This is a genomic window from Cupriavidus sp. CuC1 (assembly GCF_044627735.1).
In the GTDB taxonomy this organism is placed as follows: domain Bacteria; phylum Pseudomonadota; class Gammaproteobacteria; order Burkholderiales; family Burkholderiaceae; genus Cupriavidus; species Cupriavidus ulmosensis.
In genome coordinates, this window is record NZ_JBIUHC010000086.1 from 1 (window position 1) to 42,575 (window position 42,575).

The window sequence follows — 42,575 nt, forward strand, 5'->3', positions numbered from 1 at the left end:
CGGCGCGGCGCGCGGTGCGGCCGCAGCGCATGGCGCGGCTGCTGGACCGGTTACCGGTGGGCATGCTGCAAGGGCTGGCGGACGAGGGCTGGCTCGATGGCATCGGTTGCCGGACCGTGGGCGAGGTGCGGGGCCTGCCACGCGCCGGCCTGCGGCGCCGGCTGGGGCCGGACCTGCTGGCGCGGCTGGACCAGGCCTATGGAGAGGTGCCGGTGCGCTTTACGTGGTTCAGCGCGCCAGCCACCTTCTCGCAGCGCATGGAGCTGCCGGGCCGAACCGAATCCGTCCAGGGCGTGATGGCGGGCGCGCAGCGCTTGCTGCTGGCGCTGGCCGGCTGGCTGGCCGTGCAGCAGGCGGGTGTGACGCATCTCGTGCTGCGGCTGGAGCATGAGCGCTACCGGCTCGGCACCGAGACGCCGGCCACGCCGGTGACGATCAGCCTGGCGCAGCCCAGCCGCGATCCGGCGCACTTGTCCAAGCTGCTGCAGGAGCGGCTGGACAAGGTGCAGTTCCGCGTGCCGGCGGTGAGCCTGCTGCTGGTGGTGGAGTCGGTCCAGACCTGCCTGCCGCAGAGCGATGCGCTGTTTCCCGAGCCGGGCGGCACGCCGGCGGAGCTGGGCCGCGTGCTCGATACGCTGATGGCACGGCTGGGCCGGGAGAACGTCCTGCAACCGCAGCCGCTGGCGGACCACCGGCCCGAGCGCGCCAACCGCTGGTGCCCGGTGGATGAGATGCCGGCCCGCGCCTCGCGCGAGGCGGCGCGTGCCCCGGCGGGCATGCCGGAGCGTCCGCTGTGGCTGATGGAGCAGCCCAACGCGCTCACCGTGCAGCGCCATCGGCCTTGTCACGGCGGGCCGCTGACCTTGCTCTCGCGGCCGGAGCGCATCGAATCCGGCTGGTGGGACGGCGCGCTGGCCACGCGCGATTACTTCGTTGCGGAGCGGGCGGACGGGCTGCGTTGCTGGGTCTATCGCCAGCGCCCCGGGCGCGAGGAAAGCGGCGAGTACCGCTGGTTCCTGCACGGCTTGTTTGCCTGAGCGTTTGCCTGAGTCTTTGCCATGTCGAGCCAGCCAGCCACCCCTTCGTTTTCTGCTTTGCCGCCGGCGCTTTGCGCGCTGCTGCCGGCGTTGCCCGACTATGTGGAGCTGCATTGCATCTCCAATTTCACGTTCCTGGACGGGGCGTCGCATCCGGTCGAGCTGATCGAGCGTGCGTTTGCGCTCGGCTATCGCGGCCTGGCGCTGACCGATGAATGTTCGGTGGCGGGCACGGCCCGCGCGCACCACGCGCTCAAGGACCTGCGCGAACGCACCCGCGATGCGGCCGAGCGCAGCGCGGCACGGCTGGCCGCCGGACTGGATGAAGATGAGGACGAGCCCACGGACGAACCGGAGGAGGGCGACCACGAAGACGGCGAGCATCAGGCGGACGGCGAATTCCCCGCCGTGCCGGACGCCACTGCCACCGGGAGCGCCGATGAAGCCATGCAGGCCCGCCTGCGCCGCCATGAACGCCTGCTAGCCCTGGCCCGTGCCGCGCAGGATTTCCGCCTGCTGATCGGCAGCCGCTTCACGCTCACCGACCACGCGGGCCAGCCCGTGCTGCGGCTGGTGCTGCTGGCGCAGGATAGGGAGGGCTTTGGCAACCTCAGCGAGCTGATCACGCTGGGCCGCACACGCGTGCAAAAGGGCGCCTATGCGCTGCATCCCGACGACATCGCCGCGCCGCAGCCGGACCAGGCCCACCTGCGCGGCATGCCTGATTGCCTGGCGCTGCTGCTGCCCGCGTATTGCCCGGACCCCGCCGAGCTGCTGCAGCATGCCCAATGGATGCAGCAGACGTTTGGCGAGCGCGGCTGGATCGCGCTCGAGCAATTGCAGGGCTATGCCGATGCCACGCACCGGCTGCGGCTGGAGCAAGCCGCAGCGCTTACCGGCGTGCCCCTGGTGGCATCCGGCGCGGTGACCATGCATGTGCGCTCGCGCAAGCCGCTGTCGGACGTGCTGAGCGCGATCCGCGTGGGCCAGCCGCTGGCCGAGTGCGGCATGGCGCTGGCTCCCAATGCCGAGCAGCACCTGCGCATGCGCCAACGCTTGTCGCGCCTGTACCCGCGCGAGGCGCTGGCGCAGACGCTGCGGGTCGCCGCATTGTGCGATTTCTCGCTGGCGTCGCTGCGCTACGAGTACCCGGAGGAGCTGGTGCCCCCGGGCGAGACGCCGTTTGGCTACCTGCGCCGCGAGACCATGAAAGGCGTGCTGCGGCGCTTTCCCAAAGGCCTCAGTCCGAGATGGCGCAAGCAGCTGAAGGAAGAGCTCGCGCTGATCCGCGAGAAGCAGTACGAGCCGTTCTTCCTCACCGTGCACGACATCGTGCGCTTTGCCCGCAGCCGCGGCATCCTGTGCCAGGGGCGCGGCTCGGCCGCCAATTCGCTGGTCTGCTATTGCCTGTTCATCACCGAGGTGGATCCGGAGGATGCCAACCTGCTGTTCGGCCGCTTTCTCTCGCGCGAGCGCGACGAGCCGCCGGATATCGATGTGGACTTCGAGCACCAGCGGCGCGAAGAAGTCATCCAGTACATCTACGAGAAATACGGCCGCCACCGCGCTGCGCTGGCGGCGTCGCTGATCACCTATCGCTCGCGCAGCGCGCTGCGCGACGTGGGCCGGGCGCTGGGCATCGATGCCAGCGTGATCGAGCAGGTGGTCAAGGGGCAGGCGTGGTGGGATGGCGGCAAGACCTTCCTGGAGCGCATTTCGCAGTACGGGCTGGACCCGGACGCGCCGGCGGTGCGGCAGTGGGCCAGCCTGACCACGCAGCTGCGCGGCTTTCCGCGCCATCTGTCGCAGCACGTGGGCGGCTTTGTCATTGCGCGCCACAAGCTGTCGCGGCTGGTGCCGATCGAGAACGCGGCCATGGAAAACCGCAGCGTGATCCAGTGGGACAAGGACGACCTGGAGTCGCTCGGCCTCTTGAAGGTGGACGTGCTGGCGCTTGGCATGCTCTCTGCCATCCGGCGCGCGCTCGCGATGATCCCCACGCGCTCGGGCGCGCCGTACCGGATGGAAGACGTGCCCAAGGAGGATCCGCAAACCTACGACATGATCTGCGCCGCCGACACCATCGGCGTGTTCCAGGTGGAGTCGCGCGCGCAGCAGTCGATGCTGCCGCGCCTCTTGCCGCGCAAGTATTACGACCTGGTGGTGGAAGTCGCCATCGTGCGGCCCGGGCCGATCCAGGGCGGCATGGTGCATCCCTACCTGAAGCGGCGCGAGCAGGTGCGGCGCACCGGCAAGCCCCCCGTGTATCACAACCAGGTGATCAAGGACGTGCTGGGCCGCACGCTCGGTGTGCCGATCTTCCAGGAGCAGGTGATGCAACTGGCCATCGACGCCGCCGGCTTTACGCCGGGGCAGGCCGACCATCTGCGCCGCTCCATGGCGGCGTGGCGGCGCAAGGGCGACCTCAAGCAGCACCAGGATGCGCTGGTCAAAGCGCTCACCCGCAACAACTACCCGGAGGCTTTTGCGCTGGCCATCTGCAAGCAGATCGAGGGCTTTGGCGAATACGGTTTCCCGGAAAGCCATGCCGCCAGCTTCGCCAAACTGGTCTATATCAGCGCGTGGATCAAGTGCCACCATCCGGCGGCCTTCCTGTGCGCGCTGCTCAATAGCCAGCCGATGGGGTTCTACTCGGCGTCGCAACTCGTGCAGGATGCGCGTCGGCACCACGTGCGCACGCATCCGGTGGACGTGACGGTGAGCGGCTGGGAAAGCACGCTGGAGCCTGCGGCGAGCGGTGCGGCAGCGCGCGCCCGCCAGCGCGCTCAGCCGGTGGTGCGGCTTGGCCTGAACCGCGTGAACGGCATGCGCGAGGCAGCGGCCGGGCGCATCGAACGGGCCCGCGCCGAGGCGCCGTTCGCCAGCGTGGAAGACCTGGTGCTGCGCGCGCGGCTGGACCGGCACGACATCGATGCGCTGGCCGCGGCCGATGCGCTGGCCAGCCTCGCCGGGCATCGCCGCCAGGCGCGCTGGCAGGCCCGCGCCGCCGCGCTGCAGGCCGCGCATCACGACCTGCTCTATGAGGCGCCGCCGGCCGAGAGCGAGCTATCGCTGCCGGCGCCGCGCCTGGGCGAGGAGGTGGCGGCCGATTACGCCAGCACGGGCCTGTCGCTCAAGTCGCATCCGCTGGCGCTGCTGCGGCCGCGGCTCGCCGCGATGCAATACGCCACGGCGCAGGACTTGTCCCGCTGCGGCAACAACCGGCAGGTGCGCGCCTGCGGCATCGTCACGGTGCGGCAGCGGCCATCCACGGCCGGCGGCACCATCTTTACGTCGATCGAGGACGAGACCGGCGCCATCAACGTGATCCTGTGGCCCGACCTGATCGAGCGCCAGCGCAAGGAAGTGCTGGGCGCGAAGCTGTTGGGGGTGATCGGCACGTGGCAGCGCCAGGGGGAGGTCAGGCATCTTGTGGCACAGGAACTGGTGGACCTGAGCCCGCTGCTGGGCCGCCTGATGGTGTCCAGCCGCGATTTTCACTGACTATTCACCGCGCTACGACGTTATTGCGCGGGCGCCTCTTGCCCACGTGCCTCCCAGCGCCGCGTGCGGTTCATCTCCCCCTGCCAGCCGACCGCGCGCAGCAGCGCGTAGCCGTGCTCGGTAATGCGCGGACACCAGCGGTCGGCCGCGCATTCCTCCAGCGACACGAGGCCGCGTTCGAGCAGTGCTTCCAGGTCCACGGGATCGAGTTCCAGTCGATCCTGTACATCGTGGACCAGCAGCAAGGTGGCAAATTCGTGGGGGCTTAACATCGCCATCTCCTGGGGTTGAAATCCTGATCGTGCGGCCCGGCAGGGGCAGAACCTGCCTACGGAAAGACAGTGCTCAGCGGCATTGGTTCAGGTGTTTCTAATCATCCTTGCCAGCCCGCCGCGCTGCTTTCGCGGTCCCTTCGTTGTACGTCGGTTTTGCGTCTGTATTGTGTCAGCCTGATCTCCGCTCCTTGCTCTCATGGGTTGGTTCTTCGCCCGTTTAGCGGGCATCCTGCACCTGCTTTGTGCCGTTTCCGCCCCGCCCTTGTGCGTGCGAAAAAAGTCGCGAAAACGCGCTTCAGTCAGCGTTGAGCCGGCCGATACAAGACCCATGCAAGCGAATTATTCGGGATCCTCATGGCCATTTTTCTCTCCCCCGCCGTGCGCCTGATGGCGCGCCTCACCATTACCCGCAAGCTGCTGTTGCTGGCCATCCTGTTCCTCATTCCGCTCGGCGGCGCGCTCTATGCGGTGCTGAGCCTGTCGGCGCAATCGATTCGCGCCTCGCAGGACGAATTGCGCGGCCTGGCCATCGTCGACCGCGCGCTCGATTTCATGCGCGAGACGCAGGTCCGTCGCGGCGCGGCCAATGCCGTGCTCGCTGGCAACGCGGCGTTTCGCGCCACGTTTGACGGCGCGGATGCGAAGGCCGCCGCACACCTTGGCGCGCTGATGCAGCAAGCGGGCGAGGCGGCGCGCTTCGATGTCATGCCGGACGCACGCAAGCTTGAGCAGTCATGGCAACGCATGCATGAAACGGGCCTGAACGTTACAGCCGGCCCGCTGTTCGATACGCATAGCGCGCTGGTCAAGCAGACGCGGCTGTTTATCGGCGATGTGGCGGACCGCTCTTCGCTCGCGCTCGATCCCGACAGCGGCTCGTACTACCTGGTGACGCTGATGGTGGGGCAGATGCCCAAGCTGGCCGAGCTGAGCGCGCTGGCGCGCGGCAGGGGCGCGGCCATCATCAGCCAGGGCGGATACTCTGACGCGGCGCAGCAAGCCGAGCTGGCCGCGCTGAGCGAGCAGATCCAGGACGGCCTGGAATCCGTGCGGCGCGACATCGACCGCGTGATGCGCGGCGCTCCGGCGTATCGCCCGCGGGTGGAAGGCGCGCTGGCGCAACTGGCCGCCATGGACGCCTTCTACCGCACGCTGAAGGAAAAGATGCTCGGCAGCGGCGGCATCGCCATCGAGGCCAAGCCCTATTTTGACGAAGCGACGGCCGCCATCAACGCGGTCTCCTCGGTCAACAAGGCATTCTCTGGGATTGCCCACGACATGCTGGAGCAGCGCATCGCCGCCGAAATGCTGCAGCTTGAGGTGCTGGCCGGGGTGGCCCTGCTGGCCGTGGGCGCGGCGTTCTACCTGTTCGCCGGCTTCAGCCGCGGCATGCGCGATGACGTGCGGCAAGTGGCCAGCATGGTGGACCGGATCAACGCCGGCGACCTGGCCATCACGCTGGAGGTACGTGGCAGCGACGAGCTCAGCCACGTCAAGCGGCACCTGCTGTCGCTGGTGGACAACTGGCGCGCGCTGATCGGCGATACCAAGGCCGGCGCGCGCAACGTGCTGGTGGCCGCCGGCGAGATCGCGCAAGGCAACCTGGATTTGTCGCAGCGCACGGAGGAGCAGGCCTCGTCGCTGCAGCAGACCGCTGCCAGCATGGAGCAGCTCACCGCGATCGTGCGGCAGAACGCCAGCAGCGCGGACCAGGCGAGCGTGCTGGCGGGCGAGGCCTCCGACATCGCGGTGGCCGGCGGGACCTCGGTGGGCCGCGTGCTGCAGACCATGGGCGAGATCGAGGCCGACTCCAAACGCATCGTCGACATCATCGCGGTGATCGATGGTATCGCGTTCCAGACCAATATCCTGGCGCTCAACGCTGCGGTGGAAGCAGCGCGCGCCGGCGAGTACGGGCGCGGCTTTGCCGTGGTGGCCACCGAGGTGCGCAGCCTGGCGCAGCGCGCCGGCAGCTCCGCCAAGGAGATCCGCACGCTGATCTCGCAATCGGTGCAGCGGGTGGCGGCCGGCTCGGCGCTGGCCGGCGACGCCACCGCCACCATGGACAGCATCGTCGCCGCGGTCAAGCGCGTAACCGCCATGATGGACGAGATCAGCCGCGCGTCGCAGGAACAGAGCAGCGGCATTGCCCAGGTGAACCAGGCCGTGACGCAGATGGATCAGGTAACGCAGCAGAACGCGGCGCTGGTCGAGCAGGCCGCCGCCGCGGCCGATGCGCTCAAGGAGCAAGCGCAGCGCATGGAGCGCTCGATGGCCGTGTTCCGGCTGGATCCGGTAAGCGCGGCCTAGTATCGCTTCAGCGCCGGTTGGCGATCCAGATGCCGGCCACGATGGCGCCCAGGCCGGCCGCGTGATACCAGCGCGGCCAGTCGCCCAGCAGCGCGGAAGACATCAGCGCGGCAAAGACGGGCGTGAGCGTGAAGAAGAACACCGGCAACTGCGCCCCGGCGCGGGCAATGGCACGGTCCCAGGCAAAGTAGGCCAGCAGCGAAGGGATCGTTGCCACATAGACCAGGATGCCGAGCACCTTGCCGTTCCAGTGGATCGGCGCGCTAGCTGACAGCAACTCCCAGGCGACGAACGGCACGCTGGCCAGCACGCCCGCCACGATCTGCGCAAACAGCAGCACCGCCAGCGGCAAGTCCGGGCGCTTCTTGCGCAGCAGCCAGGTGTAAGCGCTCCAGGTGATGGTGCCCGCCAGCATGAACAAATCGCCGGCCACGAAATCCAGCTGGGCCAGCCGCCCGGGCTCCCCGCGCAGCATTACCACGCCCACGCCGGCCAGGCACAGCAGGGCGCCCGCCACATGCCAGCCGCGCACCCGCTCGCGGAAGAATAGCGCGCCGATGATCAACAGGAAGATCGGGGCGGAAGCGCCGATCAGCGTGACATTGATCGGCGACGAGGTGGTCAGCGCCAGGTACTGCACGGCGTTGTAGACCGAGACGGAGAGCATGCCCATCGCGGCAATCACGCCGGCATGCTGCCGCAGCGTGGCGGCATGCTCGCGCACGCCTCGCCAGACATAGGGTGCGAGCAGCAGCCCGGCCAGCGCCCAGCGGGCAAAGTTCAGCGTGATCGGCGGGATGGCGCCGGCGGCGTAGTGGCCGACGATGGCGTTGCCCGCCCAGCTCAGCGGGGGGAAGGTCAGCAGGCCAAGCGTGGTCCAGTCGAGCCGGGCGCGGCCGGTGGCGGAAGCAGTCATCGGAACGGTTGTCGTCCTGTTCGTATTCTTGTTGTTCTGTTTTCTGCCGGCATTATGCCGCAGGTGCCAATTGCAAACGATTGTCACCTGCGTGTCATTGGCGGATGCCTTGCGCTAGTCTCCCCACCATCCGGATACGAACTGTTACATAGCGCTGTGTATTCGCTGTCAACACGCGCTGCCACCGGGCCGTTTTTACAGGCAACGCGCAAGTTGCGCGCCTCACCTGGAGATAAACATGAAGAAGGTACTCGCCATCCTGACCCTCGGACTCTTTGCTGCCGGCGCGTTCGCCCAGGCGCCTGCCGCCGACGCCCCCAAGGCGCCTGCCAAGGTCGAGAAGAGCGCGCACAAGAGCAACAAGGCACACGGCACCAAGCATACCAAGGCGGCAACGCCGGCCAAGTCCGCCGCGCAGTAATGCGCGGGTTCAGGGTGCGCTCCGCTGGGGGCGCATCCCTTTTTCTTTTCTCCTGACGCCATGCACCTGATCTGGACCATTCTCATCGGCTTCATTGCCGGGCTCCTAGCGCGCGCCATTACCCCGGGCAACGGCCCTAGCGGGTTCTTCCTGACGGCCGCGCTTGGCATTGGCGGCGCGTTGGCGGCCACCTTTCTCGGGCAAGCCCTGCATTGGTATCGCCCGGGGCAATCGGCAGGCTTTATCGGCGCCGTGGTAGGCGCGGTGATCCTGCTGCTGGCCTATCACCTGATCAGCAAGAAGAGCTAGGCCCCGAGCTGTCGACGGCTAGACTCCAAGAGCAAGAACCAAGAAGCAAGAAGCAGCACCCGCAACGCAGATCACGGAACCCGATCATGAGCCTGATGGATTTTTTGCAGAACGCAGCCTCCGCCCTTGGCGGCAACCCCGAGCAGCAGGTGGACCACATCGCGCAGAACGCCCCGGAGGGCGCGCTTGGCCAGTTGCTGGCCGGCGCTTTCCGCTCGGACCAGACTCCGGCCTTCGGCAATATGGTGGGGGAGTTGTTCGGCCAGTCCAATGGCACGCAGCAGGCGGGCATGCTTAACCAGCTCCTGGCAACGCTAGGCCCGGCGGTATTGTCCGGCGCGGCAGGCGGCGCTCTCGGCAATCTGCTGCAGCCCGGCGCGACCCAGGTCACGCCCGAGCAGGCCAGCCAGCTGACCCCGGCGCAGGTGCAGGAGATCGCCGCCCACGCCGAGCAGGTCCATCCGGGCATCGTCGACCAGATCGCCGGCTTCTACGCGCAGCACCCCACGCTGGTCAAGACCATCGGGAGCGCCGCGCTGGCCATTGCGCTGGCCAAGTTCAAGGAACACCAGCAGGGCTGAGTGCCTGGCCTGATCCAAAGGTCAGTTCCCCGGCATCACGGCCCGCAAGTGGGCCTGCGCCAGCTTCACTTCCTTGGCCTGGTCCTTCAAGCCTTGCCGCAGCTTGTTCAGCTCGGCCTGCGCGGCCGGGCTTCGCACTTTCACGAAGGAGCCGGTGACTTCGATCTGGCCCCATTGGTGTTGCATGCGCCCCGAGCGCTCGGCACGGGGCGGCGTCTTCAAGGCATTTCCACCTGCAGCCGCGCCAGCGTGCGCAGCAGGTTCTCGTCATCGGGCGACAAGTGGGTCGCCATCGCAAACGCGGCGCGTGCCTCGTCCTGGCGATCCAGTTGCCACAACACTTCGCCCTTGTGCACCAGGCCTTCCACCCGCGCACCCAGGTCGGCCTCGGTACCCTCGCCGAAGGCGGCCAGCGATTGCTCCATGTAGCCGAGCGCCTGCTCGGGCTGGCCCAGTCGGAATAGCGCCCAGCCTTTGCTGTCGAGGATAAAAGGGTTGTCCGGCGTCTGAGCCAGCGCCTCGTCGATCATGGCCATGCCGCGCCCGACCATCCAGTTCGCATCGACCAGCGCATAGCCGACCTCGTTCAGGCTCTCCTTTGCGAGCGGCGCCAGGCCAAGCGCGATATCCAGCTGCCTGTTGTCCCGGCCGGCGATCGCCAGGTCGATCAGCTTGCGCCGCACGCGCGCCTGGAAATCCGCGCCCAGTTCGTCCTTGCCGGCCTCGTAGCTAGCCAGCATCTGCCGGAAGACGGCCGCCGGCCCGGCGCTGGCGGGCAGGGCGGCGATGGTAGCGGACTGGCGCTTGCACCAGGCATATTGGGCCGGTTCCATGCTGCCAAACGCATAGTCCAGACTGATCGTCTGGGCCTTGTAGCTTTGCGCATAGTAGGTATAGCCGCGGCTATCCGTCCTGTTGCAGAACAGGAAACCGTCCTTGAGGTCGAGCACGTAGGCAAGGCCGGCCATGGGATGGTTGCTGGTCTCGCCGCGCATCGAGAACGCCTCCCCGAAATCTCCCTCGCCGACGATCGGGTTGAGGATCCACTTGTCCTTGAGATAGCGCTTTGGCAGCCGCACCGACACGGTATTGCCTTGCTTGTCGGTCACCCCAAAGATCACGCTGTCCTGCTCATCCGACTTGGGGATGATGCCGGCGATCCGCTGGCCCGGCAGGAACAAGCGGTAACGGGCCTCGGGCAGGGGATGGCCGGTGGCCGGATCGCGCAGCACGAAGCGATGCAATTGCGAGCCTTCGCCAAGCGTACCGGGCGGACGGTAGTCTCGGGCCAGGGCGGTGGTGCAGAGGGTGGCAACGGATAAGAGGATGGCGGTTTTCAGATACAGCTGGTTGCTTCTCATTGCCTATGGAATTGAAGGGTTTGGGCGAGTTTCTGAGAGGACGGCTTGGCCGGAATCTCGCGTGAGTGGTGATTTTATCGGTTTTTATATTTTTGGCGTAATTCGGCGGCGGCCACGGGCCTGTACGGGATTTTGTGTGCAGGGCATCAACCGGCAGGACGCCCGCCGCGAGAGACAAAACCACGAAACCAGCTACACCCGAAACGGCGCAGCACCTCGCGCCGCGAACGGCAGATGGCCGAACGCGCACCGCATGCGAGGTCAGAGGCCTCACCACGAAACCCGTAGGTCATGCAGTTGCGATGACCTCCAGGCAGGTAGGGCACGCCGGCGCGCATCTGGCCGGCGAGCTGTTCTCGCAAGCCGTCGGCATCAAGATGACCCACGTGCCCTACAAGGGCGTGTCGCCGGCGCTGCCGGACCTGTTCTCCGGGCAGGTGGCGATGATCTTCGATTCCGTGCAGACCATGATGCCGCAGGTGAAAGCCGGCAAGCTCAAGGCGCTGGCGATTACCAGCCCCGCGCGCTGGCCAGCCGCGCCCGACGTGCCGACCATGGCCGAGGCAGGCTACCCGGCGGTGACGGCCAGCAGCTGGATCGGCCTGATCGCGCCCGCCCGGACACCGAAGCCGGTGCTGGCAAAGCTCTCGACCGAAATGGACGCCGTGCTGCACCAGCCGGACGTGAAGGCGCGGCTGATCGAGTACGGGATCGATCCGGTGGGCGGGACGCCCGACCAGTTCCAGGCATTTATCAAGGAAGAAGCCGGGCGGTGGGGCGGGGTGGTCAGGAAGGGCGGCATCCACCTCGAGTGAAGGGGACAGCCGTCGCCATGGCGCGCGGCTTTGGCCCGTTCGGCGGCTAGCCTATCAGCTTGAGCAGCGCTGGCACCGTCAGCACGGCGGTGTAGTAGCCCATGAACTGCACGCCGGTGTTGAACCCGATCGCCCTGGAGAGCAGCCCGCCCAGCAGCCCCATGGTCAGGATGACCAGCAGGCCAAGGAACTGGCCCTCCCAGACGCTGATCACCAGGATCAAGCCGACGAAGGTGGCGATGATGGCTTCATGCGACACCTTGCGCGACACGAACAGGGCGGCGCTGCGCGCGTAGTTCATGGCAAACGGGTAGGACACCAGCGCCGCGAGCAGCACGGCCATCAGCCCGTATCCCAGGAACTCCCAGTGGTTCAGCAGGTTGTGCAGGTTGTGCGTCTGCCCTGCGCCCGCGTCCACGGTGTACACGGGCGGCGCATTGAACAGCGGCGCGGCGGGGCCGGCGGCAACCGGGCTGAGCGGCAGGCCGAAGGCGATGAGAGGGATCAGGGCCTCCGCAATGTAGGTCGCTTCCGTGATGCCATTTCGCGCACTAAGGACGGTGGTCAGGCGATGATAGGCGTGCTTGACCCGTGCTCCCACGATTTCGCCGAGGACCACGGTCATGGCGACCGGGCTGAACACGAACGTCGCGCTCGATACGGTGGCGGTGGCCACGGTCCATTTCACCTGGCTGCGATCCAGCACCTTGAAGGGATTGGGGAAATACCCCGACCAGCCTTTGACGTCAGGCGCCAGCGCGAACGTCCGCACGCGGTCGCGCTGCATGCGCGGGCGATCCACCGGCGAGATGGACGAGAACAGATCGGCAATGAGCGGGCCGATGGCGATGCCCAGGAAATAGCTGATGCTCAGCTTGACGCCAAATTTCGCGGTCAGCGTCTGCAACGCCACGATCACCACGACAAAGGGCACCAGCGTGGCCACGGAAGCCCACCTGCCGGCGGAGCTGTAAGCGATGATCACGGCGGCCACCACGAAGATCCACGGCGCTGCCTTGGTGATCGCCGCGCCGAACGGCGCGAGCAAGACGGCGAAGAGCACGGCCAGCGGCACGGCGATAAACGCCGCGATGAGAGCGCCGGAGATCATCTTGCGCAACGCGATGTGGGGCACGCCCAGGTTGCGCAGGTGGTTCGCGTCCTGCAGCAGCGGCGTGGCCATCGTGTCGCCGGGAATCCCGAGCAATGCTGTCGGGATGGCGTGGGTCATGTGCTTGGCGACAGCGCCGGCGAGGAAGAACGTGAACACCCCCTCGGGCGGCACGCCCAGCAACACCACCAGCAGCGTCAGCGGAGCCAGCGTGGTGGTTTCATCGGTGCCGGAGATCAGGCCGATCGCCGCAAAGACGACGGCGCCGGCCAGCCCCATGCCGGCGGCAATAAGGATGTGGGTAAGCAGTGCAGATTCGATCATGATGAACCTTCGATATCCTGGATATCCGTGGGCAGGCGTTCAAGCCAGGTTGGACCGGGGGCTGACGGGCGTGGTGGGCGTGGGGGGTGTGGGGGGCGCAATGTCCGCTGCCGGCAGTGGCACGCCGTTGCGGCGCTCACGGGCTGCGAAAAGCGCATAGAGTTGCAGCTCCTTGAGTTCCTGCACCACCGACGGGGGAAGGTCCGCGATGGCGCCGAGCCCGCCGGCTTCCTCCGCGAGCTTGTCCAGCACTTCCTCGCGCCAGGTCGGGTCGGCGGATTCGCCCTCGATCACTTCGCGCTTCGGCCGGAACAGGCAGGCGCAGATGACGCCCGCAAGCAGGCAGCCCGCCAGGCCGGCCAGCATGGCGTAGGCGCGCGCCAGCTCCGGTGTCTTGACCAGCCCGCTGAGCACGCGGCTGGCGATCAGGAATCCCGTCAGGCTGACCACGGCCCCGATGGCGATCGACCACGCCAGGTGCCGGGTATCCGCGGTGTCTCCCCAAACCTCGACGAGACGCCGCGCCGATGGCGCTTGCGGTGTTTTCATTTGCATGTCTCCGGATGTGGCTGGCATCTACGTGCTGATGTGCTGATGTGCTGATGTGCGCGTGCGCGTCGATGCCAGCCTTAGTTTTTGTCTTTCGCTGCGGTTGTACTGCTGTAGTGCCGCACTGCTGTCCTGCTGTTCTGCTGTACGGCTTCTTACCTGCAAAGCGCGGTACTTACCGGTTCCTGAGTTCCGCCAGCAACGCCACGGCCCGATCGGTGCGCACGTCCTTCTCCTCGGCCATGCGCTTCGCAATGCTGTCGACCTCGTCGCCGGTGGCGCCTGCCACCAACGCGATGTTGCGCGCATGCAGGGCCATGTGGCCGCGCTGGATGCCTTCGGTAGCCAGCGCCCGCAGCGCGCCAAGATTCTGCGCCAGGCCGACCGCGACCGCAGTCTCGCCGAGCTCCTGGGCGGATCTGACATCGAGGATCTTCAACGCCAGCCGCGCCAGCGGGTGCGTCTTGGTGGCGCCCCCGACAAGGCCCACCGGCATCGGCATTTCGATCGTGCCGACCAGGGCGCCGCCGGTGTCCTTCTCCCAGTGCGTCAGGGACGTATAGCGGCCGCCGCGGCAGGCATAGGCATGGGCGCCGGCCTCGACCGCGCGCCAGTCATTGCCGGTCGCCACGATCACGGGGTCGATGCCGTTCATGATCCCCTTGTTGTGCGTGGCGGCCCGGTAGGGGTCGATGGCGGCAAAGGTATAAGCGTCGATCACGCCTTCGATGATCTCGGCGCCGCTGCGCTCCTTGGTGGCGAGCACCTCCGGTGTCAAGCGCACGCGGGCACGCGCCAGCCGCAGGTCGGCCAGGTTGGAGAGGATGCGCAGCCGCACCGAGCCACCGGTGATTTTCTCGACAAGCGGCGAAACCGCTTCGGCCATGGTGTTCACCGTGTTGGCGCCCATGGCGTCGCGCACGTCCACGATCAGGTGGATTACGACCATGGCTCCGCGCGGCGTATCGGGGAAGACGTGGACCTCGATGTCCTTGCAGCCGCCGCCAAGGCCGATCAGCACCTTGTCGCGGCTGTTTGCCAAGTCGAGGATCGCCGCCCGTTGCTTGAGCACGGCCTGCCGGGCGCCGTAAGGGTCCGTGATGCCCAGGACCTGCACCTGCGCCCGCATCAGCGGACCGGTGCTGGAAGTCTCGAAACCGCCGCTTTCGCGCGCCAGCTTGGCCATGAACGAGGCCGCGGCCACCACCGAGGGTTCTTCCACCACCATCGGCACCAGCACATCGCGGCCATTGACCTGGAAATTGCCCGCAACACCAAATGGAAGCTCGAACGTGCCGATCACATTCTCGATCATGCCGTTGGCGAGTTCGACGCTCAGGGCGCCAGGCTCGGCCACGAGCCGGATCTCGTCCGCCGACAAGGCAGCGGCGTCGCCCACATAGGCCAGGCGCTGGGCCGGCGTCATGGCGCGGAAATTAGGCAGGCGGGAATCGGTAACCATCGGTGTCTCCGTGAGTGGTATTGGAATGGAGACAGTTTAGGTACACTGTACCAGCATAAAAAGGTACAGTTGGGCGGGACAGTTTGATCCTGCCCCCCGGGAGCACAAGCCGATGACGAACCCCAAAGCCCCTTCGATTGCCACCGCGCTGGCCGATTCCATCGAGCGGCAGATTGTCGAGGGCGCTTACCGTACCGGCGACAAGCTGCCCTCGCTCAGGGAGCTGGCGCAGTTGCACCGGTACAGCAAGAACACGGTCGTTGCCGCATTCGAGATCCTGGTGGGGCGCGCGCTGGTCGAGCCTCGCCGCGGCGCGGGCTACTTCGTGCTCGAGCGCCCAGCCAGGGCGCCGCAGGACGAGGATGCCGGCTCGCTGCGGCGCGCGATGGACATTGTCTGGCTGATGCGCGAGCAACTGAAAAGCAGCCCTGACGTGCTGGCGGTGGGCGACGGCTTTCCGCCGGTGGAATGGCTTTCGGAAGCGCGCCTGGACAAGTACCACCACAAGGTGGTGCGCACCGGCCTGGGTGCCTTGTTCCGCTACGGCAATCGCTTCGGATACGGGCCCCTGCGCGACCACCTGGTGCGCAAGCTGGGCGACCTGGGCATCGGCGCCGATCCCCGGCAGATCGTGCTGACGCACGGCGCCAATGACGCGCTCGACCTGGTGATCCGGTATTTCCTGCCGGCCGGCGCGACGGTCCTGGTCGACGATCCCGGCTACTACCCGCTGTTCGGCAAGCTCAAGCTGGCCGGCGTCAGGATTGTCGGCGTGCCGCGCCTTGCCGATGGGCCTGACCTGGAGGCGCTTGAGCAGTTGCTGATCCAGGAACGGCCACGCCTGTTCTTCACCCAGTCGGTCGCGCACAACCCGACCGGCTCGGACCTCTCCGCCGCCAAGGCCTACCGCGTGCTGCAGCTGGCGCAGAAGTTCGACCTGCTGCTGGTGGAGAACGATGCGCTGGCGGATTTCAAGCCCACCACGCTGCCCCGGCTCGCAGCGCTCGATCAACTGGAGCGGACCATCTACATCGGCAGCTTCTCCAAATCCTTCTCCGCCGCGTTGCGGGTAGGGTTCATTGCCTGCGGCGCCGATCTTGCGAGCGATCTCGCCGATCTCAAGGCGCTGATCCACGTGAGCAGCTCGGAGTACTGCGAGCGCACCGTCGATGTGATCCTGAGCGAAGGGCGCTACCAGCGCTACATCACCAAGCTGCGCTCCCGCCTGGCGGAGGCTACGGACAAGGCGCTGGCGCTGTTCGACAGGCTGGATGCGCGCATCTTTGCCCGCACGGAGCAGAGCTTGTACCTGTGGGGCGCGCTGCCGGACGTGGATGACTCACTGGTCCTGGCGGAGCGGCTGCTGCCGCAGAAGGTCGTGATTGCCCCGGGCCGCGTCTTTCGCGTGGACTCCGAGGCGACTTCGCCGTGGTCGCGCTTCAATGTGGGCGCGGTGCTGGATCCACGGTTCGAGGCGGCGGTGCGCGGCGCGCTGGGTCGTTAGGGCAACGCATGGCCGCGCAGCACTCAGGGCTGCGGTTCCTGCGGATCGAAATCCAGTTCGATCTTCGCGCCGTTGGGGTCATGCAGGAAAAGCTGCCAGATACCGGTGCCAGGCTGCCGCCCGAGGTTGAATGGAATATCCAGCTGCCGCAGGTGATTCGCGAAATCGCGCAGATCGGTCGCGCTGAACGCCATGTGATCCAGCACGCCCGCGGTGGATACCGGTAGCTTGTCTTTCGCCACCAGATGAATGATGGGGGCGCCCGCCGCATAAAGCCACGCGCCTGGAAACGAAAACGGCGGGCGCTCGCCGGTCTCGAAGCCGAGCACCTCGGTATAGAACGCCACGCTGTCTTCCAGCGCCGCGGTGAGTACGGTGAAGTGGTTCATCCCGACAATCGCCATGCATTGCTCCTGTTTTGCAGGAGCCCTGGGCTCCCGATCGCTGCGGTAGATATCTGCGGTAAATATCGTTAGTGCCGCCAGTCTAAGCCTTCTCGCCTGCCCTAGCCTCTCGGCAGCCCGCGTCGATGGGGAAAGAGCAGCGGCCTTCATCGATCTGTAGCAAGTGTGGAAAACGGTACTTGAGGCGGGATGGGCCTGGCCGCTGCGGTGGCGTTGTGAACAAGGCTGCATGCCGCGGGCGTAACGCTTGTGTGGCCCGCATCCACCTTGGCGCATCGTCACAGCCCACTATACTGAGCTAGACGCGCCGAAGCTCAGGGCAGCGTACGGGCGCCAGCCGCTACCATGACGGCCGCTGCCAGACATCCACCCACGAAATGGAGGTTGAATATGTCGATTCGCATCGGTGACGAAGCTCCCGATTTCACCGCTGATACCACGGAAGGGAAAATAAACTTCCACGAGTGGATTGGGGACAAATGGGCCATCCTGTTCTCCCATCCGAAGGACTTCACCCCGGTCTGTACCACTGAGCTGGGCTATATGGCCAGGCTCAAGCCGGAATTCGACCGGCGCAACACCAAGATCATCGGCCTGAGCGTGGACCCGGTCGCCGACCACCAGAAGTGGGTCAAGGACATCGAGGAAACGCAGGGCCACGCCGTGAATTATCCGATGATCGGCGACGTCGATCTCACGGTCGCAAAGCTCTATGACATGATCCATCCGAACGCGAGTGGCGGGCCGCGCACTGCCGTGGACAATGCCACCGTGCGCTCGGTGTTCATGATCGGGCCGGACAAGAAAGTCAAGGCGATGCTCGTCTATCCGATGAGCGCCGGCCGCAATTTTGACGAAGTGCTGCGGCTGCTGGATTCGCTGCAGCTCAATGCAAAACACACGGTAGCTACGCCGGTGAACTGGAAACCGGGTGAAGACGTGATCATCCCCACCTCGGTCTCCGACGACGACGCCAACAAGAAATATCCACAGGGTTTCAAGACGCTCAAGCCGTATCTGCGGGTGGTATCGCAGCCGAAGTAAGGCACGCGCCGGAGATCCTCGCGGCGAGATGGTGGCGCCGATCCTCCGGCAGGAGGGCGGCGCTTTGCCATGTCGCGAGCGCGATGGCCTGCAGGATGTCCTGGCCAGCGCGCATGCGGCCGTCACCCTGCACCCGACAGGGAAGTCCTCAGTTCATCGCGCTGCGTGAAGCTCGGCGTGGCCAGCCAGTCGACGAAGTCGTCGTGCCAGTTCTCCCAGGCGTTTTCGTCGAAATCGAAGGCCTCGTCCAGCCGCCCGCCGTCGCGCAGGTAGGTGCCGACGATCCGCGTGCCATCCCAGTACGCCGCCACGGCCACGTCGGCGAGGTCCGCCGTGGTTCCGACCGGGAGGTCGCGCAGCAACATGGACAAGTGTGCCTTGAACGAGGTGAATTCGTTTGAGGTCATGGCCTGCTCCGCTGATGGGAAGAGTATATCCAGAGGATGTACCCGTTCCCGGGGCGCGTCAATTCTCAGCGTTGCGCGGCGCACGCAATGTGGCCAACTACAGGATTCCCCGCTCCCTCAAGCCTGCGACATCACCGTCGCTCAAGCCCAGCTCCGCCCGCAGGGCCGTGTCCGTGTGCTCGCCAAGCATCGGCGGGCAGCGCATCTCCACCGGCGTTGCCGAGAACCGCATCGGGCTGCGCAGGCTCGGCGCATCCACGCCGCGCCCGTGCGGCAGTTGCACCAACAGGCCCCGATGCTTCACCTGCGCATCCTCGAACACTTCATCGAGCTCGTTGATCGGGCCGCCCGGCACGCCGGCGCGTTCCAGCGACGCTAGCAGGTCAGCCGCGTTCCAGGAGGCCACTCGCTCGGCAATCGTCGCGCGCAGCGTATCGCGGTTGGCAACCCGGTTGGCGTTCTGCACGTAGCGCGGATCGGCGGCGAGCTCGGGAATGCCGAGCAGCTTGCACAGCGCGGCGAACTGGCCGTTGTTGCCGGAGGCAATGATCAGGTGGCCGTCGCTGCAGGCAAAGACTTCGGAGGGCGCGGCGACCGGGTTGCTGTTGCCGGCGCGCCGGGGCAGCTTGCCGGTCATCTGGTAGCCCAGCGCCAGGTGGCCGTTGACGGCGACCGAGGCGTCGAGCATGGCGGCGTCGATGTACTGGCCTTCGCCGGTGGCCTGGCGGTGGTAGAGCGCGCCCAGCAGGGAGACGGTGGCGTACAGGCCGGTGAGGATGTCGGTGATGGGGATGGCGGTGCGCATCGGCTCGCCGCCGGGGCTGCCGTCCGGCTGGCCGCAGGTGCTCATCAGGCCGGCCATGCCTTGCAGGATGAAGTCGTAGGCCGGGCGGGCGGCGTAGGGGCCGTCCGGGCCGAAACCGGTGACCGAGCAATAGATGATGTCGGGGCGCAGCGCACGGATGGATTCATAGTCGAGGCCGTATTTCTTCAGGCTGCCGGCCTTGTAGTTCTCCACCACCACGTCGCAGCGGGCGGCCAGTTGCCGAACCAGTTCGGCGCCTTCCGGCTGGGAAATGTCGATGGTGACTGACTGCTTGCCGCGGTTGCAGGCCAGGTAGAAGGCCGAGTCGTTGGTGACCGCGCCCTGCGCATCGGTCAGGAACGGGCCCATCTTGCGGGTGTCGTCGCCGTCGCCGGGTTTCTCGATCTTGTAGACGGTGGCCCCCATGTCGGCCAGGTTCTGCGTGGCCCATGGGCCGGCTACCACCCGCGTGAGGTCGAGTACCTTGATGCCGTCGAGAATTGCGCTCATGTGCTTGCCACCCGGAGTAAGGAGATCCCGCATCATTCGCCGGATCGGCCGGCCATGCAATTCGCTAATGCCAAAGCCGGCTTACGGCAGGGCGGAAGCGTGCGTGTGGCCGGCGTGGGGTTTGTGCGTATTGCCGGACCCGGGTTGCGCATGCTCGGGATGTGCTGGATGTGCCTGGGCTGGATCGAAGTCGCAGCTCGGATGGGCTTCGTCGTGCGAATGCGGGGACAGCGCGCCGGGGATGTGCCGGCTGTTGAGCCCGTCGGCGTTGAGCCAGGCCAGCGTGGCCGCGGCGGCGCGGTCGATGAGCGTGCCGCACTGCGTGTAGTCGTAGGGGGAGACGTCAAGCGGGCACAGCGGCGGGACGACCGAGATGTGCGCGTGGTCGGCCCAGCGCTCCAGGTCCTGCACCAGCTGGCGCGCCACCAGCAGCGACAGCGCGTTGAAGGCATGGTCGATGGGCCCGCGCGGCTCGCGCCGCCGGGCGCAGGCAAAGCCTGCCGGCAGCACCACCACGCGCGTGGCGCCCAGGCGGATGGCGGTGGAAACCGGCGTGTTGTTGGCCACCCCGCCATCGATCAGTTGCCGCCCGCCCAGCAGCACCGGCGGGAACACGCCGGGGATGGCAGCGCTGGCCAGCACCGACTGGACCAGGCTGCCGGAGGACAGCACCACCTCCGCGCCGGTGGCCATATCGGTGGCCACCACGTACAGCGGCACCTCCGCGCGCTCCATCGCCATATCGCCGAAGTGGCGCGACAGCAGGCGCTTCAGCGCGGCGGAGTCGACCAGGTGGGCGCGCTGCCCGCGCAGCATGCCAAACAGGCTGCGCCACGACCACGGCATCACCTCGGACCGGCGCAAGCCGCGCCAGAGTGTCTCGAGCTGGTTGGTGCCGGCCACATGCGGGTTGCAAGCGTAGTAGGCGCCGTTGATGGCGCCGGCCGAGGCGCCGATCACCATGTCGGGCTTGACGCCCCAGGCCACCAGCTCACGCAGCATGCCGGCCTCGACGGCGCCAAGGCTGCCGCCGCCTGCAAAGACAAATGCGGTTTTTTCCATGGTCTGTGGTGCGGTGCAATAGCCCCGGGGATCCCTGTCAAGGAAAGGATAGGCGACATTGCGCCAGCATGACAGGCGCGTGTGGGGCCGGCGGGCGCGGATGGCACATAATGTGCATGCAGTGCCAGGAAAAGCACGCGCGCCGAGGGTGTTCTGGCCGCCAAGAGAGGAGACGATGAGCAGTTCAACCGACAAGTTTTCGGCCACCATGCGCGACGGCCTGGCCCATCTCGCGCGGCGCCTGCGCTTTGCCATGGAGGAGGGTTCCATCTGGCTGGGCGAGCAGCGCATGATCCTGATCCATACCGCAGCGCTGGGTGCCTTGCGCAAGGAATTGGTGGATACCCTAGGCATGGAGCGCGCGCGTGGCTTGTTCATGCGCATGGGCTTTCATTCCGGCATGCGCGATGCGGAGCTGGCCAAGAAGCTGCGCCCGGGCGACAGCGACTTTGGCCTGCTCGAGATCGGGCCCTGCCTGCACACCATCGAAGGCGTGGTGCGGGTGACGCCGGTCAAGGTGGACATCGACATCAAAGCCGGCATCTACGACGGCGAATTCCTGTGGGCGGACTCCTTCGAGGGCGACGTGCACCGCCAGTTGTTCGGCATCGTGGACGCGCCTGCCTGCTGGATGCAGATCGGCTACGCCACCGGCTACACCTCTGCCTTGATGGGCCGCACCATCCTTTACCGCGAGGTGGAGTGCATTGCCTGCGGCCATGATCACTGCCGCATCATCGGCAAGCCGCTGGAGGCGTGGGAGGACGGCGCCGAGGTGCTGGCGCTCTACCAGCCCGACCCGGTGATCGAAACCATCCTGGAATTGCAAAGCGAGGTCGAGCACCTGCGCGCCCTGCAGCGCAGCACCGACAAGCCAGCCGACCTGGTGGGCAGCTCGCCCGAGTTCCGCGCTGCCTGGGGCCTGCTGCAACGCGCCGCCGGAAGCAATGTCACGGTGCTGTTGCTGGGCGAGACGGGCGTTGGCAAGGAGCGCTTCGCGCAAGCGTTGCACGGCGTGAGCGCCCGGTCCGACAAGCCATTCATCGCGGTCAACTGCGCGGCGATTCCCGATGAGCTGATCGAGGCCGAGCTGTTCGGCGTGGAGAAGGGCGCGTTCACGGGCGCGCACCAGTCGCGCCCGGGCCGCTTCGAGCGGGCGCATGGCGGCACCCTGTTCCTGGATGAGCTGGGCGAGTTGTCGGCGTCGGCGCAGTCCAAGCTGCTGCGCGTGCTGCAGGAGGGCGAGGTGGAGCGCGTGGGCGGCACCGAGCCGCGCAAGGTGGATGTGCGGCTGGTGGCCGCCACCAACGTGGACCTGGCCGAGGCCGTGAAGCAGGGCACCTTCCGCAAGGACCTGTATTACCGGCTCAACGTCTACCCCGTCACCATTCCGCCGCTGCGCGAGCGGCTTGACGATATCCGCTTGCTGGTGGAGCGTTTCGTCGCCCGCTACGGCGCGCGCCACGGCAAGAAGATCCTCGGCATCACCGACCGCGCGCTGGCCGAGCTGCGCCGCTATGACTGGCCGGGCAATGTGCGTGAGCTGGAGAACGTGATCGAGCGCGGCGTGATCCTGGCCAGCAACGGCGGCCAGATCTGCGCGGACCACCTGTTCCTGCCGACCAGCGCGCCGCCGGCCATGGACACCGCGCCACGCCTTGGCGTCAAAGGCACCTTGCCGGAACTGCGTGAGGCGGCGGTGCATGGGCTGCTCGATCATATGGCCGAGCAGCAGCTGGCCCTGGGCGATGTGGAGACCGTGCTGATGGAAGCGGCGATGCAGCGCGCCAACGGCAATATGAGCCAGGCGGCGCGCTTGCTTGGCATTACGCGGCCTCAGCTTGCGTATCGCTGGAAGACCCGGGTCGCGCTGTCAGACCGCTGACAAACCGGAAGCATTAGCCGAAGCCGCCGAACAGGCCAAGGCCGCGCGCCATGACGACGGCTGTCTCTCCCTCTCCCCTCAGGGGGAGAGGGCCGGGGAGAGGGGTGGCTTAGCTAGGAGCCACTTAAAACGAAGCCCTTGGTTTTTTACAGCGCGACGGCGTAACAAGCGCCCGCCCTCTCCCCCAGCCCCTCTCCCGCACGCGGGAGAGGGGAGCACGACCACGCAGATCCGGCTTTGTCAGCAGTCTGGCGGCGCGCCTTCTGGCGCGCCGTTTTTCATTTGCGCCGCCCCGATTCAGCCGCTTGATCATTTGATGAAGTGCTAATCGGCGCGTCGGCAGGTGACCGGCGCCGCATGTTGCGCCGCATGCATGCGCCAGCCCCGCTCTTCATTGACTCCCGCAACGCCGTCCAGCGCTTTGCTGTTGCAGCGCGCAAGCCGCCGCGTGCCTGCGCACGCTACCCGCAAACCACCGCCCGGCGCGGCACTTGATCATTTGATTAAGCGCCACGGCCGGCTTGATCAATTGAAGCAGCGGCGGCGCCCGCATGGCTTCGGGTTAACGCTCGGGCCAACGTTCCTGGATTTCCCGCGCGCCTTGTGCCGCCGTCGTTTGCGCTTGCTGGCACGCTCTTCGCAATAGAGGCCATACCCGCCAAGCGAAGGAGCAGCGCCATGATCAACCAGTCGGTCCCCTTGTTTGAAGCCTCGCCCCGGTTCGTCCGCATTGACGGCCGCACGCCCGAGGGCTTTGTGCAGTTCGCGTTCAGCGTGGCGGACCCCGAGCTCAATGTCGAGCTGATCATGCCCGAGTTGATGTTCGAGGCCTTCTGCAGCGTCAACCACGTGCGCTTCCTGCCGCCGGAGATCCCGGCACCCGAACAGGACGACTGAAGCGCAGCCAGCCCGCGCACGGAAACCCCCACATAAAAATACAGCAAGACCCAGGAGACCAAGCGATGCAAGTCGATATCAAGACCCAGCAGATCCAGCCGCTGCGCCAGACCTACGGCCATGTGGCGCGCCGCTTCGGCGACAAGCCCGCCTCGCGCTACCAGGAGGCAACCTACGACGTGCAGGCGGAAGTCAATTTCCACTACCGCCCGACCTGGGACTCGCAATACGAGATCTACGACAAGCGCCGCACGGCGATCGTGATGGCGGACTGGTATGCGCTCAAGGACCCGCGCCAGTACTTCTACGGCGCCTACGTGACGGCGCGCGGCCGCCAGCAGGACGCCACCGAGAAGAGCTTTGCCTTCGTGGAAAAACGCGGCCTGCTGCAGGCGCTGCCGGCCGAATGGCAGGACCGCCTGGCCGACGGCCTGCTGCCGCTTCGCCATGTGGAGTGGGGCGCCAACATGAACAACTTCTATTGCGCCGACTATGGCTGGGGCACGGCCATCACCCAGGCCTGCACCTACTGCGCCATGGACCGCCTTGGCATTGCCCAGTACCTGTCGCGCATCGGCATGCTGCTCGACGGCAATACCGGCGTGGCGCTGGAGCGCGCCAAGGTGGCCTGGATGGAGAGCGCCGCGTGGCAGCCGATGCGCCGCCTGGTCGAGCGCAGCTTCGTGATCGAGGACTGGTTCGAGACCTTCGTCACCCAGAACCTGGTGCTCGACGGGCTGCTGTATCCGCTGGTGTACCAGCATGCCGACGCGGCCATCGTGCGCGCCTGCGGCACCGGGCTGGCGGTGCTGACCGAGTTCATGAACGACTGGCGCGAGGAGCACGCACGCTGGGTCGACGCGGTGATCCACACCTCCGCGGCGGAGTCCGATGCCAATCGCATGCTGCTGTCGGGCTGGGCCCGCGCCGCGCGTGCGCAAGCGGCCGAGGCGCTGGTGCCGGTGGCCGATACCTTGCTGGGCGGAGGCGGCGAACAGGTGGTGGCGCTGTGCCTGGAGCAGTTCGACGTGCGTCTCAACAAGCTTGGCCTTGCCGCCTGAGGAGCCCGCCATGACCGCCAACGTCTACATCGCGCTGCAAAGCAACGACGACACGCGCCCCATCATCGAAGCCATTACCGAGGCCAATCCGCACGCCGTGGTGTCGCAGTTCCCCGCCATGGTGAAGATCGATGCGCCGGGGCACCTGACCATCCTGCGCGAACTGGTCTCCGACAAGCTCGGCCGCGACTGGGACCTGCAGGAGATCCACCTGAACCTGATTTCGCTGTCGGGAAACATCGACGAAGACGACGACGCCTTCACCCTGCACTGGAACGCCTGAAGCCCTGAGACGGGCCGCAAAGAAAGACAACGGAGACAGACATCATGGACGCACGCAAGAAGCTGAACCTGCGCGAGAAGTACGCATCGATGACGCGCGACCTCGGCTGGGAAACCACCTACGAGCCGATGGACAAGGTCTTTCCCTACGACAAGTACGAGGGCATCAAGATCCATGACTGGGACAAGTGGGAAGACCCGTTCCGCATGACCATGGACGCCTACTGGAAATACCAGTCGGAGAAGGAGCGAAAGCTGTACGCGATCATCGATTCCTTCGTGCAGAACAACGGCCACCTCAATGTCTCGGACCCGCGCTACCTGAACGCGCTGCGCCTGTTCCTGACCGGCGTGACCCCGCTGGAGTACGCGGCGCACCGCGGCTATGCGCACCTCGGCCGGCACTTCCGCGGCGCCGGCGCGCGGGTGGCGGCGCAGATGCAGTCGATCGACGAGTTGCGTCATGCCCAGACCCAGATGCATACGCTGTCGGTCTACAACAAGTATTTCAACGGTTTCGGTGAATGGCAGCATATGCATGACCGGGTCTGGTACCTGTCCGTGCCCAAGTCCTACTTTGAAGACGCCATGAGCGCGGGGCCGTTCGAGTTCATCACCGCGATCTCGTTTTCCTTCGAGTACGTGCTGACCAACCTGCTGTTCATGCCCTTCATGTCGGGCGCGGCTTACAACGGCGACATGGCCACGGTGACGTTCGGCTTCTCCGCGCAGTCCGACGAATCGCGCCATATGACGCTGGGCCTGGAGGTGGTGAAGTTCCTGTGCCAGCAGGATCCGGACAATATCCCGATCCTGCAGAAGTGGCTGGACAAATGGTTCTGGCGCGGCTTTCGCCTGCTTACGCTGGTCGGCATGATGATGGACTACATGCTGCCCAAGCGGGTGATGTCGTGGGCCGAGGCCTGGGAGATGTATTTCGAGCAGGCCGGCGGCGCGTTGTTCAAGGACCTGGAGCGCTATGGCCTGCGCATGCCCAAGTATCACGAGGTGGCCACCAAGACCAAGGACCGCATCACCCATGAGGCCTGGGGTACCTTCTACAACTACGCCGCCGCGGCCGGCTTCCACACCTGGGTGCCCAAGCAGGACGAAATGGCCTGGCTGACGCAGAAGTATCCCGACACCTTCGCGCGCTACTACAAGCCGCGCCTCGATTACTGGCTGGAGCGCCAGCAGGAAGGCGAACGCTTCTATAACAGCACGCTGCCCATGCTGTGCCAGACCTGCCAGATCCCGATGGTGTTCTCGGAGCCGGACGACCCCACCCAGATCTGCTACCGCGAGAGCAGCTACCACGGCATGCAGTTCCACTTCTGCTCGGACGGCTGCAAGGACATCTTCGACGGCGAGCCACAGAAGTACGCCCAGGCCTGGCTGCCCGTGCACCAGATCTACCAGGGCAATTGCGGCGGCGCCTCGCTGGACGACGTACTTAAGTGGTACCGCATCAACCCCGGCGCGGACAACCTCGATTTCGAGGGCTCGCAGGACCAGAAGAACTGGAATGCCTGGAAAGGCGTGCCGGACACGGCTGCCTGAGCAGCCGGCACATAAGAGACAAGGAGACCATCATGTCCGTCGTATCCATTGGCCCCTACGCGTTCGAGCCCGCCGACCGCGAAGCGGTGTTCCACGGCAACCGCCTGCTCTATATCGGCTGGGACCGCCACCTGCTGTTCTGCGCGCCGCATTGCTTTCCCTTTCCGCCGGCGATGCCCCTGCGCGATGTCGTGGAGAAGGTGCTGCCGGGCGTCTACGGCTACCACCCCGACTTCGCCCGCATTGACTGGAGCCGCGTGGCATGGCTGCGCGGCAATGCGCCCTGGCAACCGGACCTTGACCGCACGCTGGAAGAGAACGGCCTGGGCCACAAGGCGGTGATCCGTTTCCGCACGCCGGGGCTGGATGGCATTGGCGGCAGCTGCAGCTAAGGCAGGAGACACAAGATGTATTCCCTGACCATTGAACCAATCGGGCAGACCATCCCCATCGCACCGGGCCAGACCGTGCTGGATGCCTGCCTGCGCAACGGCGTGTGGCTGCCGCACGCCTGCTGCCACGGCCTGTGCGCCACCTGCAAGGTGCAGGTGGTGGACGGCGAATTCGAGCATGGCGATGCGTCCAGCTTCGCGCTGATGGACTTCGAGCGCGATGGCGGCCAGTGCCTGGCTTGCTGCGCCACCGCGCAGTCCGACATGGTGATCGAGGCGGACATCGAGGAGGACGCCGACTCGCTTGGCCTGCCGCTGGCCGACTATTGCGCCGAGGTGGTGGAGACCCGCGCGCTGACGCCCACCATCCGCGGCATCTGGCTGCGGGTGAAGGGTGGCGCCGCGGCTGCCTTCCAGGCCGGCCAGTACCTCAACCTGCGCGTGCCGGGCTGCGACCAGCCGCGGGCGTTCTCGCTGGCCAACCGTCCCGGCGACGGCCTGGTGGAGTTGCATGTGCGGCGGGTGGAGGGCGGGCAGGCTACCGGCTACCTGCACGATCGGTTGTCGGTGGGTGACGAACTCGGCTTCTCCGCGCCGTACGGCCGCTTCTTCGTGCGCAAATCCGCGCAAAAGCCGATGCTGTTCCTGGCCGGCGGCTCGGGCTTGTCCAGCCCGCGCGCCATGATCCTGGACATGCTGGCCGCAGGCGAGACCTTGCCGATCACCCTGGTGCAGGGCGCGCGCAACCGCACGGAGCTGTACTACGACGAGGCATTCCGGGAACTTGCCGCTGCGCATCCGAATTTCCGCTATGTACCGGCCTTGTCCGCCGAGCCGGCGGACAGCGGCTGGGACGGCGCGCGCGGCTACGTGCACGACGTGCTGCACGGTCTGTATGCGAACGGTGCCACCGCCGACTTCCGTGGCCACAAGGCCTACCTGTGCGGCCCGCCGCCGATGATCGAAGCCTGCATCCGCACGTTGATGCAGGGCCGGCTGTTCGAGGAGGACATCCACACCGAGAAGTTCCTCTCGGCCGGCGACGCACAGAACAGCACGCGCAGTCCGCTGTTCAAGATCTGATGGAGGGCGCGGCATGCATACCGTCGAGATCGCGGGAAGCGGCCAGTGCTACCCCTGCGCGCCGGAGCAGAACCTGCTGCGCGCCATGGAAGCCCTGGGCAAGCGCGGCATTCCCGCAGGCTGCCGGGGCGGTGGCTGCGGGGTTTGCAAGGTGCGCATCGAGGCCGGCCGCTACCACACCGGCAAGATGAGCCGCGCCTGCCTGTCTGAGGCGGAGGAGGGAAGTGGGCTGGTGCTCGCCTGCAAGGCCTTCCCCGACAGCGATATCCGCCTGCGGCCGGTGGCGGTGTTGCAGCGCTGCCTGGACAAGCAACTGGCACGGCAGGAAGCAAAGCAGGAACAGCAGCGAAGACAAGGGCAGCAGCAATAAAAGATGGACCAATAACCCCATCATCAAGGAGACAGTCATGGCATTGACAGGCGTATTGCGCCCGGGGCACGTGGCATTGCGCGTGCTGGAACTTGAACCGGCGCTCAAGCACTACACCGAGGTACTCGGGCTGATCGAAACCGCGCGCGACGACAAGGGCCGCGTCTACCTGAAGGCCTGGGACGAGCACGATCACCATAGCGTGGTGCTGCGCGAGGCCGACAGCCCTGGCATGGACTACATGGGTTTTCGGGTGGATAGCGGCCGCACGCTGGAGCGGCTGGCGCAGGAGGTGGAGCAGTCCGGCCTGGCATCGGACTTCCAGTGGATTCCCGCCGGCGAGCATCCGCGCACCGGCGTGCGCTTTCGCTTCACCATTCCCACCGGGCATGTGATCGAACTCTTCGCCGACAAGGACAAGCTGGGCTGCATGACCGGCGACAGCAACCCGGACCCGTGGCCGGACGACCTGCGCGGCATGGCGCCCAGCCGCTTCGATCACTGCCTGCTGTATGGCGACGACCTGGATGGCACGGTCAAGCTGTTCCGCGACGTGCTTGGCTTCACGCTGGCCGAGGAAGTGGTCGCCGGCCCCGACAAGATGATGATCGGCGCCTTCCTGACGTGCTCCAACAAAGCGCATGACATTGCCTTCATCCGGCATGCGGAGAAGAACAAGTTCCATCACGCCTCCTTCAACCTCGATAACTGGGGCGAAGTGTTGAAGGCCGCGGACATCATTTCCAAGAAGGACGTGTCGCTCGATATCGGGCCGACGCGGCATGGCATCACGCGCGGCGCGACGATCTACTTCTTCGATCCTTCGGGCAACCGGAATGAGGTCTTTTCCGGCGGGTATATCCACTATCCCGACAAGCCCACCATCACATGGACGGACAACGAGCTGGGAAGGGCAATCTTCTATCACGACCGCAAGCTGAACCATGCGTTCCTGAGTGTGCTGACCTGATCGCCAGCGCGACGACTTCTCCGATGCCAAGTGTTTGCTCCCCTCTCCCACTGCGTGGGAGAGGGGAGCAAGGCGAAAAACAGCAAGGCAAAGCGGCACACCCTGCCGCAACCAGCGAGACAACATGAAAGACTTCAAGAACTTCATCAACGGCGAATGGGTGGCCACCAATCGCCAGTTCGACGACCGCAATCCGGTCGACAACAGCCTGATCGGGCACGTCCACGAAGCCGGCCAGGCCGAGGTCGATGCCGCCGTCGCAGCGGCAAAGCAAGCGCTGAAAGGCCCGTGGGGCAAGATGACCGTGGCGCAACGCGTCGAGCTGCTGCATGCGGTGGCTGACGGCATCAACCGGCGCTTCGACGACTTCCTGCAAGCCGAGATCGCCGACACCGGCAAACCGCACTCCCTCGCCAGCCACATCGACATCCCGCGCGGCGCGGCCAACTTCAAGGTGTTCGCCGACCTGATCAAGAACGTGCCGACCGAGAGCTTCGCCATGGCTACCCCGGATGGCGGCGAGGCCATCAACTATGCGGTGCGCTCGCCGCGCGGCGTGATCGGCGTGGTGTGTCCGTGGAACCTGCCGCTGCTGCTGATGACCTGGAAGGTCGGCCCGGCGCTGGCCTGTGGCAACACGGTGGTGGTCAAGCCGTCCGAGGAAACGCCCGCCACCGCCACCTTGCTTGGCGAGGTAATGAACGAGGCCGGCGTGCCGCCGGGCGTCTATAACGTGGTCCACGGTTTCGGGCCGGACTCCGCCGGCGCCTTCCTGACCGCGCATCAGGATGTGAACGGCATCACCTTCACCGGCGAGACCCGTACCGGCGAGGCCATCATGAAGGCCGCCGCCAATGGCGTACGCCCGGTCTCGTTCGAACTTGGCGGCAAGAATGCCGGCATCGTCTTCGCCGATGCGGATTTCGACAAGGCGGTGGCCGGCATCACCCGCTCGGCCTTCGAGAACAGCGGGCAAGTCTGCCTGGGCACCGAGCGCGTCTATGTGCAGCGGCCGATCTTCGAGCGCTTTGTCGCGGCGCTCAAGGCAAAGGCCGAGGGCTTGCGCGTGGGCCGGCCGGGTGACGAGGGCGTGAACATGGGCCCGCTGGTGTCGCTGGAGCATCGCGCCAAAGTGCTCTCCTACTACAAGAAGGCGGCAGACGCTGGCGCCACCGTGGTCACCGGCGGCGGCGTGCCCGACATGCCCGGCGCGCTGGCCGGAGGCGCCTGGGTGCAGCCCACCATCTGGACCGGCCTGCCGGAGGATGCCACGGTGATTCGCGAGGAGATCTTTGGTCCGTGCTGCCATATCGCGCCGTTCGATACCGAGGACGAGGTGATCGGGCTTGCCAACGACACGCCTTACGGGCTGGCCGCCACCGTGTGGACCTCCGACCTCGGCACCGCCCACCGCATGGGTAGCGCGCTGGAGGTGGGCATCTGCTGGATCAACGCGTGGTTCCTGCGCGACCTGCGCACCGCCTTCGGCGGCGCCAAGCAATCCGGCATCGGCCGCGAGGGCGGGGTGCATTCGCTGGAGTTCTATACCGAACTGCGCAATGTGTGCGTGAAACTGTGAGGCAGGCCATGAAACCCGAACAAATCGTTGATATTGGTGCCAGCCTGCACCGGGCGCTTGATACACGGCAAGCCGTTGCGCCACTGACCGAGCGCTATCCCGAGTTGTCCATCGACGATGCCTACCGCATCCAGCTGGCCATGGTGCAGCACCGCCTGGATGCGGGCGAGCGCGTGATCGGCAAGAAGATCGGCGTGACCAGCCGGGTGGTGATGGACATGCTCGACGTGCGCCAGCCGGATTTCGGGCACCTGCTGTCCGGCATGGTCTATGGCGACGGCGCTGCCATTGCCGCTGACACGTTGATCGCGCCGAAGGCCGAAGGGGAAATCGCCTTCGTGCTCAAGGAGGACCTGGAAGGCCCGGGCGTGACCAATGCCGATGTGCTGCGCGCCACCGCCTACGTGCTGCCGTGCTTCGAGATTGTCGACTCGCGCATCCGCGACTGGAAGATCCGGATCCAGGACACCGTGGCGGACAACGCATCGTCCGGCGTGTTCGTGCTGGGCGACGCGGCGGTGGACCCGCGCGGGCTGGACCTCGGCACGGTCGGCATGACCCTGGAGAAGAACGGCGAGATCGTCGCCACCGGCGCCGGCGCCGCCGCGCTTGGCCATCCGGCCAACGCCGTGGCATGGCTGGCCAACACGCTGGGCCGGCTCGGCATCGGGCTGAAGAAGGGCGAGGTGATCCTGTCCGGCTCGCTGGCCACGATGGTGCCGGTCAAGGCTGGCGACCAGCTGCGCATCAGCCTGGGCGGCATCGGCTCGGCCGGCGTGCGCTTCGTTTGAACGGATTCCTTATGCCATCGGCCAGGACATTGCCATGAACCTCACCCAAGACACCATCCAGCAGCTCGCCGAGCACCTGGAGAACGCCGAGCGCAACCGCGAGCCGGTGCGCAAGATCACCGACAGCCATCCCGACATGGACTGGGACGACGCCTACGCCATCCAGGACGCGATCCGGGCGCGCAAGGAAGCGCGCGGCACCCGCATTGCCGGCCTCAAGATGGGGCTGACCTCGTTTGCCAAGATGCGCCAGATGGGGGTGACCGATCCAGTCTACGGTTTCCTGACCGACTACGGCGCCTGCATGGACGGCGGCGCCATCGACACCGCGTCGCTGATCCACCCCAAGGTGGAGGCCGAGATCGCCTTCGTGCTCAAGCATCCGCTCAAGGGGCCGGGCTGCCATATCGGCGACGTGCTGGCCGCCACCGACTTCGTGCTGCCGGCGGTGGAGGTGATCGACTCGCGCTACGAGAACTTCCGCTTCGACCTCAAGAGCGTGATCGCGGACAACACTTCGTCGGCCCGATTCGTGGTGGGCGGCACGCATCGCAGCGCCGAGGGGATCGATCTGAAGAACCTCGGCGTGGTGATGGAAAGGAACGGCGAGGTGGTCGCCACCGCCGCCGGCGCCGCCGTGCTCGGCCATCCGGCCAGCAGCGTGGCCATGCTGGCCAACATGCTCGGCGCGCGCGGGCGCGAGCTGCCGGCGGGCACCTTCATCATGACTGGCGGCGTGACGGAGGCCATCGCGGTGGCGGCCGGCGACAACATTACCATGCGCTACCAACACCTGGGGACGGTATCGATGCGGTTCGTCTAAGCGAATGAGCCAGAGAACAAGCCAACAAGGCAACAGGAGCCACACCATGCCCATCATGCAAGTTTTTTTGATCGAAGGCAGGACCGAGGAACAGAAAGCCCGCCTGATCAGCGCGCTGACCGACGCCGCCGTGGAATCGATCGGCGCGCCGATCGAGACAGTGCGGGTGGTGATCACCGAGGTGCCCAACACGCAGTTCGGCATCGGCGGCAAGACGGCGAAGGCACTCGGCCGCTGAAACGGGCGCGAGCGTAAGAAGCGGACTAAAGCGGCAATGGAGAGCCAGCATGGACATGAAAGCAAGCGGCAAGCATAAGGTAGCCATCATCGGCTCCGGCAATATCGGCACCGACCTGATGATCAAGGTGATGCGCCACGGCCGGCACCTGGAGATGGGCGCGATGGTTGGCATTGACGCCGCCTCCGACGGCCTGGCCCGGGCCGCCCGGCTGGGTGTGCCGACCACGGCGCAGGGGATCGAAGGGCTGGTGAGGATGGCCGGCTTTGGCGATATCCGCATCGCCTTCGACGCCACCTCGGCCGGCGCCCACGCGCATCACGACAAGATCCTGCAGCGGCACGGCATCCAGGTGATCGACCTGACCCCGGCCGCGATCGGGCCGTACGTGGTGCCGGTGGTCAACCTGGACCAGCAGCTCGCGGCAAGCAATATCAACATGGTGACCTGCGGCGGCCAGGCCACCATCCCGATGGTGGCGGCGGTGTCTCGCGTGGCCAAGGTGCATTACGCGGAGATCGTGGCCTCGATCTCCAGCAAGTCCGCCGGGCCGGGCACGCGCGCCAATATCGACGAATTCACCGAGACCACCAGCCAGGCGATCTGCTCCGTGGGCGGCGCGGCGCGCGGCAAGGCCATCATCGTGCTGAATCCGGCCGAACCGCCGCTGATGATGCGCGACACGGTGTTTACGCTGTCCGAGGACGCCGATCAGGCGGCCATCGAGGCCAGCATCGAAGCCATGGCCAAGGCCGTCCAGGCCTATGTGCCCGGCTACCGCCTCAAGCAGCGGGTGCAGTTCGAGCGCATCGATCCGTGCGCACCGCTGAACATCCCGGGGCTGGGGCGGATGAGCGGGCTCAAGACCTCGATCTTCCTGGAAGTGGAGGGCGCCGCCCACTACCTGCCGGCCTATGCGGGCAACCTCGACATCATGACCAGCGCCGCACTCGCCTGCGCGGAGCGCCTGGCCGAGACCAGCCTGGCAGCCGCCTGACCGTGCACAAGGAGATAGACATGGATTTGAACAAGAAGCTTTATATCTCGGACGTCACGCTGCGCGACGGCAGCCACGCCATCCGCCATCAGTACAGCCTGGACGATGTGCGCCGCATCGCCGCGGCACTGGATGCCGCCAAGGTGGATTCGATCGAAGTCGCGCATGGCGACGGGCTGGCCGGCTCCAGCTTCAACTATGGGTTCGGCGCGCATACGGACCTTGAGTGGATCGCGGCGGCAGCCGAGACCGTGCGCCACGCCAAGGTCGCCACCTTGCTGCTGCCCGGCGTGGGCACCGTGCACGACCTGCGCGCCGCGTTCGACGCCGGCGCGCGCGTGGTTCGCGTGGCCACGCACTGCACCGAGGCGGATGTATCGCGCCAGCATATCGAGTACGCGCGCGCGCTTGGCATGGACACGGTGGGCTTCCTGATGATGAGCCACATGACCACACCCGCCGCGCTGGCGCAGCAGGCCAGGCTGATGGAAAGCTATGGCGCCGAGACCGTCTACGTGGTGGATTCGGGCGGCGCGCTCAACATGAACGACGTGCGCGACCGCTTTCGCGCCTTCAAGGACGTGCTGAAGCCGGAAACCCAGACCGGCATGCATGCGCACCATAACCTGAGCCTGGGCGTGGCCAACTCCATCGTGGCGGTGGAAGAGGGCTGCGACCGCATCGATGCAAGCCTCGCCGGCATGGGCGCGGGTGCTGGCAACGCGCCGCTGGAAGTGTTCATCGCCGCCGCCAGCCGGCTCGGGTGGAACCACGGCTGCGATCTCTACACGCTGATGGACGCCGCCGACGAGATCGTGCGGCCGCTGCAGGACCGCCCGGTGCGCGTGGACCGCGAGACCCTCGCGCTTGGCTACGCGGGCGTCTACTCCAGCTTCCTTCGCCACGCGGAGGCAGCCGCCGGACGCTATGCACTGAAGACCGTGGATATCCTGGTGGAGCTGGGCCAGCGCCGCATGGTGGGTGGGCAGGAAGACATGATCGTGGACGTGGCGCTAGACCTGGTGGCGCGGCGGGAGGCGCAGGCAAAGATTGCTGCCTGATGCTGGCAAGGCGGCGTGGCGCGGTGGTGCCGGGCATGATGGTTAAGCGGAGGATGGCACCGGCCATCAAGCCTGCGCCGGCTCCTCCTCCCCGCGCGCCATGCGCCGGATCGCCTGCGGCGGCTGCCCGAACGCCCGCAGGAAAGCGCGCCGCATGCGCTCGCGGTCGCCAAAGCCGGTCTCTCTCGCCACCACATCGATCGGATGCCGCCCGGACTCCATCATCAGCCGCGCGGCCTCGATGCGCAGGTGCTCCACCGCCTTGGCTGGGGTCTGTCCCGTTTCCTCGCGGAAGGAGCGGCTGAACTGGCGCGGGCTGAGGTGCGCCGCTTGCGCCAGCTGGTCGACCGACAATTCGGCGTGCAGGTTCTGTCGGGCAAAGGCGAGCGCGGACTGGATGCGATCGGACTTGGGTTCAAGCTCGAGCAGCGCCGAGAACTGCGATTGCCCGCCGGCACGGCGGTGATAGACCACGAGCTTGCGCGCGACCTGGCGCGCCACTTCGGCGCCGGCGTCTTTCTCGACCAGCGCTAAGGCCAGGTCGATGCAGGCGGTCATGCCGGCGGAGGTCCAGACCGGTCCGTCGATGATGAAGATGCGGTCTTCCTCCACGCTGACCGCGGGAAACGCGCGCCGGAACCGGGCGGCGTAAATCCAGTGGGTGGTAGCCCTGCGGCCATCCAGCAGCCCAGCCTCGGCGAGATGGAAGGCGCCCGTGCAGGTGGCGCCGATGCGCCGCGTGCAGGGCGCTGCATTTTGCAGGAACGCGACCAGGCCGGGGGACGCCGGCCGGATATCGTTGTCGCCCACCACCAGCAGCGTGTCGAACGCGCGGTCGCCGAGCGCCTCCGTAGTGACGCAGAAGCCTGCCGAGGTGGGCACCGGCCCGCCTTGCTCCGACAGCAGGTGGACCTCGTAGAGCGGTTTGGCCGCGGTGAGATTGGCGAACTCCAGGACGCTGGTGACGCCTAGGTTCATGACCTGGAAGCCGGGATAAAGGACGATTCCGACACGCAGCATGGCTAACTCCTGCCGATGGCACAAAAGGTGGTATCTATGACATTGATGCCACTCGATTATGCACCTAATCTTCGTTCCGTGATGACCGGCATCGGGCCGGCAGCAACATCGGAGAACGAAAATGACCGCAGCTACAGCAACCCCGGCAACCTCGGCTAACACCTCGCACCAAGGCACTGCCCTGATTACCGGCGCGTCCTCGGGGATCGGCGCCGTCTATGCCGACCGCCTTGCCCGGCGCGGCTACGACCTGATCCTGGTCGCCCGCAATCGCGACAGGCTCGCCAGGCTGGCGGAACGCCTGACCAGCGAGACAGGCCGCTCCATCGAGATCGTTACCGCCGATCTGGGGGCTGACGCCGACGTCCGCCGCCTGGAGACGCTGCTGCGCACCGACGCCAGCATCACCTTGCTGGTCAACAACGCGGGCGTTGGCGCGGCGGCGCCGCTGCTCCAGTCCGATGCCGACAAGATGGCCGCGATGATCGCGCTCAACGTCACCGCGCTGACCCGGCTGACCTACGCCGCCGCGCATGGCCTGGTGGCGCGCGGCAAGGGGACGATCATCAACATCGCCTCGATCGTGGCGGTCGCCCCGGAATTGCTCAACGGCGTCTACGGTGGCTCGAAGGCCTTTGTGCTGGCCTTTACGCAATCGCTGCAGCATGAGCTGGCGGACAAGGGCGTGCGGGTGCAGGCCGTGCTGCCCGGTGCGATCCGCACGGAGTTCTGGGATGTGGCCGGCCACCCGGTGGAGAACCTGCCGCAGGACTGGGTGATGAGCGCGGACGACCTGGTCGACGCGGCCCTGTCCGGGCTGGACCAGGGCGAGGTGGTGACGCTGCCGTCGCTGCCGGATGCCGCCGACTGGCATGCGTTCGAGGCCGCCCGCGCGGCGCTGGGGCCCAACCTGTCGCGCAGCGTGCCGGCCGCGCGCTTCAGGGTTGCCTGAGAGACTCAGTGTCGTTCAGGGCGAGGGGGAACACTGAGATGCGGGAGCCCGCAATGGGCTCCCAAGACCTCACCCCAGCCTGAACTGACCCACCACGCCTGCCAACGCCCCCGCCTGACCCTGCAACGCCTCGGCCGCCGCGGTAGATTCCTCAACCAGAGCCGCATTCTGCTGCACCATCTGATCCAGTTGGCTAACCGCCCGGTTCACCTCCTGGATCCCCCGAGTCTGCTCCTGCGCAGCATGCGTGATCTCGGAAATGATGTTGGTCACCTTGTCCACGTTCCCGACGATCGCATTCATCGTCTCCCCGGCGCGGCGCACCTGCCCGGAACCTGACACCACGCTGTCGACGGTGGTCTCGATCAGCGTCTTGATCTCCTTCGCCGCCTGGGAACTGCGCTGCGCCAGCCCGCGCACCTCGCCGGCAACCACGGCAAATCCACGGCCCTGCTCGCCCGCGCGCGCCGCTTCCACCGCAGCATTCAGTGCAAGGATGTTGGTCTGGAATGCAATGCCTTCGATCACGCCGATGATGTCGGACACCTTTACCGAGGCCCGCTCGATCTCGCTCATCGTGTGAATGGCATCGCCAATGGCGGCGCCACCATTTCCCGCTACCTGAGAGGCAGCAATCGCAGACGCATCCGCCTGCCTGGCCGACATGGCAGACTGGCTCACAGTCGCAGTGATCTGTTCCATCGACGCCGCAGTCTCTTCCAAGCTCGCCGCAGCAGATTCAGTGCGCCGCGAGAGGTCGATGTTGCCCGCAGCGATTTCGTCGGCTGCAGCATGTACAGACGAGCTAGCATCCCGAATCTGCCGCATCACGCTAACCAGCTTCTCGGCGAACGCATTGAACGCCTGCGCAATTTGCGCGACCTCATCGGTTCCATTGGCTGGCAGGCGACGCGTCAGGTCACCATCCCCGCTACCAATGTCCCGCATGGCGTCCCGAATCAGCGACAGCCTTCGGAACGAAACCGCAGTCACCCCAGCAACGATGGCTGCAGCCACGCAAGCGATCACGATCAGCACGAACACCGATGCCATCAACATGGAGCGCATGCCTGCCGTAGCCTCGCCCTTGTCCAGCGCAATCACGGCGATCCAGTCGGTACCGGGCACGCCGCGCGCCCGCAGCAGCTTGGGCGCATTGTCCACATCGACCTGCAACGGCGCCTTGGCGCTTTCGAGCGCGGCAAGCTTGTCGATGGCAAGCGCTGGCATCAAGTCGGTCACGGGCTTGAGCGTGAGCTTGTCGTCCTGGTGGGCGACGATCTTGCCGTCCTTTGTTACCAGCACGCCGAAGCTGGCGGGCGTGGGGTGGATGGCCTTGATGTTGGCGATGACGCTGTCCATGGACACGTCACCGGCCACCACGCCCTTGAGCGCGCCGTCGCGCAGGATGGGCACGGCGAAGGTCACGACCAGCTTGCCGCTGCTGGCGGCCACGTAGGGCGGCGTGACCACCGGCTTGCCGGCGGCCACGGCCTGCTTGTACCAGGGGCGGGACGTGGGATCGTAGTCGGGCCGCAGGCCTTCAGTCTTGGAGAATCGGTGGGTCTTGTCGGGAAAACCGATGTAGGTCATGACGAAACCGCCGGCGCTGCTGACCTGCATTAGCGCGGCGATGGCGGCGTCGGTTTCGGGCTGCGTTGCCGCGTCTTGCAGCGAGTTGATCATCTGCATGTGGCTTGCCACCCAGTCGGCGATGGCGCCGACGTGGCCGTTCTGCACGGCGGCCAGGTTGCTGTCGATGGCGTCGTCGCTGTACGAGCTGGCCACCACGTGATTGAGAACGGCATTGGCAATGAGTGCCACCACGACGATGGCCACGGATAGAGCCACGATGCGCGCGCGCAGGGAGGACAGCATGATTGGATTGATCTCTGTTTGGCTCGTCGGGCGGATAGCCCTGGAGCGATTGGGGGCGAAGGGTGCTGGTTCGCTATTACGGCAGTCTTGCCGGGGAATTTAGGACGGGTGGGGAGCCTGTTTGTAAAGTGCGAAGAACGCCGCTCGGATATCCGGACAAAGCGCAATCTGGATGTTCGGATATCCGGATGCGCGCGCGGGAGAGGGGAGCACGGCAACGCAGTGCCACCACCTTGCGTGGCAGGATCTTCTGGCTGGTAAAGGCGTCCGCAATACGCTGTTGCTCATCGAGCGCGGCCGCATCTACTGTCTGCAGGCAGGGTAGGCCATGGAGCGGCGGCGCCTCGATTGTGTGCCGCTATAGGCATTTTGTAATGTTTTGTATTGTATTAAGGTACAATTTATGTATAAATATGTCCACTAATGCAATACATCGTTGACCATCCTTAAGTGCGGAACTAAAGTGCAAGTATCTGAATAAATTGCACCTTAGTATTGGCAATGAAAACGGTCAACGACGTATCAGAGGCCCTTTCCAAGAGGACATCGACTACCCAGTACCGCAAGACGAAACTGGCGGATGATGCCGGCGTGAACTATCGGACGCTTCAGCATGTCCTGACCGGCTCCCAGGATTTCAAGGTATCGACGCTGCTCGCCGTGGCCGACCGCCTTGGGCTCGAATTGATGCTGGTGCCGAAAGAAGCCACATCCATGTTTCCTGAGCAGACGCCGCCACCGGCCGTGCCGACCAAGGTGCAGGCCGCGCTCGAACGGCTGCGCGCCCGCCGGTCATGAATATCAAGGCGCTGGCTATCTCCCTAGGTGAGCAGCGTCTTGGCGTCCTCTTCAAGTACGGCGAGGACCAGCCCATCCTGCGCTTCGTGGCGGACGAGGATTTCGCGCGGCAGGCCGGCGCCCCGACGCTGTCCCTTTCCATGCTGGCCGACGACCCCAATGCCCAGCGCGCGCTGTGGGCAAACGTTGGTTCAAGCCTCTTCAACGGCCGCTACTCCAACAGGAATGGCTGGCTCCTGCCGGCGTTCTTCCAGGGCTTGCTGCCAGAAGGCGTATTTCGCGACCATGTTGCGGCGGTACGCGGATGCGACCCGAAAGACCACTTCGAGATGCTGGCCGGATGCGGGCGTGACCTTCCCGGGAACGTCTACGCCTACCCCGCGACGCTCACGCGCGAGCAGCTGACCCACCTGGTGACCCAGGATGCGGACTCGCTGGAGATGAGCGTGACCGAGGAGCCCATGGACGACGGGGTATCGGTGTCGGGCGTTCAGCCGAAAGTGGGGGTCATCAAGGATGGCGATCGGTACGTCGGGCGCACCAGGATGCATGACACCCACATCATTGCCAAGCTGCCGGTGGTGGGCTACCCGCGCCTGCCTGAGCTGGAAGAACTCTCGCTGCGCCTGGCCGCTGCCGCGGGGGTCACCACCTGCGAGGCAAAGCTCGAGCCATTGGAGAAGCTCACGGTTGCGCACGGCTACGATCTTGGCGACGCCGGGCAGCAGACGAACTTCCTCGCGGTGACGCGCTTTGACCGGGCGCCGGGCGCGCGCTTTCACGTGGAAGATTTTGCGCAGATCATGGATGTGCAGCCCGAGGACAAATACACTCTCAGCTACCTCGACATTGCCGCGGTCATGCTGAATGAACTGTCGCTGGGGGAGCCTGCGGTGCACGAGCTGCTGCGCCGGATGACCGTCAACGAGCTGCTTGGCAACCCGGACATGCACTTGAAGAACCTGGGGGTGATCTACAGAGACGGCAAGACGCCAAGCCTGTCACCCGCTTATGACATCGTGGCGTACAGCGCCTATCAGCGCCGAACCGGGCACGCTCTGTTGATCGTGCCACCGGACCTGGCTGGTCAACCGAAGGGAAAGGCCCGGCCGGCGCAGGAGGGCAAGACGGCAAAGCCCAGTCTAACGCCCTCGACCGTCCGGGAATTTTGCGCTCACCTTGGCCTGGTTGAAAAGCCGGCTGCCGCGGCAATCCAGCGCACGGTTCTTGCGGCCGTGCGGGACTGGCCGGACATGATCGCCCAATCGCAACTCACCGACACCCAGAAAGCCAATCTGCTCGCCAGCTTCGACGAGCATCCGATGGTGGTGTCAGCGCGCAAACGCGGATTCGGGCGCGGGTAGCGTCAAACTCAGCGCTGGTAGGCCGGTGGCAGGAAGCCGGCAAAGCGCTGTTGCGTGGTCGCCTTGAATTCCGGCGACTGGTAAGCCTCGCGGATGTCCTTGACGAACGGCTTGCCGGTGTCGGCGGTGCGCACGGCAACCAGGTTCATGTAGTAGTCGGGAATCTTCTCCAGGCTCAGCGCTTCGGTCAGCTTCAGGCCCGAGGACAGCGCAAAGTTGCCGTTGACGAAGGCGTAGTCCACGTCGTCGAGCGAGCGCGGCAGTTGCGCGGCTTCAAGCTGGATCAGCTTGAGCTTGTTCGGGTTGCCTTCGATGTCGCGCTCGCTGGCGCGGATCGGGTCGGTGCCGGCCTTGAGCGTGATCCAGCCGATCTGCTGCAGCATGGCGATGGCGCGCGCCAGGTTGGACGGATCGTTAGGCAGCGACACCGACGCGCCTGGCTTTACTTCGGTCAGCGACTTGTGCTTGCGGCTATAGATGCCGATCGGGGCGGTGGGGACCTGGATGACTTCCGACAGTTGCAGCTTGCGGTCGCCGGAGAATTTCTTCAGGTAGGCCACGTGCTGGAAGGCGTTGGCGTCGATGGCGCCATCCGCCAGCGCCAGGTTGGGCTGCACGTAGTCGCTGAACTCAACGATGGTGACCTTGTAGCCCTTCTTTTCCAGCAGGGGCTTGATGCCGTAGCGGATCTGGTCGGAGTAAGGGCCAGCGGTGGCGCCGAAGCGGATTTCCTTCTTGTCAGGATCCGCCGCGCCGGCCGTCTGGATAACGCCGAGCGCGAGCACCGCGGCAATCAGTCGAATTCCGAAACCCAGTTTCATCTATAGCTCCCATATTGTTTGTGTGCATCGTGGCTTGCCGGGATGGCGGCAAGCAAGGATGCCTATTGTAGGGAGGTGCATACGTTCAAGGAACGAGTAAAAGCGCATGCTCTTATAACGCACTTGAATATGCCTGGAAGCGGGGTTGCAGGCGTTTATGTGATGTAAACGGCTGTTGCGGCGTGGGCATAAGCATATTTCAATTGGGTAGTTGCGGGATAACCCGTATTGCGGTTATCATTCAAACGTCTCCTCCAATCCCACCAAGGAATTGGATTCGCGCCCGCCTCATTGGTGGGCGTTTTTGTTTGTGCTTCGCGGATCCACCACAGACTTTGGCCCGTTCGGCGGCTTCGGCAAATACGTCGGGTTTGCTCCCCTCTCCCACTTGTGGGAGAGGGGCCGGGGGAGAGGGCGGGTGCTCGGCCCACGGGAACTTGCCGCTGTCGACGATGGCGCCGCCCACGCTGTTGCCGTGGCCGCCCAGGTATTTGGTGAGCGAGTGCACGACGATATCCGCGCCGTGCTCGAACGGCCGGCACAGGTAGGGCGAGGGCACGGTGTTGTCCACGATCAGCGGGATGCCGTGGCTGTGCGCCACCTTGGCGATGGCTTCGATGTCGACGATATTGCCCAGCGGGTTGCCCACCGACTCCACGAAGATCGCCTTGGTGCGCTCGTCCACCAGGTCGCCGAAGGCGGCCGGGTTGCGGCCATCGGCAAAGCGGGTCTCGATGCCGGACAGCGGCAGCGTGTGCGCAAACAGGTTGTAGGTGCCGCCGTAGAGCTGGCTGGCCGAGATGATGTTGTCGCCGGGCTCGGCGATGGCCTGGATGGCATAGGTGATGGCCGCCATGCCGGAGGCCAGCGCCAGCGCGCCCACGCCGCCCTCGAGCGCGGCCAGCCGCTGCTCCAGCACGTCGTTGGTGGGATTCATCAGTTCGCGCGGGAAACATCGGCCTTCCGGCCGGTGAGGGATAGCGCGCGACGCGAAGCGTCGCCCCTGTGCCCGCTCTCCTTCGTGGATTGCGCTACGAGTGAA

The 42,575-nt window shown here is 65.9% G+C and carries 41 protein-coding genes and 1 pseudogene; 27 read left to right on the forward strand and 15 right to left on the reverse strand.

Annotation, left to right across the window (positions count from 1 at the left end; all coding sequences use genetic code 11):
* Together ACGLHR_RS30700 and ACGLHR_RS30705 are read left to right on the forward strand one after the other, a co-directional pair.
* Positions 1 to 1,037, forward strand: a 1,037-nt coding sequence (locus tag ACGLHR_RS30700) for a DNA polymerase Y family protein (protein ID WP_400098372.1), incomplete at its 5' end; no start/stop codon positions are given.
* A gap of 21 nt (positions 1,038 to 1,058) precedes the next feature.
* Positions 1,059 to 4,541 carry an error-prone DNA polymerase gene (locus tag ACGLHR_RS30705; protein WP_400098374.1) on the forward strand — a complete coding sequence of 1,161 codons (3,483 nt, stop codon included), beginning with the start codon at positions 1,059 to 1,061 and terminating at the stop codon, positions 4,539 to 4,541.
* A 20-nt stretch (positions 4,542 to 4,561) separates the two neighbouring features.
* Here ACGLHR_RS30705 and ACGLHR_RS30710 read toward each other — a convergent pair whose 3' ends face one another.
* The gene (locus ACGLHR_RS30710) at positions 4,562 to 4,813 is read right to left on the reverse strand and encodes a hypothetical protein (protein ID WP_400098376.1); all 252 of its coding nucleotides are present in this window, start codon (positions 4,811 to 4,813) and stop codon (positions 4,562 to 4,564) included.
* A 357-nt stretch (positions 4,814 to 5,170) separates the two neighbouring features.
* Here ACGLHR_RS30710 and ACGLHR_RS30715 point away from each other — a divergent pair, with 357 nt between their 5' ends.
* A complete protein-coding gene (locus ACGLHR_RS30715) occupies positions 5,171 to 7,126 on the forward strand; it encodes a methyl-accepting chemotaxis protein (RefSeq protein ID WP_400098378.1) in 1,956 nt (651 codons plus the stop codon).
* A gap of 7 nt (positions 7,127 to 7,133) precedes the next feature.
* Here the strand turns inward: ACGLHR_RS30715 and ACGLHR_RS30720 are convergent, their stop codons facing one another.
* Positions 7,134 to 8,042: a DMT family transporter gene (locus ACGLHR_RS30720; protein ID WP_400098380.1), complete on the reverse strand. Its 909-nt coding sequence runs from the start codon at positions 8,040 to 8,042 to the stop codon at positions 7,134 to 7,136.
* Positions 8,043 to 8,280: 238 nt separating this feature from the next.
* Between ACGLHR_RS30720 and ACGLHR_RS30725 the strand changes: the two genes are divergently transcribed.
* From ACGLHR_RS30725 to ACGLHR_RS30735, 3 genes are all read left to right on the forward strand, one after another.
* Positions 8,281 to 8,463, forward strand: a complete 183-nt coding sequence (locus tag ACGLHR_RS30725; RefSeq protein WP_318233184.1) for a hypothetical protein — start codon at positions 8,281 to 8,283, stop codon at positions 8,461 to 8,463.
* A 60-nt stretch (positions 8,464 to 8,523) separates the two neighbouring features.
* Positions 8,524 to 8,772 carry a GlsB/YeaQ/YmgE family stress response membrane protein gene (locus tag ACGLHR_RS30730; RefSeq protein WP_400098383.1) on the forward strand — a complete coding sequence of 83 codons (249 nt, stop codon included), beginning with the start codon at positions 8,524 to 8,526 and terminating at the stop codon, positions 8,770 to 8,772.
* 86 nt (positions 8,773 to 8,858) lie between these two features.
* Positions 8,859 to 9,353 carry a hypothetical protein gene (locus ACGLHR_RS30735; protein ID WP_318233185.1) on the forward strand — a complete coding sequence of 165 codons (495 nt, stop codon included), beginning with the start codon at positions 8,859 to 8,861 and terminating at the stop codon, positions 9,351 to 9,353.
* Between the two features lie 21 nt (positions 9,354 to 9,374).
* Here ACGLHR_RS30735 and ACGLHR_RS30740 read toward each other — a convergent pair whose 3' ends face one another.
* Both ACGLHR_RS30740 and ACGLHR_RS30745 read right to left on the reverse strand, forming a co-directional pair.
* Positions 9,375 to 9,575, reverse strand: a complete 201-nt coding sequence (locus tag ACGLHR_RS30740) for a hypothetical protein (protein ID WP_400098385.1) — start codon at positions 9,573 to 9,575, stop codon at positions 9,375 to 9,377.
* A complete protein-coding gene (locus tag ACGLHR_RS30745) occupies positions 9,572 to 10,714 on the reverse strand; it encodes a tetratricopeptide repeat protein (protein ID WP_400098387.1) in 1,143 nt (380 codons plus the stop codon). The genes ACGLHR_RS30740 and ACGLHR_RS30745 overlap by 4 nt, the downstream gene beginning before the upstream one ends.
* Before the next feature lie 302 nt (positions 10,715 to 11,016).
* On the opposite strand from ACGLHR_RS30745, the gene ACGLHR_RS30750 reads away from it, so the two are divergent.
* Entirely contained in the window at positions 11,017 to 11,529 is a 513-nt protein-coding gene (locus ACGLHR_RS30750; RefSeq protein ID WP_400098389.1) for a tripartite tricarboxylate transporter substrate-binding protein, read from the forward strand.
* Between the two features lie 46 nt (positions 11,530 to 11,575).
* On the opposite strand, the gene ACGLHR_RS30755 is transcribed toward ACGLHR_RS30750, so the two are convergent.
* From ACGLHR_RS30755 to ACGLHR_RS30765, 3 genes are all read right to left on the reverse strand, one after another.
* The gene (locus tag ACGLHR_RS30755) at positions 11,576 to 12,964 is read right to left on the reverse strand and encodes a tripartite tricarboxylate transporter permease (protein ID WP_400098391.1); all 1,389 of its coding nucleotides are present in this window, start codon (positions 12,962 to 12,964) and stop codon (positions 11,576 to 11,578) included.
* Positions 12,965 to 13,003: 39 nt separating this feature from the next.
* Entirely contained in the window at positions 13,004 to 13,513 is a 510-nt protein-coding gene (locus tag ACGLHR_RS30760; protein ID WP_400098392.1) for a hypothetical protein, read from the reverse strand.
* 175 nt (positions 13,514 to 13,688) lie between these two features.
* A complete protein-coding gene (locus ACGLHR_RS30765; protein WP_400098394.1) occupies positions 13,689 to 14,975 on the reverse strand; it encodes a hydroxymethylglutaryl-CoA reductase, degradative in 1,287 nt (428 codons plus the stop codon).
* Positions 14,976 to 15,087: 112 nt separating this feature from the next.
* On the opposite strand from ACGLHR_RS30765, the gene ACGLHR_RS30770 reads away from it, so the two are divergent.
* Entirely contained in the window at positions 15,088 to 16,479 is a 1,392-nt protein-coding gene (locus ACGLHR_RS30770; protein ID WP_400098396.1) for a PLP-dependent aminotransferase family protein, read from the forward strand.
* Between the two features lie 23 nt (positions 16,480 to 16,502).
* On the opposite strand, the gene ACGLHR_RS30775 is transcribed toward ACGLHR_RS30770, so the two are convergent.
* The gene (locus ACGLHR_RS30775; RefSeq protein ID WP_400098398.1) at positions 16,503 to 16,883 is read right to left on the reverse strand and encodes a VOC family protein; all 381 of its coding nucleotides are present in this window, start codon (positions 16,881 to 16,883) and stop codon (positions 16,503 to 16,505) included.
* A gap of 390 nt (positions 16,884 to 17,273) precedes the next feature.
* Between ACGLHR_RS30775 and ACGLHR_RS30780 the strand changes: the two genes are divergently transcribed.
* Complete coding sequence (locus ACGLHR_RS30780) at positions 17,274 to 17,927, forward strand: peroxiredoxin (RefSeq protein ID WP_400098400.1); 654 nt, start codon at positions 17,274 to 17,276, stop codon at positions 17,925 to 17,927.
* A gap of 122 nt (positions 17,928 to 18,049) precedes the next feature.
* On the opposite strand, the gene ACGLHR_RS30785 is transcribed toward ACGLHR_RS30780, so the two are convergent.
* From ACGLHR_RS30785 to ACGLHR_RS30795, 3 genes are all read right to left on the reverse strand, one after another.
* A complete protein-coding gene (locus tag ACGLHR_RS30785; RefSeq protein WP_318233201.1) occupies positions 18,050 to 18,334 on the reverse strand; it encodes a hypothetical protein in 285 nt (94 codons plus the stop codon).
* Between the two features lie 97 nt (positions 18,335 to 18,431).
* Positions 18,432 to 19,649, reverse strand: coding sequence for a CaiB/BaiF CoA transferase family protein (locus ACGLHR_RS30790; protein WP_400098402.1), 1,218 nt, complete (start codon positions 19,647 to 19,649; stop codon positions 18,432 to 18,434).
* Between the two features lie 81 nt (positions 19,650 to 19,730).
* The gene (locus ACGLHR_RS30795; RefSeq protein ID WP_400098404.1) at positions 19,731 to 20,711 is read right to left on the reverse strand and encodes a patatin-like phospholipase family protein; all 981 of its coding nucleotides are present in this window, start codon (positions 20,709 to 20,711) and stop codon (positions 19,731 to 19,733) included.
* A gap of 175 nt (positions 20,712 to 20,886) precedes the next feature.
* Between ACGLHR_RS30795 and poxR the strand changes: the two genes are divergently transcribed.
* The 15 genes from poxR (at position 20,887) to dmpG (ending at position 34,700) form a co-directional block, all read left to right on the forward strand.
* Positions 20,887 to 22,596, forward strand: a complete 1,710-nt coding sequence (gene poxR / locus ACGLHR_RS30800) for a phenol degradation transcriptional regulator PoxR (RefSeq protein ID WP_400098406.1) — start codon at positions 20,887 to 20,889, stop codon at positions 22,594 to 22,596.
* A 678-nt stretch (positions 22,597 to 23,274) separates the two neighbouring features.
* Complete coding sequence (locus tag ACGLHR_RS30805) at positions 23,275 to 23,493, forward strand: phenol hydroxylase subunit (RefSeq protein WP_400098408.1); 219 nt, start codon at positions 23,275 to 23,277, stop codon at positions 23,491 to 23,493.
* A 65-nt stretch (positions 23,494 to 23,558) separates the two neighbouring features.
* Positions 23,559 to 24,554, forward strand: coding sequence for an aromatic/alkene monooxygenase hydroxylase subunit beta (locus ACGLHR_RS30810; protein WP_400098410.1), 996 nt, complete (start codon positions 23,559 to 23,561; stop codon positions 24,552 to 24,554).
* Positions 24,555 to 24,564: 10 nt separating this feature from the next.
* Positions 24,565 to 24,837: an MmoB/DmpM family protein gene (locus tag ACGLHR_RS30815; RefSeq protein ID WP_006158557.1), complete on the forward strand. Its 273-nt coding sequence runs from the start codon at positions 24,565 to 24,567 to the stop codon at positions 24,835 to 24,837.
* A 44-nt stretch (positions 24,838 to 24,881) separates the two neighbouring features.
* Positions 24,882 to 26,396 carry an aromatic/alkene/methane monooxygenase hydroxylase/oxygenase subunit alpha gene (locus tag ACGLHR_RS30820; protein ID WP_318233207.1) on the forward strand — a complete coding sequence of 505 codons (1,515 nt, stop codon included), beginning with the start codon at positions 24,882 to 24,884 and terminating at the stop codon, positions 26,394 to 26,396.
* A 32-nt stretch (positions 26,397 to 26,428) separates the two neighbouring features.
* Entirely contained in the window at positions 26,429 to 26,788 is a 360-nt protein-coding gene (locus ACGLHR_RS30825) for a phenol hydroxylase subunit P4 (RefSeq protein ID WP_400098412.1), read from the forward strand.
* A gap of 15 nt (positions 26,789 to 26,803) precedes the next feature.
* Positions 26,804 to 27,871 (forward strand): NADH:ubiquinone reductase (Na(+)-transporting) subunit F, encoded by a 1,068-nt coding sequence (locus ACGLHR_RS30830; RefSeq protein WP_400098414.1) that lies wholly within the window; start codon positions 26,804 to 26,806, stop codon positions 27,869 to 27,871.
* Between the two features lie 13 nt (positions 27,872 to 27,884).
* A complete protein-coding gene (locus ACGLHR_RS30835) occupies positions 27,885 to 28,241 on the forward strand; it encodes a 2Fe-2S iron-sulfur cluster binding domain-containing protein (protein ID WP_400098416.1) in 357 nt (118 codons plus the stop codon).
* 37 nt (positions 28,242 to 28,278) lie between these two features.
* The gene (locus tag ACGLHR_RS30840; protein ID WP_400098418.1) at positions 28,279 to 29,211 is read left to right on the forward strand and encodes a catechol 2,3-dioxygenase; all 933 of its coding nucleotides are present in this window, start codon (positions 28,279 to 28,281) and stop codon (positions 29,209 to 29,211) included.
* Between the two features lie 124 nt (positions 29,212 to 29,335).
* Positions 29,336 to 30,790, forward strand: a complete 1,455-nt coding sequence (locus ACGLHR_RS30845) for a 2-hydroxymuconic semialdehyde dehydrogenase (protein ID WP_400098420.1) — start codon at positions 29,336 to 29,338, stop codon at positions 30,788 to 30,790.
* A gap of 8 nt (positions 30,791 to 30,798) precedes the next feature.
* Positions 30,799 to 31,581, forward strand: a complete 783-nt coding sequence (gene dmpE, locus ACGLHR_RS30850) for a 2-oxopent-4-enoate hydratase (RefSeq protein WP_400098422.1) — start codon at positions 30,799 to 30,801, stop codon at positions 31,579 to 31,581.
* Positions 31,582 to 31,615: 34 nt separating this feature from the next.
* Entirely contained in the window at positions 31,616 to 32,404 is a 789-nt protein-coding gene (gene dmpH / locus ACGLHR_RS30855) for a 2-oxo-3-hexenedioate decarboxylase (protein WP_400098423.1), read from the forward strand.
* 4 nt (positions 32,405 to 32,408) lie between these two features.
* On the forward strand, positions 32,409 to 32,642 hold the full coding sequence (locus ACGLHR_RS30860; protein ID WP_400098424.1) for a 2-hydroxymuconate tautomerase: 234 nt from the start codon (positions 32,409 to 32,411) through the stop codon (positions 32,640 to 32,642).
* 49 nt (positions 32,643 to 32,691) lie between these two features.
* Positions 32,692 to 33,639 carry an acetaldehyde dehydrogenase (acetylating) gene (locus ACGLHR_RS30865; protein ID WP_400098425.1) on the forward strand — a complete coding sequence of 316 codons (948 nt, stop codon included), beginning with the start codon at positions 32,692 to 32,694 and terminating at the stop codon, positions 33,637 to 33,639.
* A 20-nt stretch (positions 33,640 to 33,659) separates the two neighbouring features.
* Entirely contained in the window at positions 33,660 to 34,700 is a 1,041-nt protein-coding gene (gene dmpG, locus ACGLHR_RS30870; protein WP_400098426.1) for a 4-hydroxy-2-oxovalerate aldolase, read from the forward strand.
* Between the two features lie 66 nt (positions 34,701 to 34,766).
* Here dmpG and ACGLHR_RS30875 read toward each other — a convergent pair whose 3' ends face one another.
* On the reverse strand, positions 34,767 to 35,720 hold the full coding sequence (locus ACGLHR_RS30875; protein WP_400098428.1) for a GlxA family transcriptional regulator: 954 nt from the start codon (positions 35,718 to 35,720) through the stop codon (positions 34,767 to 34,769).
* A gap of 121 nt (positions 35,721 to 35,841) precedes the next feature.
* On the opposite strand from ACGLHR_RS30875, the gene ACGLHR_RS30880 reads away from it, so the two are divergent.
* Positions 35,842 to 36,672: an SDR family NAD(P)-dependent oxidoreductase gene (locus tag ACGLHR_RS30880; protein WP_400098430.1), complete on the forward strand. Its 831-nt coding sequence runs from the start codon at positions 35,842 to 35,844 to the stop codon at positions 36,670 to 36,672.
* Between the two features lie 69 nt (positions 36,673 to 36,741).
* Here ACGLHR_RS30880 and ACGLHR_RS30885 read toward each other — a convergent pair whose 3' ends face one another.
* Positions 36,742 to 38,550 (reverse strand): methyl-accepting chemotaxis protein, encoded by a 1,809-nt coding sequence (locus tag ACGLHR_RS30885; protein WP_400098432.1) that lies wholly within the window; start codon positions 38,548 to 38,550, stop codon positions 36,742 to 36,744.
* A gap of 501 nt (positions 38,551 to 39,051) precedes the next feature.
* Here ACGLHR_RS30885 and ACGLHR_RS30890 point away from each other — a divergent pair.
* Both ACGLHR_RS30890 and ACGLHR_RS30895 read left to right on the forward strand, forming a co-directional pair.
* A complete protein-coding gene (locus ACGLHR_RS30890) occupies positions 39,052 to 39,348 on the forward strand; it encodes a helix-turn-helix domain-containing protein (RefSeq protein ID WP_400098434.1) in 297 nt (98 codons plus the stop codon).
* Positions 39,345 to 40,712, forward strand: coding sequence for a type II toxin-antitoxin system HipA family toxin (locus ACGLHR_RS30895; protein WP_400098436.1), 1,368 nt, complete (start codon positions 39,345 to 39,347; stop codon positions 40,710 to 40,712). Before ACGLHR_RS30890 ends, ACGLHR_RS30895 begins: the two co-directional genes overlap by 4 nt.
* 8 nt (positions 40,713 to 40,720) lie before the next feature.
* Here ACGLHR_RS30895 and ACGLHR_RS30900 read toward each other — a convergent pair whose 3' ends face one another.
* On the reverse strand, positions 40,721 to 41,533 hold the full coding sequence (locus ACGLHR_RS30900) for a MetQ/NlpA family ABC transporter substrate-binding protein (protein WP_318234693.1): 813 nt from the start codon (positions 41,531 to 41,533) through the stop codon (positions 40,721 to 40,723).
* A gap of 418 nt (positions 41,534 to 41,951) precedes the next feature.
* Positions 41,952 to 42,473, reverse strand: a pseudogene (locus ACGLHR_RS30905) (aminotransferase class I/II-fold pyridoxal phosphate-dependent enzyme); the annotation flags it as partial.
* Positions 42,474 to 42,575 lie beyond the last annotated feature (102 nt).

What these genes read in the sequence shown, in the direction of transcription:
- ACGLHR_RS30810 (WP_400098410.1), top strand. Translation starts at nt 23,559, where the DNA reads ATGCAAGTCGATATCAAGACCCAGCAGATCCAGCCGCTGCGCCAGACC.
- poxR (WP_400098406.1), top strand. Translation starts at nt 20,887, where the DNA reads ATGAGCAGTTCAACCGACAAGTTTTCGGCCACCATGCGCGACGGCCTG.
- ACGLHR_RS30865 (WP_400098425.1), top strand. Translation starts at nt 32,692, where the DNA reads ATGGACATGAAAGCAAGCGGCAAGCATAAGGTAGCCATCATCGGCTCC.
- ACGLHR_RS30880 (WP_400098430.1), top strand. Translation starts at nt 35,842, where the DNA reads ATGACCGCAGCTACAGCAACCCCGGCAACCTCGGCTAACACCTCGCAC.
- ACGLHR_RS30835 (WP_400098416.1), top strand. Translation starts at nt 27,885, where the DNA reads ATGCATACCGTCGAGATCGCGGGAAGCGGCCAGTGCTACCCCTGCGCG.
- ACGLHR_RS30825 (WP_400098412.1), top strand. Translation starts at nt 26,429, where the DNA reads ATGTCCGTCGTATCCATTGGCCCCTACGCGTTCGAGCCCGCCGACCGC.
- ACGLHR_RS30895 (WP_400098436.1), top strand. Translation starts at nt 39,345, where the DNA reads ATGAATATCAAGGCGCTGGCTATCTCCCTAGGTGAGCAGCGTCTTGGC.
- ACGLHR_RS30875 (WP_400098428.1), bottom strand. Translation starts at nt 35,720, where the DNA reads ATGCTGCGTGTCGGAATCGTCCTTTATCCCGGCTTCCAGGTCATGAAC.
- ACGLHR_RS30780 (WP_400098400.1), top strand. Translation starts at nt 17,274, where the DNA reads ATGTCGATTCGCATCGGTGACGAAGCTCCCGATTTCACCGCTGATACC.
- ACGLHR_RS30775 (WP_400098398.1), bottom strand. Translation starts at nt 16,883, where the DNA reads ATGGCGATTGTCGGGATGAACCACTTCACCGTACTCACCGCGGCGCTG.
- ACGLHR_RS30845 (WP_400098420.1), top strand. Translation starts at nt 29,336, where the DNA reads ATGAAAGACTTCAAGAACTTCATCAACGGCGAATGGGTGGCCACCAAT.
- ACGLHR_RS30710 (WP_400098376.1), bottom strand. Translation starts at nt 4,813, where the DNA reads ATGTTAAGCCCCCACGAATTTGCCACCTTGCTGCTGGTCCACGATGTA.
- ACGLHR_RS30885 (WP_400098432.1), bottom strand. Translation starts at nt 38,550, where the DNA reads ATGCTGTCCTCCCTGCGCGCGCGCATCGTGGCTCTATCCGTGGCCATC.
- ACGLHR_RS30900 (WP_318234693.1), bottom strand. Translation starts at nt 41,533, where the DNA reads ATGAAACTGGGTTTCGGAATTCGACTGATTGCCGCGGTGCTCGCGCTC.
- ACGLHR_RS30815 (WP_006158557.1), top strand. Translation starts at nt 24,565, where the DNA reads ATGACCGCCAACGTCTACATCGCGCTGCAAAGCAACGACGACACGCGC.
- ACGLHR_RS30705 (WP_400098374.1), top strand. Translation starts at nt 1,059, where the DNA reads ATGTCGAGCCAGCCAGCCACCCCTTCGTTTTCTGCTTTGCCGCCGGCG.
- ACGLHR_RS30760 (WP_400098392.1), bottom strand. Translation starts at nt 13,513, where the DNA reads ATGAAAACACCGCAAGCGCCATCGGCGCGGCGTCTCGTCGAGGTTTGG.
- ACGLHR_RS30805 (WP_400098408.1), top strand. Translation starts at nt 23,275, where the DNA reads ATGATCAACCAGTCGGTCCCCTTGTTTGAAGCCTCGCCCCGGTTCGTC.
- dmpG (WP_400098426.1), top strand. Translation starts at nt 33,660, where the DNA reads ATGGATTTGAACAAGAAGCTTTATATCTCGGACGTCACGCTGCGCGAC.
- ACGLHR_RS30725 (WP_318233184.1), top strand. Translation starts at nt 8,281, where the DNA reads ATGAAGAAGGTACTCGCCATCCTGACCCTCGGACTCTTTGCTGCCGGC.
- ACGLHR_RS30745 (WP_400098387.1), bottom strand. Translation starts at nt 10,714, where the DNA reads ATGAGAAGCAACCAGCTGTATCTGAAAACCGCCATCCTCTTATCCGTT.
- ACGLHR_RS30750 (WP_400098389.1), top strand. Translation starts at nt 11,017, where the DNA reads ATGACCTCCAGGCAGGTAGGGCACGCCGGCGCGCATCTGGCCGGCGAG.
- dmpE (WP_400098422.1), top strand. Translation starts at nt 30,799, where the DNA reads ATGAAACCCGAACAAATCGTTGATATTGGTGCCAGCCTGCACCGGGCG.
- ACGLHR_RS30765 (WP_400098394.1), bottom strand. Translation starts at nt 14,975, where the DNA reads ATGGTTACCGATTCCCGCCTGCCTAATTTCCGCGCCATGACGCCGGCC.
- ACGLHR_RS30720 (WP_400098380.1), bottom strand. Translation starts at nt 8,042, where the DNA reads ATGACTGCTTCCGCCACCGGCCGCGCCCGGCTCGACTGGACCACGCTT.
- ACGLHR_RS30785 (WP_318233201.1), bottom strand. Translation starts at nt 18,334, where the DNA reads ATGACCTCAAACGAATTCACCTCGTTCAAGGCACACTTGTCCATGTTG.
- dmpH (WP_400098423.1), top strand. Translation starts at nt 31,616, where the DNA reads ATGAACCTCACCCAAGACACCATCCAGCAGCTCGCCGAGCACCTGGAG.
- ACGLHR_RS30755 (WP_400098391.1), bottom strand. Translation starts at nt 12,964, where the DNA reads ATGATCGAATCTGCACTGCTTACCCACATCCTTATTGCCGCCGGCATG.
- ACGLHR_RS30735 (WP_318233185.1), top strand. Translation starts at nt 8,859, where the DNA reads ATGAGCCTGATGGATTTTTTGCAGAACGCAGCCTCCGCCCTTGGCGGC.
- ACGLHR_RS30730 (WP_400098383.1), top strand. Translation starts at nt 8,524, where the DNA reads ATGCACCTGATCTGGACCATTCTCATCGGCTTCATTGCCGGGCTCCTA.
- ACGLHR_RS30820 (WP_318233207.1), top strand. Translation starts at nt 24,882, where the DNA reads ATGGACGCACGCAAGAAGCTGAACCTGCGCGAGAAGTACGCATCGATG.
- ACGLHR_RS30840 (WP_400098418.1), top strand. Translation starts at nt 28,279, where the DNA reads ATGGCATTGACAGGCGTATTGCGCCCGGGGCACGTGGCATTGCGCGTG.
- ACGLHR_RS30770 (WP_400098396.1), top strand. Translation starts at nt 15,088, where the DNA reads ATGACGAACCCCAAAGCCCCTTCGATTGCCACCGCGCTGGCCGATTCC.
- ACGLHR_RS30890 (WP_400098434.1), top strand. Translation starts at nt 39,052, where the DNA reads ATGAAAACGGTCAACGACGTATCAGAGGCCCTTTCCAAGAGGACATCG.
- ACGLHR_RS30795 (WP_400098404.1), bottom strand. Translation starts at nt 20,711, where the DNA reads ATGGAAAAAACCGCATTTGTCTTTGCAGGCGGCGGCAGCCTTGGCGCC.
- ACGLHR_RS30830 (WP_400098414.1), top strand. Translation starts at nt 26,804, where the DNA reads ATGTATTCCCTGACCATTGAACCAATCGGGCAGACCATCCCCATCGCA.
- ACGLHR_RS30715 (WP_400098378.1), top strand. Translation starts at nt 5,171, where the DNA reads ATGGCCATTTTTCTCTCCCCCGCCGTGCGCCTGATGGCGCGCCTCACC.
- ACGLHR_RS30860 (WP_400098424.1), top strand. Translation starts at nt 32,409, where the DNA reads ATGAGCCAGAGAACAAGCCAACAAGGCAACAGGAGCCACACCATGCCC.
- ACGLHR_RS30790 (WP_400098402.1), bottom strand. Translation starts at nt 19,649, where the DNA reads ATGAGCGCAATTCTCGACGGCATCAAGGTACTCGACCTCACGCGGGTG.